The organism is Rathayibacter sp. VKM Ac-2805 (genome assembly GCF_009834265.1).
Classification (GTDB): Bacteria; Actinomycetota; Actinomycetes; order Actinomycetales; family Microbacteriaceae; genus Rathayibacter.
The window spans coordinates 2,206,340-2,264,010 of sequence record NZ_CP047185.1; the positions used below are offsets into that span (position 1 = coordinate 2,206,340).

Below are 57,671 nucleotides of genomic sequence, written 5' to 3' on the forward strand. Positions count from 1 at the left end.
GTTCGGCTCGTCCTCATCGAGCGATGTCGCTGACGTTCGGCATGCGCGAGCGCGAGACGACGAGGACGTCGATCACCAGGGACCCCAGGACGGCGACGATGATCGTGACGAACATCGCGGTGCTGTTCAGCCACGGCTGATCGCGCAGGACCAGGGCGGCGATCACGAACAGCACGAACTTGGCGAGCCACGTGCCGAGGACGACGGCGAAGAACCCGCCGATGTCGAGGCGGTTGGCGACGAGGATGCTCGCGGCGGTGAGGAGCACCATCACGCCGCCGACGATCGCGCCGAGGAGGGCTCCGATCGCGCCCTCTCCCCCGGCGGCGATCCCGCCGACGACGGTGCCGAGAACGGCCAGGGCGAGCACGAAGAGGCCGCCCACGACCAGCGCGCGGCGCAGGACGGGGACGGACGCGGGCTGCGGACGGGGGGTGGCCGGGGAGGCTCCGGTCATGATGCTTCCTTCCGCGCCGTGGTCGGCGCTGTCGTGTCCCGGTCGATCGGGAGTCCGGCCGGCGGACGGATCAGCTCCGTCGAGGACGCGCGGTCGAGGGGGTCGAGGGCGGGTGAGGCCTCCGCGGACTGCGCCGCCGCCTCGAGCCGCTTGCGGCGGCTGAGCGGGGCGAGCGTGACGACGGTGCAGACCAGCAGACCGACTCCGAGGAAGACGAGCGGGACCCACAGCACGTCGACCACGAACATCAGCAGGCAGCTGACGGCGACGACGGCGGTCCACGCGTAGAAGATCAGCACGGCGTGCAGGTGGGAGTGCCCCATGTCGAGCAGGCGGTGGTGCAGGTGCTTCCGGTCGGCGCTGAACGGCGACTTTCCCGCGCGCAGGCGCCGGATCACGGCGAGGCCGAAGTCCATCAGCGGCACCACGAGGATCGCGAACGGCAGGATGATCGGGATGAACGCGGGCAGGAGCTCCTTCGCCGCGAGCTGGGCCGGGTCGATCTGGCCGGTGACCGCGATCGCGGAGGTGGCCATCAGCATCCCGATCAGCAGTGCGCCGCTGTCGCCCATGAACATCCGCGCCGGACGCCAGTTGATGGGGAGGAATCCGGCGCAGGCGCCGACCAGCAGGACCGCGATGAGCGAGGCCAGGTTGAAGTAGTCGGTGGGCGAGGTCTGCTGCACCAGCAGGTAGCTGTAGAGGAAGAAGACGCCGTTGGCGATCAGGGCGACGCCCGCCACGAGGCCGTCGAGGCCGTCGATGAAGTTGAGAGCGTTGGTGACCAGGACGATCGCGAGCACGGTGATGATCAGCGACATCCACGGCGAGCCGACGGTCAGGCCGCCGATCGGCAGGGAGACGATCTGCACGCCCTTCCAGGCGATCAGGCCCGCGGCGATCAGCTGACCGGCCAGCTTCGTGGTCCAGTCCAGGTCCCAGATGTCGTCGGCGACGCCGATGAGGACGATGAGCAGGCTCGCGCCGAGGATCGCGAGGATCGGCTCGGGATTGGCGAACACCAGCCGGAAGTAGGGCAGCTGGGAGGCGATGCCGAAGCCGACGAGGATCCCGAGGAACATCGCGATGCCGCCCAGGCGGGGGGTCGGCCGCGTATGCATGTCCCTGACGCGGATCTTCGGGTAGAGCCGGTACTTCAGGCTCAGCTTCCAGATGACCCACGACAGCGCTCCGGTCACGAGCGCGACCGCGAGCGAGACGAGGGCGAAGGTGATCACCGGTTACTCACCCGGAGCGGAGTCGGTGCGGGCGGCGCCGGTGCCGGGCGTGCCGGGAGCCGACCCGTTCGTGGTCGTGCTCGTGCTCGTGCTCGACGGGTCGGCGTCGAGCGGATCGGCGGGGTTTATGGGCGCGGGATCGGCGGGCGCGGAGTCGTCCTGGAGGCGCGCTCCGGAGGCCCAGTCGGGACGCGCGGACGGGGTCCGCTCGAAGGCGTAGGGGTCGCTGCCGGTCGCAGCCTCGTCCGGCTCCTGCGAGTCACCGGACAGCACCACTCCGGCCCGACCGGCGTCGGGCTCCGGCGTCTCAGCACGGGGCGCGTCCGGATCCGGCAGCAGGTCTCCGACGACCTCGCGGATCCGCTCGGCCGACACGACGCCCTGGCGCAGGATGCGCAGGGTGCCGCCCTCGAAGCTCAGCGCTGTGGCGTCGACGATCGTCGAGGACTCGCTGGCGCCCGCGGGGCGGTCGCTGTAGCGCGATCCGGCGGCGCCCGCGTCGAGATAGACGTCGACGGAGTCGCCGAGCTGGTCGAACGCCTCCTGTGCGGTCGTGGCCGAGGGCTGCCCCGTGCGATTGGCGGAGGAGACCGCCAGCGGGCCGGTCTCGGCGAGGAGCTCGATCGTCACCGGGTTGTCCGGCATGCGCAGCGCCACGGTCCCGCGCGTCTCGCCCAGGTCCCAGACCAGTGAGGGCTGGGCGTGCAGGACGATGGTGAGCCCGCCGGGCCAGAACTCGCGCGCGAGGTCGCGCACCGCCTCCGGCACGTTCTCGGCGAGGGCGTCGAGGGCGGCCACGTCCCCGATCAGGACGGGCGGCGGCGACTGCCTCGTCCGTCCCTTCGCGTCGAGCAGGCGCTGGACCGCGGCGGCGTCGAACGCGTTGGCCGCGACGCCATAGACGGTGTCGGTGGGGATCACCACGAGCTCGCCGCGGCCGATGGCCGTCCGCGCGAGACGGGTGCCGGTCAGGAGGTCCGTGTCGACGGAGCAGTCGTAGATGCGTGCCATAACGGGTCGATGATACCGGCGCGGTCCGTGTCCGGACCGGCTGCGGCGCGGCGGTCGCGTCAGCGCCGCCCGAGGCCGGGGCTCGGCGGCCGTCGCAGCGGCGCCCGACCCGCGCCGGCCGAGGCCGCCCGAGCGCGTTCGGGAGGGACTCGGCTCGGCGCGGCGGGCGCTTCCGCCGACAGGACGCCCACGAGCGCCACGGAGACGGCGAAGGTCGCGAGCGAGTGCTGATCGCCGAACCAGGTGGTGTTGTCGGCCATCCCGTGCAGGAACGTCCAGAGGATCGCGACGGCGAGCGCCCCAGCGGTGACGGCCTCGCTCCGGGAGACCCGGAGGAGCAGGCGCACGACCGCGATCGTTGCCAGGAGGAGGAACGCGAGGACGGGGAGCGCGATCAGGAGTCCGCCGTTGGTCCACGCGGTGACGAGGAGGTTGTGCGGCGGGCGGGGCTCGCTGTGCTGGGTGAACTGCGACGAGCGCGCCAGCCACAGCTCCTGCCATCCGCCGTACCCCAGCCCCAGCAGCCAGTTGTCGGGGAACGCACTCGCAGCCAGGCGCAGGAAGTCGCCGCGGGCCCCGAGCGTGAGCAGGCCCGCCTCCGCCAGCTGAGGGAAGGACACGGCGACGGCGTACACGGCCGTGATCCCGGAGGGGATGGTGATCATCCAAGCGACCGGACCGAGGCTGCGTCCCTTGAGTCCGCGGATCGCGGCGACCAGCAGGGGCAGGACGATCGCGAGGACGATCGCGGTCTTGGACAGCGTGAAAAGGGCGCCGACCAGCCCGGCGACGGCGACGAGCACGAGGAGCCTCCCCCGCTGCCGTCTCCAGACGGCGAAGGCCAGCGCGCCGGTCGTGGCCATGTACATCGAGGCGATGTTGCCGTTGAGGAAGAACCCTCCCGACTTCTCCTGCAGGACGTTGTTGAAGGACGTCGTGAAGATGTCCCGCACGTAGATGTCGGAGAACAGCACCGCGTCCGGCCACCGGAGGTAGGCGGTCTCCTGCACGGGATCGAGCTGGAAGAGGATCGTGAGCGTCACCTGGAGGAGGAACACGGGCGCCGCCCAGCCGAGGGCGCGGCCGACGACCCGCCAGGCGCCGTCGCCGAGCCCGCGGACGGCCAGGTACGGAGTGAGGAAGGAGACGACGGAGACCACGTCGCGCAGCGCGGCCGCGCGTGCTCCGGAGTAGGTGAGCGCGAAGAGGGTGCCGGCGATCACGAGGAGGACCACGACCACGAACCGGTCGATCCGCCCGCCGCGCAGCCGCGCCACGGAGTACGGGAGGAAGAGCAGGCTCCAGGCGACCGGAGCGGTGACGGGCCCCAGGGTGTAGAGCTGCACGACGCTCAGCGCCAGGAGCACCGCGAGGAAGACGAGGACGATCCGCTCGTGCCGCCGCTGAGCGGGATCCGCCGGCGCGCGCGACGGCCGCCCGCGGGTCTCCGGAGCGTCGGTGACGCGGGTCGCGGCGATGACGGAGGGACGAGAGGCGGTCGGGCGGCGGAGGAGGGCGTCGTCGGCGTGGCGGCCCATGTCAGAGCCGTTCCACGGAGGTGCCGGTGGCGGCCTCCGTCTGGCGGAGCGGAGCAGCGGCGCGCCGATTCCGGGACGACGGGCCGACCTCTCGCGGCGGGAGGGTCGTCCGCGGGCGCCGGTCCGGAGCGGGAGGCGGATCGAGCAGCACGGGAGAGGCGGTGGCGTCGGCGGACGCGGGCGGGAGAGGGGATGGAGGTGGCATGTCGCGCCGACACTAATCGCGCGGCACGAGCCTCGACGGGCTTGGCGCGGAACGTCGATCCGCGTGCGCGCGGCGTCCCCGCGCCTCAGCCACGGGGGTCTGCCAGCAGCTCGTCCGCGCGGCGGGCGATGCCCGGCCAGCCGAAGTCCGCCGCTCGGCGCCGCGACGCCGCAGCGACCTCCGCGCGCCGCCGGGGATCGCGCAGCGAGGCGATGAGGGCGGGGAGCTCCGCGAGGACGGTGTCCGCGACCTCCTCCTCCGTGCCCGGCGGGACGAGGACGGATCCGTCGACCACTCCGTCGGAGGTGCGCAGGATCTCGGGGAGGCCTCCGCGCTCGACCGTCACGACGGGGATCCCCCGCGAGAGCGCCTCCACCACCACCATCCCGAACGGCTCGTCCCAGCGGCAGGGGTAGAGCAGGAGCGCCGAGGAGCCGAACAGCTCCAGCAGGTCCTCGTGCCGGAGGAACGGGAGCCGGCGCACGACGCCGGGCAGGGCGGCGACAGCCTCGTCGAGCGCTCGGACGTACGGGGTGGGCGTCGCGTCGTCCCCGAGGCCCGATGCGCCGGCGATGACCAGCCGCAGATCGGCGCCGTGCTCGGTCCGCATCCGCCTCACGATCTCGACGGCCTCGCGGGCTCCCTTCTCGGCCACCAGTCGCCCGGCGAAGACCGCCTCCGCAGTACCGCCGAGCGGCGCCGGCGGGACCTCGGGCGGAGGGACGACCCCGTTGTACAGGACGGCTGTGGCGATCAGGCCGTACCGGTCGACCGCCCGGGCGCGCAGGAACTCGCTGCAGAAGATCCACTCGTCGACCGCGTCGAGGTAGCGCCGGGCGGCGGCGGGATCGGGTGGCAGGTGATCGAGCAGGTCGTTGTGCAGGTGTGCGACGATCCGCCCCCGGTAGCCCAGGCGGCGCAGGCGCACGGCGTAGCGGGGGCGGTTGTGGATCCAGACCGTCGGGACACGGCGCAGCGACGGAGCGAGCACCAGCAGCCAGAAGCGGCCACCGAAGGACAGCCGACGCAGCTCGGCGCCCGGGTCGCTGTCGCGCCGACGCGCCAGGAGGAGTGCCGCGCGCCGCTGGACCGCGTAGATCCGCCGGTACAGGCGGTGCGGCCGGCCGTCCACGCCCGGAGACGCCGACGACCACGGCGCGTGCACGGCGATCCGGAGCGAGGACCGGGACACCGTCTCGCGGACCCAGGTCGCCACGGCTCCCCCGCTGCCGTCGAAGCGCTCCTCGGCGGCCAGCACCACGGCGACCTCGACCGGGGCGGCGGAGCCGAGCCGGAGCCGGGCGGGCAGTCGCGACAGGACGAGCGATCGCGCCTCGGCGATGTCGCGCCCCGGCGCCAGGAGGGCGGTCGCTCCCAGCACGAGGCCCGCGAGCGCCAGCTCCACCGGGAGCAGCCGCAGGGGCGCGCCCTCGGGGAGCAGGCGGAGCAGGAGCAGCACGATCGCCATCGGTGCGGCGAGCAGCGGCCCCGCGGCGCACGCGCGCAGGAACGCGCCGAGGCGCACTCCGAGCACCACCCGCAGCACGGCGCAGGTGACGGCGAAGCCGAGAGCGCTCGAGAGCAGCAGCCCGCCGATCAAGCCGTCGAGTCCGAACAGCACTCCCCCGCCGACGATCATCGGGATCGTGATCGCGGTCTTCACGATGTTCACGATCAGCCCGAACCGCACCCGGTCCATCGCCATCAGGATGAAGCCGACCGGGTTGCCGATGGCCCGCACCGCGCCCACCACCGTCAGCGCGCTCGTCATGCCCGCGATCCAGCCCCAGCCGGGTCCGTAGAACAGCCGCACGATCTCCTCGGAGCGCAGCGCCACCAGCATCAGCGGCGGGATGCTCGCCATGCTGAGCACCGCGGTGACGCGGAGGTGGTTCCGCGCGACGCGCTCGCGGTCGTGCTGGATCGAGGAGAACACCGGGAACATCACTCGCGTCACGATCGGGTTGACCCTCGCGGGGAGGTTCACGGCGAGGTTGTATCCCAGGGTGTACCCGCCCAGCTGGGCCGGTCCGAGCAGGCGGCCGATCGCGAGCGAGCCGGCGTTCGACCCCAGGTAGTTGACGATGCCGTCGAGGGTCTGGAAGACGCCGAAGGAGAGGAAGCGGGCGGTCTCGCGGATCCGGAACCGGAACCGCAGCCGGAACCAGCGGCGGGCCTGCACGAGGGCGAGCACGGAGCGCAGAGCCGCGGTCGCGACGAGCCCCCACGCGTAGGAGAGCGCCCCCGCGCCCGAGACCGCGAGGCAGACCGTCACGGCGAATCCGCCGACGAGAGCGATCGTCTCGGACACGGCGACCGCTCGGAACCGGATCCCCTTCTCGAGCACCGCTCTCGGCACCTGCCCGGCTGCGCTGCCCACGAACACGAGCGAGGCGACGGTGAGGACCGGCGCCGCGGCGGCGGACCCGAGCAGGGAGGCGATCGGTGCGGCACCCAGGAGGACGGCGACGGTGACCAGGAGCCCGACGGAGAGGTTGAGCCAGAAGACCGACGAGAGCTCGAAGCTGGTCGCCCGCCGGCGCTGGATGATCGCCTGGGCGACCCCCATGCCGAGGAAGATGTCGACGAACGCGTTGAGCAGGGCGACGATCGCGATGATCCCCATCTCGGAGGGGTCCAGCAGTCTCGCCAGGAGCGCGAACTGCCCGAGCTGCACGACGAGCGCGACGGCGAACGAGACCGCCGTCCAGGCGGTCGCGTCGACGGTGCTCCGGCGCAGGCTCACCTCTCCCGCCCGGCGGAGGCCGGACGGAGGCCAGGTCGCGGATCGTCGGCGCGGTGCTCGGCGCGGCTCATCCGCGATCTCCGTCCGTCGTCGACGCTGACCGCCCGGTCGTAGAGGTCCTCGAGGTCGCGGATCCGCTCGGCGAGGTCGAACGAGGCGAGCACGCGCTCCCGCCCCTCCGCGCCCATCCGCTCCGCGCGGTCCGGGTCCCGGAGCAGGGCGGCGAGCGCCCCGGTCAGGCCGGGCACGTCCCCCTCCGGGACGAGCAGCCCGGTGACGCCGTCCTCGACCGCCTCCGGGACGCCGCCGTGGTGGTACGAGACGACGGGGACGCCGGCGAGCGCGGCCTCGAGGAAGACCATGCCGAAGCCCTCGGAGTCGCCCGTCGCCGCGGTCCGCGACGGTGCGCAGAAGACCGCGGCGCCGGCGAGGATGCGGGCGACCTCGGCGGGGGGCAGGGAGCCGGTGAAGGTCACCCGCAGGCGCAGCCGCGCCGCCTGCTCGACGAGCGCCTCCCGCAGGTGGCCGTCGCCGACGACGGTCAGGGGGACGTCGCGGATCGGTCCGGGGAGGGCGGCGACCGCCTCGAGCAGATCCGGGACGCCCTTCTTGTCGGTGAGGCGTCCGACGAAGACGATTCCCGCGCGCTCCGCAGCCGGTGCGGCCTCGGGGCGGGAGGTCGGGACGCCGATGTAGCCCACTCCAGTGCGCCGCGGGTCCGCCCCCAGGCGCAGGAGCCCGTCGGTGATGAAGCGGGAGACCCCGATCACCGCGTGCGCGGTGCGGAAGACGGCGCGGGCCTCGAGGGCGCGGTGAGCGCGGGCGAGGGGTCGGAGCAGGCGCGGAGCTCCGGTCGCGAGCGGCCAGCTGGTCACGTCGTAGCCGTGCCCCGTCACGACGAGCGGGAGGCGCCTCCTCCGTGCGTACCGCGCGATGGAGACGGCGTCGATGAGGAAGTGCGCGTGGATGAGGGCGGGCCGGTGCTCATCGACGATCGCGTCGAGCCGTCGTGACACTCCGAACCACCGCAGGAGGAGGGACCGCCGCCCGCGAGGGGTGATCGGATCGTGCAGGACGATGTCCGTGCGGTCGTGGAGGACGCCCGAGCCGGTGCGCTCGAGGCCCACTCCGAGGGCGCGCCAGCGCTCGAGTCCGTGCATCTGATTGCGGACGAACGTCTCGGAGTCCTGCAGCCACGCGCGCTTCCAGACCAGGACCAGCGGCCTCTCGGCGGCGGCGGCGACTCCCGCGTGCTCAGCGGACGGCACGGCGCACCCGGTAGCGGAGGGCCGCGACCACGCTCGGCAGCACCCGCACGGCGTCGCCCAGATAGCGCCGCCAGAGCCTGCCGGGCTCCCGGCTGAGCCGGTGCGCCCACTCGAGGCCGAGGCGCTGCACCACGAGCGGCGCCCGCGGGATCTCGCCGGCGAGGAAGTCCACGGCGGCGCCGACGCCGAGGCACACCGCTCCCGTGCCGCCGACGGCGAGCAGGCGCTCGCGGACCTCCTCCTGCTTCGGGGAGCCGAGGCAGAGCGCGACGATGCGGACGTCGGCCGCGCGCAGGGTCGAGGAGAGGCGGGCGAGGTAGGCGTCGTCCGCGAGCTCGGCCGGCTCCGGCGAGACGACGACCGGAACCTGGAGCCCGGCGAAGCGCTGCTGCAGCTCGGCGGCTGCGCGATCGCCGACTCCGGGGCGTCCGCCGACGAGAGCGACCGGCGCGCCCTCGAGCGCCGCGCGGCGGCAGACCTCGGTGAAGAGATCGATGCCCGTCACGCGGCTCGCCGTGCGGTGGCCGTACGAGCGGGCCAGCCAGACCAGAGGCGCCCCGTCGAGCACCACGAGGGACGCCCGGCCGTAGTACCGCCGGAACTCGCCGGAGTGCTTCCAGCGCACGAAGTGGTCGGTGTTCGGCGTGACGACCAGCCCGTCGCGGCCGCTCCGGGACAGCTCGAGCACGGCCTCCGCCGCCTCGTCGAGCGTGGTGATGCTGGCCGGCATCCGCTCGATGCGGCCGGTGATGTAGGAGGTCATGCCGGTGCTCCTCGGGGGTCGGTGCGGGAGGGAGGGAACGGAGCTGGTGTGCGGAAGGGGCCGGTCGCGGCCGCCTGCACGGGGACGGTCACGTCGTCCACCGGGTGCTCCTCCGATCGGAGAGCCGGCGGCGGGTGTCGTGCACGGCGTAGAGGATCCGGCTGAGCGCCGTGAAGGCGGCGGGGACGTGCTTGAGCACCAGCCCCAGGACGAGCAGCCGCGGCGACCGCGCGGAGCGGAGCACGCGGACGTCGCGCAGCGCCTCGGACCCGAGCCGGACGCCGGTCTCGACGAGCGCCGCGTCGGAGTTCTGGCGGATCGGGGTGAGCGCGACGGGGACGGCGTAGAACCAGGTCGTGAACCAGTCCGACAGCGGGCGCGGCACCTCCTCGAACGTACGGGCGAGCGCCGCGCGCATCTCCTCGGCGCAGACCAGGAGGTTCCGGAGGTCCGGGTCGCGCCGACGGGTGATCGAGGACGCCGTGTGGACGTAGGAGTAGAGGACCTCCGGCACGAAGAGCACCCGTTCCGACGCCTGGACCGCCCGCAGCACGCCGACGAAGTCGGACTGGGAGCTCAAGCGCGGGAAGAGCTCCTCCTGCAGGACGGCGCGGCGGAAGAGCTTGTTCCAGAGGAAGCCGTGCAGGCGCCCGGACGCCATCCGCTCGAGAGCGAGTTCGGACGAGACCAGTTCGCGCCGGTCGAGGCCGTCGATCACACGTCCGGAGGTCGACTGCCGGGTGCGGTAGAGCGCCCGGCAGACGACGACGTCGGCCGCCGTCCGCTCGGCCTCGGCGGTGAGGGTCCGGAGGATCTCCGTGTCCCACTCGTCGTCGACGTCCACGAACCAGACGAACTCGGAGTCGATGCCGTCGAGGGCGCGGTTCCGGGCGGCAGCGACGCCGCCGTTCTGCTCGAGGAGCAGGACCCGGGCGTCCTCGCGTCCCTCGGCCCACTTCTCGAGCACCTCCGCCGTGCCGTCCGAGGACGCGTCGTCGACGAGGACGACCCGCATCCCCGGTCCGAGAGTGAGTGCGAGCCGCGCGAGGAAGCCGTCGAGCCGGGCGATCGCGTTGTAGCAGGGAGCCACGACGGTCACCGAGTGCACGCCCCCGCTCACCGTCGGCCCCCGAGCTCGCGGTAGGCGGCGACGACGGGTCCGAAGACGGCGTCGGGCGAGGCGGCCTCGTCCACCCACGCCTTCGCGCGGTCGGCCTGCATCAGGAGCCCCTCGGGTCGCTCCAGAGCGGCGGCGAGGAGCTCGGCGATCCGCTCCCCGTCGGCGTCGGCGGGGAGCAGGAGGCCCCGACCGTCGGCGAGCAGCTCACCCACACCGCCGACGTCGGTCGCCATGACCGGGCGACGGCGGGCCATCGCCTCCAGCATCACGAGCGGAGTCCCCTCCCACCGCGAGGTGGACAGGAGGAGGTGCGCCGTGTCCAGCGCTCCGGTCACGTCCGCCGACGGACCGGCGAAGTCGACCACTCCGGCTCCCCGGGCTCGCTCGCGCAGCACCGGCAGCATCGGACCGTCGCCGAGCCAGGTGCCGGTGACGGGGCGGACCCGGGCGAGGGCCTCGACGACCGCGAGGAAGCGGACCGGGTCCTTCTGCTCCGCGAGCCGCCCGATGCCGAGGACGCGGACGACCGGCTCGGCGAGTTCCGGCGCGCTCGCAGGCTCCGCGGTGACGTTCGCCGGGGCGTTGCCGGTGACCACGACGCGATCCTGCGGGCGGCCGTAGCCCTCGACGACCATCCGCCCCACGGAGGCGGAGACGGCGAACACCCGCCGGGAACGGAAGGAGAGCGCTCGCCTGTCAAATCCGGGCAGCTCGGTATGCGCGTGCTCGACCACGGGGACACCGAGCGCGGCGCCGACGAGGAGGGCCAGCAGAGCCTCGCGGCGCTGGTGGGCGTGCAGGACGTGCGGGCGGAACCGGCGGACGGCGAGTGCGAGCTCGCGCAGATCGGCCGCGAAGCCCTGTCCGGGTCTCGGCACCACGAAGACGGGCGACTCCTGCGCGGCGCGGTCGCTGAGCGGTCCGGGACGCCCCCAGTAGGCGGTCTCGCAGCCGTGCTCGCGGCTCCACGCACCCAGGGAGAGGGCCACACGCTGCGCGCCCCCGTCCTCGAAGGAGTCGAGGACGTGCAGGATCCGCAGGGATCGGGAACGGGGGGCCCTCATGAGAGCGCCCCGTCGGGAACCGCGCCCGGGAAGCGGACGTCGAGTTCGGCCAGGACCGCGTCGACGTCGCGGCCCATCGTCCCGCGGTCGACGTCGTAGTGATCGGCGAGGAGGTCGACGACCTCGTCCCGGGGCCGGCGCTGCCGGATCACGGCCTCGAAGACCGAGGCGGCGCTCAGCGAGAGCACGATCGGGGGCACCGACGGGCGGGACAGGTCGAGCACGTAGACCTGACGGTCCGTGCGCTCGACGGCGAAGCGCTGGGCCGTCGGCGCGCTGCCACCCTGCGCCTCGGCGGAGGCCTCCACCGGATGCACGGCGCTCGCCGCGGGATCGGACGAGGCCGGGAGGTCGCTCACCGGCGCCGTGGTCGCCGCGATCGCCTCGAACGAGGACGCCGGGCCCTGCTCCTCGCTGCGGCCGCTCAGCGCCACCCTGGCGAAACCGGTGAGGGCGGAGGGGAGGCCTCGGAGCGCCCGCAGGGTCCGCTCCCCCCGGAGCCGGAGCCGACGTCGGACCGTCGTCGCCTCGGGATGGCTCGCCTCGAGATCCGCGCGGGTGGGGAAGGCGGCTCTCAGCAGCAGGCCTCCCTTCAGGCGCCAGGGAGCGGACGCCACGGCGTGCAGCCAGTTGAAGGTGTGCCGGTCGGAGCTGCGGCGCACGTCCCAGAGAATCTGGGCCTGCCGGTAGCGCTCCTCGGGCGCGGCGGGGACTCCCCAGGAGGCGAGGAGCTCCGTCATCGGCGTCTGCGCGCCGAGCTCGACGGCCGCGTCGCGGATCGCCTCGCGCTCCTCGCTCGGAAGGCCGGCGGCGTGCGCCTTCAGAACCGCCAGCGCCGTGGTCGCCGAGGCGGAGCGCGCGCTGCGCAGCTGGTGCAGGGCGTGCAGCACGAGGTGGTGCGCGCGCCCGGGGATCCGCAGGGTCTCGTCGCTCAGCGGCAGATCCTCGGCGGCCGCCCAGAGGCGGTCGAAGACGATCCGCTCCTCCTCGAAGGCACCCGGGAAGGAGCGGTGGACGTCGACGTCGCACGGCCACGAGGGGTGGACGAGCGTGATCGAGTGGTCGACGAAGAGGGTCCAGCTGAGAGCCTCGGCGCGGCGGCGCCAGCCCATCGAGGCGAGCAGCCCGAGAGCCTCGTCGAAGCGCTCGGGGTCGACCCAGAGGTCGACGTCGGCCGACGTCATCGGCGCGCGGATCCCCTGGCGGTGCAGACCCTCGCCCTTCACCACGAGGCTGCGGACGCCGTGCGTCCGCAGGGTGTACTGCACCAGCACGGCGGCCAGGCGCAGGGCGACGGCGTTCGGCAGCATCGCGTCGGCGGAGGCGCCGACAGCCGGGACCGGTTCAGGCGACACGGACGCGTCCCTCCGCGAGGGCGAGGATCTCCTCGGCCGCGACGGACCACGGGCGCTCCCGCGCGAGCTCGGCGGCTCCCCGGGAGAGAGCCGTCCACTCGCGCCGGAGCCGATGGAGGGCGTCCTCGTACTCCTCGCGCGTCGCGTCGTCGGAGAGGACCACGCCCGCCCCCGCCGCGCAGAGATCGGCCAGGACGCTCGACTCGATCGCGAGGACCGGCAGCCCGCTCGCCAGCGCGTCGAGTCCGGCGGCCGCGCCGGTCGTCGACGGCGTCAGGTGGGCGTACACGTGGGAGTGGCGGAGCACCTCGACGACGCCGTCGCGGTCCTGCTCGCCGACGGAGCGCAGCCCCGATGCGAGGTCGTCGGCGATGCCGCCGCCGTCGTCGATCACGGTGACGTACTCGGTGCCGTCCAGCCGGGCGAGGAGATCGAGCCGCTCGGCGCCCCGGTCGAGACCGGAGGCTCCCACGGCGGCGAAGCGGAGGGGCCCGTCGGGGGCGGACGGCGTCGGGAACGACGCGTCCGGCAGGCCCAGGGGTACGACCGTTCCCGCGAGGGCTGACGCGAGCCGCTCCGTCGGGGTGACGACGACAGCACCGCGGCGCTCCTCCTCGAACCGGAGGCGCGGGAGTGCCGGGAGGTCGTCGGCCAGGAGGACGGTCGTCGGAGCGAGCCCGGCGAGCTCCACGGCCGTCCCCGGGAGAGCCACCACGAGGTCGGGCCGCTCCGGAGCGAGCAGTCGGCGGGCCCGGCGCGTGACGACGGCGAGCCCGACGGACCCGGCGCCCCTCCGGCCGGCGGGCTCAAGGAAGCGGGCGAGCACGCTGGGGCGGAGCTCCGCCCCGCTGAACCCCTCCGGGTCACCGGTCACCACGACCACGCGGTGCCCCTGGCGGCGCCAGGCGCGCTCGAGCGGAGCCGCGTGCCAGGCGTCGAGGGCGACGATCCCGATGGTCAGCACGGGCGGACTCCCCCCGTCAGGGGGGATCGGCGGCAGGGACCGGGAGACGGGAGGAGCGCGGAGTCCCGCTGGTCGATGACCTCGTGCACAGGGCGGTACCTCTCTCCGTCGCGGCAGGCGGAGCCGCGGACGTCGGAGAAGTTATCCCCGTGCCCGGCGGCCTCCGAGTGGGAGGCGCGATACGGACGCGGAGGCGGCGTGCGCGCCGCTCACGGAGTCGGATCGCGTCGGCAGCGGTCGCTCGACCGTCAGTCCCCGCCACGGATTCCGCGCCCGCCGCACCGGCATGCGGAGGCACCGCGGCGCCGCCGATAGAGTCGGCTCCGTGACCCTCTCCCCGCAGATCTTCACGCTCCCCTCGGCGGTGCAGCGGACCCCCGCCGCCGCTCCTCACCCGGGGCTGCTCCGATGAGGGGCATCGTCCTCGCGGGTGGTTCGGGGTCGCGGTTGTGGCCGATCACCAAGGGCATCTCGAAGCAGCTGATGCCGATCTACGACAAGCCGATGATCTACTACCCGCTGTCGACGCTGATGATGGCCGGGATCGACGAGGTCCTCGTGATCACGACCCCCGAGTACAACGACCAGTTCCGCGCACTGCTGGGCGACGGGTCGAGCCTGGGCATGCGGATCGAGTACGCCGTGCAGCCCTCCCCCGACGGGCTCGCGCAGGCGTTCCTGATCGGCGAGGAGTTCATCGGCGACGAGTCCGTCGCCCTGGTCCTGGGCGACAACATCTTCCACGGCACCGCCCTGGGCACCGCCCTCGCGGCGAACACCACGATCGAGGGCGCCGTCATCTTCGCCTACCAGGTCGCCGACCCGCGCGCCTACGGCGTCGTCGAGTTCGACGAGCACTTCCGAGCCGTCTCCATCGAGGAGAAGCCCGAGCAGCCGCGCAGCAACTACGCCGTGCCCGGCCTCTACTTCTACGACAACGACGTCGTGGCGATCGCGAAGACGATCACGCCCTCGGCCCGCGGCGAGCTCGAGATCTCGACGATCAACGAGCGCTACCTCGAGGCGGGGCGGCTGAACGTCCAGGTCCTCGACCGGGGAACGGCCTGGCTCGACACCGGGACCTTCGATTCCATGATCGAGGCGACGGAGTTCGTGCGCGTGATCGAGCAGAGGCAGGGGTTCAAGATCGGCTGCATCGAGGAGATCGCCTGGCGCAACTCCTGGATCGACGACGCCCGCCTCGCCGAGCTCGCCGCACCGCTGGTCAAGAGCGGATACGGCGCCTACCTCCACCGCCTGCTCAGCCTCGAAGGCGTGAACGCGGGCCGCTGAGCCCGGCCTCCCCCGACCTTCCCGACCTCCAGGAGAACCCGTGCGGATCCTCGTCACCGGCGGTGCCGGCTTCATCGGCAGCAACTTCGTCCACCTCACCCTGCGCGAGCGTCCCGACGCGCGGATCACCGTGCTCGACAAGCTCACCTACGCGGGCAGCCGCGACTCCCTCGCCCCCGTCGCCGACCGAGTGCGGCTGGTCGAGGGCGACGTCGCCGACGCCGAGCTGGTGGACCGGCTGGTCGCCGACGCGGATCTGGTGGTCCATTTCGCCGCGGAGTCGCACAACGACAACTCTCTGCACGACCCGACGCCCTTCCTCGCGACGAACGTCATCGGCACCTTCGCGCTCCTGCAGGCGGTGCGCGCGCACGACGTGCGGTACCACCACATCTCGACGGACGAGGTGTACGGCGACCTCGAGCTCGAGGACCCCGCGCGCTTCACCGAGCACACCCCCTACAACCCCTCCAGCCCCTACTCCTCGACCAAGGCCGCCAGCGACCTCCTCGTGCGCGCCTGGGTGCGCTCCTTCGGCGTGCGCGCCACGATCTCCAACTGCTCCAACAACTACGGCCCCTACCAGCACGTCGAGAAGTTCATCCCCCGCCAGATCACCAACGCCATCGACGGCATCCGCCCCAAGCTCTACGGCACCGGCGCCAACGTCCGCGACTGGATCCACGTCGACGACCACAACACCGGCGTCTGGGCCATCATCGACCGCGGCGAGATCGGCGAGACCTACCTCATCGGCGCCGACGGCGAGAAGAGCAACCTCGACGTCGTCACCCGCATCCTCACCGCCTTCGGACAACCCGAGGACGCCTTCGACCACGTCACCGACCGCGCCGGACACGACCTCCGCTACGCCATCGACTCCACCCGCCTGCGCACCGAACTCGACTGGCGCCCCCGCTACACCGACTTCGACGCCGGACTCGCCGCCACCATCGACTGGTACCGCGCCAACGAGGACTGGTGGCGCCCCGCGAAGGCCGCCACCGAGGAGAAGTACTCCGCTCAGGCCTGAGGCGGCCCGCCGGCGGGGATCAGTGCGGACCGACTCCGGTCGACACCCGGCCGGACGGCCGCGGAGAGTCGCACGGGCCGGGCGTCCGCTTCGCGCGGGACCGGCCGGACAGGACGATGCGGAGCAGCTGCAGCGGCTCGAGGAGGTAGCGAGCCGCGAGGCGGCGCGGGTCGCGCGCCAGGCGGAACAGCCACTCCACGCCCAGGGCGCCCATCCACCGCGGGGCGAGCGCCTGCGTGCCGGCGATGTAGTCGAGGCAGCCCCCCACGTTCGCGAACGCCGCCCGCGGGGCGAGGTCCCGGTTCTCCAGGATCCAGCGCTCCTGGCGGGGCATGCCCATCCCGACCAGGACGAGATCGGCACGGGCGAGCGACTCGGCGAGCGGCAGCTCCTCGCCGATGCCGTGCCACTGCTGGTCGAATCCGTCGTACGCGAGCCAGGTCATCCGGGACGTGCGGGCGGCGACCGCCTCCGCCGCTGCGGCCGAGGACTCCGGCGTGCCGCCCACAGCGACCACCACCAGAGGCTCGTCGTTCTCGATCAGCGGGAACAGCCAGTCGGTGCTGCCGATGCGGTGCTGCGGAGTCAGGGGCGAGTCGACCGCCGTTCCTCGGGCGAGCGCCAGGATCGGCCAGCCGTCGATCAGCACGGTGTCGGCCTTCTCGCAGAACCGGCGGAAGTGCTCGTCGGTCTGCGCCATGTAGAGCCCGTGCAGATTGAGGTTCCCGATGATGCGGCCGCGGTGCTCGCCGGCGAGGATCTCGGCGATCATCTCCGGAGCGGTCCGGGCGTCCACATGACCGAGGTCGAAGGGGAGCGCAGTGCGCGCAGCGGCTGTCATGCGGTCTCCTTCACGGAGGTGACGATGGTCTCGACGCGGCGGGCCCACGAGTGCTCGGCCCAGACGTCGCGCTGACGGTCGGCGGCGACCCGGGAGAGCTCCGGCAGCGAGCGGACGCTCTCGGTGAGGACACTGCGCAGGTCCTCCTCTCCTGCCGAGTCGTAGCAGACGACGGGATAGCCCTCGCGCTGGAGGCCCGCCGTCACGTCGTGCCGGCTCGCGACCACCGGCTTGCCCGCGGCGAGGTACTCCCAGAGCTTCAGCGGGGAGAAGTAGCTGCCGTTGGCGCTGGAGTGTCCGGCGAAGCAGAGGTCGACGCCGGCGAGGAAGGCGGGGACGTCATCGGGGTGCACCCGTCCGCGGAAGGTGACGCGATCCGCGAGGCCGAGCTCGTGGACCTGCCTCTCCAGGTCGGCGCGGACCGGTCCGTCGCCGGCGATGTCGAGGTGGACCTCGCCCAGGTCCTCCGAGGCCAGCAGTTCGACCAGCGAGGAGACGTTCTGCCACGGGTAGAGCGTGCCGAGGAACCCGATCCTCGGGGTGCGGGTCCCGTCCACGATCTCTGCGGGGCGGTGCACGGTGTGGTCGACGCCGTTGGCGACGACGAGGATGCGCTCCCGGGGGATGCCGTACCGGGCGGTGAGCTGGTCGGCGAGGGCGTCCGTGACGGCGACGATCAGATCGGCGCGGCGGAGAGTGCGTCCCTCCATCCACTCGGCGAGCGCGCGGCTGGTGGTCGCCCGTCGCTCGCTGGTCGCCTCGACGGCGAGGAGGGCGTTGACCTCCAGGACCCAGACGGCCCCGGTGGCGCGACGGGCGAGGGAGCCGAGCTCCTGGAAGAGCGCGTACCGCTCGTAGGCGAAGTCGGCGGTCGACCCGGAGACCCGGCGCTTCAGCTGGAAGCGCGAGCGCACCCGGGAGACCAGCCGGAAGACGTCGGTCGCCACGATGGACAGGCGCGAGCCGGACATGCGGCTCTCCGACCCCTGCCCGTGCACCGCCTCCGGCATCGCGTCGCCGACGATGAAGCGCTCGACCCGGACGCCGCTCTGCTCCAAGCCGTTGATCACGCCGAGAATGTGCGAGCGCGGGCCCAGACTCTCGGTGGAGGGCTTGGTCGACAGGCGCGGAGCGCCGGATAGATACAGTGCTTTCACGGGGCGAGGGTCTCCAGACGGATCACTTGACGGTAACACCGGGGAATTCGGGACCGAGACCGGTACGGCTACCCGTTGGGGGGTCATGACGGCGAGAATCGTTCACCTCGCCCGCGAACCCGTTCGATTAGCCTTCACCTCGGTTCGTCGAGTATTACAGACAGTGCGGGACGAGGGCATGACACCCGTTCGTCCGGCCGACAATCGTCGGATTCCCGAATGGGACTCCATATCCTGAACACTTCGAAAGGGAATGACGCGTGACCGATCCGGCCCCGAAGAGGAATACCGTCCGAGTCCTCCTCTCCGTCGCTCCGCCGGACGGAACCACACGATTCGTCGACCAGGTGACGCGCTTCGCTCCAGAGGATATCGACTTCTCCTTCTTCTCCTGGAGAAAGGCTTTGATCGGCAGATGGGACGTGTTCCACGTCCACTGGCCGGAATTCCTGATGAGAGGGAGATCGAAGCCGATAGCCGCGGCGCGGACGGCATTGTTCGCGCTCTTTATCGCTCGATCGTCGCTTTCTCGGGGAAAAGTGGTCCGCACTCTGCACAATCTCGAGCCGCACGCCCCCGGGGGTCGCATCGAGACGGCGCTCCTGTCCGCTCTCGAGCGCCGCACGGACCTCTTCGTGACCCTGACGGGGGTGACGCCGGTGCCGCGGGGTGCACGCTCCGTCCTCATCCCGCACGGCCACTACCGGGACGTGCTCCCGCTCGAGCACAGCGCCCCGATGCAACCGGGACGCCTGCTGTACTTCGGCCGCATCGAGCCCTACAAGAACGTCGAGCGCCTGGTCGAGGTCTTCCGGGAGCTGGACGATCCGGAGCTCGTCCTCGGCGTCGTCGGCAAGGCGCCCGCTGCCCTCGCCGAGCGGATCGCCCGGGCCGCTTCCCTCGACGCCCGGGTCACGACGCGCTTCGGCTTCGTGCCGGACGAGGAGATGGTCGCCGAGATGACCTCGTCGCAGCTGGTGATCCTCCCCTACACCGAGATGCACAACTCGGGCATCCTGCTGGTCGCGCTGTCGCTCGGCCGCCCCGTCCTCGTGCCGCGCACCCCGGCGAACGTCCTGCTCGCCGACGAGGTCGGGCAGGAGTGGGTGCGCATGTTCGACGGCGGGATCGACCGCGACGACCTGCTCGCCGCCGTCCGTGCGACCGCCGATCTCCCCGCATCGGGACCCGTCCTCGCGGGACGCGATTGGAGCGCCGTCGGCGCGTCCTACGCCCGCGCCTACCACCTCGCGGTCGACGCCCCCGTCGCTCGTGCCCGCCGAACAAGAGGGACCTCATGAGCACCCGCATCTTCGTCAACCCGAGCGGCCAGAAGGAGAACCTGGGCGACTCGGTGCTCCGCCGGGCGTACCTCGACGCACTGCGCGATCAGGGACAGCTGCACGTCTACGCCGGCACCCACTCCGCGTACATCTCGGGCTTGGGCCTGTCCACGGAGGACGTGGTCTACCACTCCCGCTCGAGCTGGCTCCGTGCCGCCCTCGCCGTCGGCCCGCGCGGCTCCCGCATGGGCTTCGCGCTGAACGCGGGCGAATGGGTCCTCGATCGCCGCTTCCTCGTCAACTCCGCCTGGCAGACGGCGCTGCTGACCCGCTCGCGCCTCGGCGGCGGCCGCCCCGTCGCGCTCGGCATCGCGCTGCGGCGGGACCAGGGAGCCCTCCCCCGCCGGTGGTTCCGACGCATGCTCTCCCTGACCGGGACGATCAGCTGGCGCGACCCCGACAGCCGTGCCGATCTGGGCGTCGGGACCGTCGCTCCGGACTGGGCCTTCGCGCTGGGCAGCGCGCCCGAGCGGTTCCGTCCCGCCGATCAGCGCCGCACGATCGCCGTCGCGCTGAGGGGCGACCGTCCGGCCCCGACCGCGGTCTGGCTCGGGACGGTGCGCGCACTCGCCCGCTCGCTCGACGCCCGCATCGTCGTCGTCGATCAGATGCAGGAGGACGAGCAGCGCTGCGCCGAGCTCGCCCGTGACCTGGACGGCACCGTCCTGGGCTGGGACGCCTCCGTCTCGCACGCCGACCACGAGGAGCGGGTGCGCGAGCTCTACCGCGACTGCGCCGCGGTCGTCAGCGACCGGATCCACGCCCTCATCCTCGGGATGACCGAGGGCGCCGTCCCGATCGGCTTCACCACGAGCGACCCGGAGAAGGTGCGCCGCACGTTCGCCGCAGTCACGACCCTGCCGGTGGCCTTCGCTGAGAAGGACGTCACCGGCGAGGCGGACGCCGTGGAGCGGGCGCAGGCCCTGCTCGGTCAGAGGGACCGGCTCCTGACCGACCTCGCCGTCGGGCGGGAGCGCCTCGCCGGGCTCCGCAGGTCGCTGACCCTCTGACCGCCGGGGCGCCCGGGCCGGGTGCCCTCCCCGACGTCGGCGACCTCAGCGTCGGCGGATCGCCAGGACGGTCCGCTGGAGGAGCCGCGCGTCCTCCCGGTAGGCCCGGAGGAGGAGGACGGCGAGCCCGGCGATCGCCAGGTCGATCGCGCCCACGATCAGCAGCTGGCCCGGGGCGCCGAGCCCGGCGGTCAGGGCCAGCGCGGGCAGCGAGACGACGACGATCGCGACACCGAGCGCGAGCGGACGGCAGGCCTGCAGGAGGAGCGCCCTCACATCGATGCCGGCGCGCGGCACGGCGAAGAACGAGAGCACCACCCAGTTCAGGACGAGGCCGGCGGTGCTGCCGATCGCGACGCCGATCGGCCCCCACACCACTCCGATCGCCATGAAGACGACCATGAGCGAGCGCGAGACGATGCTGAACCGCAGCTGGAGCCCGGTCAGCGCCTTCGCCAGGAACACCCAGTAGTAGACGAACCCGAGCGCCTGGAAGACGCCGCCGATCGCGAGGATCCGGAAGATCGTCTTCGACTCGTCCCAGCCGGGGCCGAGCGCGATCTCGATGATCGGGTCGGCGAGCGCGGCTGCCGCGAAGAAGACTCCGCCCATGACGTAGGCGAGCACGAGCTGGGCCCGCTGCACGTACCGCTCGAACTCCGAGCTGTCCTTCATCCGCGAGAGCACGGGGAAGGCGACCCTGGTCATGGGCGCGGCGATCTGCTGGAGCGGCATCCGGAAGATCTGGTAGGCGCGGTCGTAGACGCCCAGCGCACCGGCTCCCCAGACCCGACCGATCAGCACGCTGTCGGCGTTGCCGCTGATGTAGTTGACCAGCTGCACCCCGACCGTGTTCGCGCCGAAGCCGAGGAACGCGCGCATGCCCTGCGTGCGCGAGGGCAGGCCGGGCAGCCAGCCGGCACCGATCACCAGGACGACCAGGGTCGTGACCGCGACCAGCAGCTGCTGGGCGACGAGGGCCCAGTAGCCCGCTCCCGACAGCGCGAGCAGGACCGCGCCCGTGGAGGCGACGAGCTGCGCCAGCACATCGGAGGCGGCGAGCCAGCGGAACCGGAAGCGGCGGGAGACCTCGGCCTTGAACTGGGCCGTGACGGAGTTGACCACGAACACCGCGGACAGCGCCTGGCAGACCGGGACGAGCTCGTCGCGCCCGTAGAACGCAGCGATCGGCACTGCGAGCAGGAACACGATCCCGCCCAGCACCAGCCCGAGGAGGACGTTGATCCAGAGCAGGTTGTTGCGCTGGGCGTCGGTCACGTCGCTGGACTGGATCGACGCCATGGAGAGCCCGAAGTCGCCGAGGAGCGTCGCTACTCCGGCGATGGCCAGCACCATGGAGACCACTCCGTAGTCGTCCGGGCTCAGAAGCCGCGCGAGGACCGCGAGCGCGCCCAGCTGCAGGACGAAGCGGATCCACTGCCCGCCGAGCGTGGCAGCGGCGCCGCGGGCGGCGTCACCGGCGATCGTCACCGCGCAGCCTCGACGACGCTCCCCCAGAGATCGCGCGGGAAGGCCTCGAGCAGCGCGTCCGGACGCCAGTCCAGGGGCGGCTCGCCCCCCGCCTGGATCGCCTCGGCGACGGTCGCGGCCGGAGTGAAGCCCGCGCGTCCGGAGCCCTCGTAGTAGTCCCGGTACTTGAAGTCGGGCTCGCTCGCCGAGGCCACCAGCCGAGCCGGGATCCCCAGCGACTCCGCCACGACGATCGCGTGCAGGGACGAACCGACGACGAGGTCGCTCGCCGCGATCGCGCCCAGCACCTCGAAGACGGGGCGCGTCGGCTCGACGAGGCCGTCCTCCGCCCGCGGGGCGGTCCCGTCGGCGCGCATCCGACGGAGATCGTTCAAGTTGGGGAGGACGGTCACCCGGCGGTCGGGAGTGCCGCGGCGCAGCTCGTCACGACCCCAGAGGGTGCCGACGAGCAGGCCCGGGTCGCCGTAGACCTCGGGGACGGCGATGCCCCGGGCACGGAGGAAGCCGCGGGTCAGAGGACCGCGGACGGCCCGGACGTCGAGGTCGGTGAAATCGAACCGCGCGTCCAGCGACTTGCCGTTCGCCCCGATGCCCCACAGGGTGTCCCCGTCGCGGGCGAGCTTGAGGATCGACCCCACGGCGAGCAGTCGGCGGCGCTCGAGCGCGGAGCCGGGTGAGATCCCCTCGCGCTGCAGGATCCGCTCCACGAGCATCGGGCCGAGCAGATCGCCGAAGTTGTCGACTCTCCTGCGGATCGGCACGAATCGGGCCCAGGGGGCGCGACTGATCGGCTGTGCGGGATTCCAGTGGACCACGTCGATCTTCGGCACAGAAGTATGCTCTCCTCGTCCTGCGGCATGCGAGAATCACGACGCCGACCTAGACTAACGGCACTCGGCACATCTGCCTCACCGCGTGATATCCCCGCTAGCGAGCGGCGCCCGCGCTCTCGACGGAAGACGATCCCATCTCGAACAATCGATCAGCGCTTGTCCCCCCCAACGGGCGGCAGAGAGTCGCGCGACGCGGAATGCCCTCGAGCGATCCTCGACGAGCGAGACGGCCGCTTCTGGTGGGCGTGCTCCTGGGCTCCGCGGCAGGACTCGTCGGAGTCCAGGTCAACGCTCTCGGCCCTTTCCAGGGAGTGAGCATGCTGCTCGTGGGGCTGTCCTTCCTCACGGCACTTCTCTGGAAGGACAGGGCTCCTCTCGCCCGAGTGAGACTGACTTCTCTCGACTACTCCTTCCTTCTTCTCCTCATCGCCTGGGGAATGCTCGAGCTCGTGAATTCGGGCGAGTTGAGGCATTCGCCTTTCATCGGCGTGCTCCTCACTGTCGGTGTCGCTTATGCGGCCACTTTCCCGGTCCGGATGGTCGTCCGCGCTCCGTCGGACCTGGCGCCGTTCCTCCGGGGGTTCAGCGCACCGGGCGTGCTCGTCGCGCTGATCGCGATCGCGCAGCTGCTGCGCGTGCCCGGCGTCAACGAGGTGCTGGTGCAGATCACGAGCTCCGGCGGTCTCGCCGAGCGGCTCTCGAGCGGCTGGGACATCCGGGGCACGTCGACGATCGGCCACTGGACCGCTCTCGGCGGGTACCTCGCCTGCGTGATCGCGGCGTCCTGCGTCGACCTGATCATCAGCTCCGCGGGCACGAAGCTCGCCCCCTGGCCGGTCGCGGCCCTCACCGTGCTCTTCGCGGGCGCCGTCACGACGCTGACCTTCGCGACGATCGGCGCCGCAGCGGTCATCCTGGCTCTCACGGCCCTGCGGCTGAAGGCCCGCCCCGTCCTGGTGCTCTCGGGGGTGGCCGTGCTGGCGGCCGGATGGCTCGTGCTCGGGCAGAGCATCGCCGCACGCCTGGAGCAGCAGTCCGGGCAGTCGCAGTACGCGATCGCCCAGTACTCCTGGCTGCCGCAGACCATCGGCTACCGAGTCAACATCTGGGTGACGGAGACCCTCCCCGCCATCGTGGAGCGTCCGCTCAGCGGCTGGGGCACCCAGGTCTACTCGGCCGTCGACAAGGGCTGGCCCGTGCGGCCGTCCTCGCTGGTGTGGGTGTCGCCCGAGTCCGAGTGGATGCGCACGCTGATCGCGAGCGGGGTCCTCGGTCTCCTCCCCGAGGTCCTGCTGCTGCTGGTCGCGTTCGCCGTCGTGCTCCGCTCCCGCCGGATGCTCGGAGCCGCGGCCGTGTTCCCGGTGACGATCCTGCTGGTCGTGCTCGTGGTGATCTCCACCATCCACAGCCACTTCTCGAACCCCGGCGTGCCCCTCGCGCTCTGGCCGCTGGTCTTCGCCGTGGCCGTCGCGGCCCGTCGCGCGAAGACGCCTCCGGTGCCGCCGTCGTCGAAGGCCGAATCGCCGAAGCGGCGCCGGCAGCACCTCCCCCGCTGACGCGGCTGCACGATCGGACGCCGGCCGACCGTGCAGCCGGACGGCTAGACCGACTGCCGCCAGGCCCCGCCGTCCCAGAACAGCAGCAGCTGCCCGCCCGGATCGACGGCGACGTCCTGACCACCGGTGAGCGCGGTACCGCCCGCCGCACCGTGGCGCACGGTGACCGGACGCGCCCCGGCGTGCAGCAGGTGCAGCCGCTGACCGAAGACGGAGCCCGAAGGCAGGGCCGCCATCGTGAGCGTGTTCGTGGACACCAGTCGCACCATGATCACCGGGTCGGGTGAGAGCGGCAGGCGCTTCTGGGTCGTCGTGACCTCGTTGTTGCCCCAGACGAAGACACCGGACGTGGCGACCTCGGTCGCTCCGTCGGCGGGCACGTCGCACCGCCACTCGATGGACGACTGGGGCGACAGGTTCTCCCCCGGCATGTAGCGGAACGGGTAGCTGAACCGCACATTGCGGGCGCGCACCAGGTGGTCCGTTCCGCTGAAGACGCCCCAGGTGCGGGCGACCACGTCGGGCGTGCTGCGCACCTCCAGTCCGTCGATCTCCGTGCGCTGCTGACCCGGGACCGCGCCCGCTGTGCTGCCCGAGCCGATGGGCCGGGGCGTGCCGGAGGTGTTGGCCTCGAAGTCGAGGATGGTGTCGCGGATCCGCAGCAGGCTGTTCTCGGAGTAGATGCCGTGGTAATCGCCGGTGCCGGGATTGCTCGCGCCCGCGCGGAACACGCCTCCGGCCAGCACGACCGAGGCGTTGTAGCTGACCAGCAGCGCTCCGGTTCGCTCGGCGTAGATGTCCGAGGCCGTCACCGTCGGCGAGGGGTCGAAGACGCCGGCGCTCGGGTGCCCGGCGGGTCGACGGACGACGCGCACCGCGGCTCCCCGGGCGTCGAACGCGCGGAATCCGTTGATCTGGTGCGAGCGCGAGTCCCCGCCCTTGGCCTCGTCCTGCACGATCACGCCGTTCTCGACGAAGCGGGCCGTGCAGTCCACGACCCGGTGCCCGATCCCCCGCAGCTGGTACCCGGACTGCCCCTGGCTGCCCTGGCCGATGCCGGAGGTGGCCGTGCAGCCGATGAAGGTCACTCCCTCCGAGCAGTGGTGCGTGTCGAAGGCGCTCGAGGTGGTCATCAGAGCGTTCACTCCCGAGACGACCGTGCCGTAGGTGCGGCCGTAGCCGGAGAGATCGCTGTTGACCGCGACGCGGTTGGTGTCGTCGGAGTAGGAGTGGCGCACATGCGAGTACACGCCGCGGTCGACCTGGCCGAAGCTGCTCCCGACGTCCGAGACGCCGTATCCGAGGATCGACGAGCCCGCGTCGTCGGTCGCGAACCGCACGACCGCGTCCTCGACGAGGTATCCGTAGCAGGAGGTGAAGCGGAAGACCGGGCCCGAGGCGCGGGTGACCGTCACCGAGCGCAGTTGCGGATAGCGCAGGCGGGAGAAGTAGACGAGGGGCTCGTTCGACGCGGTCGCGCGCGCGGCCGCGACCATCAGGGTGCCTCCCTCGATCGAGAAGGTCTGGTCCGAGATCTGCGCGACGCGGATGTTGGTGCTGTAGGTCTCGCGGAGCACTCCGCCGAGCACCACCGTCGATCCGGACGAGGAGCGCACGACCGCGAACTCGCCCAGGCGGGACTCGACGACGCCGTCCCCCGGCCGGCGCTCCGGGATCGGGTCGTCCGACACGATCTTCACGATCGTGCCGGGAGCCCAGTCCGGTGTGCCGCCGACGCTCAGCTGCGACACGGCGGAGGCTCCGGCCGGAGCGGCGACCGTCACGGCGGTGACGGGGAGGACGGTGCCGTAGGCCCCGGAGACCGAGAAGATCGGCTTCGACGAGGTGGCGACGAGGGTCGCCCCGTGCGCGCTCACCCGCAGGGACTTGGCGAGCCGGGGGTAGAGCGAGGTCCCGACGAGGTAGGTGCCGGTCGGGATCACCAGCAGACCGCCCTCGGGGACGGCGTTCATCGCCTTCTGCAGGCCGGCGCTCGAGTCCGTCGCGCCGGTCGCGTCGATGCCCGAGAAGCGGGCGGCGGAGGCGACCACGGCGATCCGGTCGAGCTCGCCCTGCGAGATCGTGACCGCGGCCTCGGCGGCGGGGGCTGCGGCGGCGCTCCAGGCGCCGACCGCCCCGATCGCACCGGCGGCGAGGACACCGCGACGCAGGAGGGAGGCGGGACGCCCCGGGTTCTCGTGAGTGGTTCGGTCGCCGATCAAGGGGGGCCTCCCGGACGTGCGGTCGTGGGCGCGGGGAGAGCCCCGCGCCCCCATTGTCGGAAGGGGTCGTCGGCGGGTGGCGCGAGTGAGGCTTATTCGAGGAGACCCCCTCCCACGAGGGGGACAACTGCGCTCAGCGCGTGAGGTGCGCCTCGATCACGGAGCTCTGGGAGCGCGCGTCGTCGATCTCGTGATCGTCGCCGCAGTAGGCCATCAGCCAGCCGCAGTCCGACTTCCTCGTGGAGCCGAAGTAGGTCACGTCGAGGCCGTAGCTGTCGGCGGCCGTGTAGAAGGCTTCGCCGACGTCCGTCCAGGAGCCCGCGCCGCCCGCGGTGAGAGAGAGGCTCTGATCGCTGGGCCAGCCGACCTCCCCGACCGAGCAGTGCACCCCGTACCGCCGGCACCACTGCCCGAAGGTCGTCACCGCCGCCACGAAGACCTGCTCGTCGGTGCCGCCCTGCTTGTCCGAGCGCAGGGTCGTGCCCGTGCCGCCGGGGTAGAAGTGCTGCGAGTACACGATCCGGTCCAGCGGGTCCTGGATCCACGGCCCGTCGGGTGCGATCGCAGCGACCGTGCCCGTCGTCGCCTCCCGCATCCCCTCGACCCAGATCGTGTGCCGATCGCCGGTCCCCCGGACGGCCGACACCACGGCCTCCGTGTAGGCCTTGTAGGTCTCGACGGGGACCAGCGACCGCTTCACCTCGTTGAAGAGGTCGTAGGCGGCGATGCGTCCGTCGTCCTGGAACTCCGCCGCGAGCAGGGTCCAGACCCTCTGCGCCTGGGATACCGAGAGCCCGGATCCGAACCAGACGGTCCCCTCGGGCAGATCGCCCTGGCTCGTCGGATAGGTGCCGTTGTTGTGCAGGTCGAGCACCACCCGCATGCCGGCGGCGCCGATGGCGGCGATCTCGGTCCGGAGCAGAGCGACCGCCGCCGGATCGAGCCCCTTCGCCAGAGCGTCGTCGGTGCTCTCCCCGTCGGCCTGCGGCTGCAGGAGCGACCAGGGCACCGCGAGCCGGACCAGGGTGAGTCCGCGGTCCGCCAGGAACTCGTAGCTCTCGGCCGGATTCCCGGCGGTGCAGTCGACTCCGACGTCGACGCGCGACTGCAGATCGAACACGTTCACGCCGCGGAGGTAGGACCGGCCGCCCAGGTAGTCGTCGACCGAGCCGATGGCAGGCGCGGGCGACGCGGAGGCGGACGACGGCGCGCAGGCCACGGGAGCAGTTCCGTCGCTCCGCTCGAGGAGCCGCACGGCGACCACGACGAGGGCCGCGACCACCACGACGGCCAGGACGATCAGCAGCGGGCGGCGGAGCCCACGTCGCGGCCGATCGCGTGCAGCGGCGATGCGAGCCTCCCGAGCCTGCCTGCCCGGTGCGGCCACCGGATCGCCGCTGAGGCTAGCAGAGCTCCGCGACGCCTCAGCGCACCGCCACCGTCGCGCGGTCGCGGCCGGTGAGGTCGCGCTGCGTGGTCGCTCCGCGCCAGCCGTCGGCGGTGAGCAGGGCGCGGATCTCTGCGCCCTGCAGCTCGCCGTGCTCCATCACCAGCACTCCCCCGGAGCGGAGCAGGCGGAGGGCGGTCGCCGAGAGCGAGCGGACGACGTCCAGGCCGTCCTCGCCGCCGTAGAGCGCCGAGGGCGGGTCGAACAGGCGCACCTCCGGGTCGCGCGGGACGGCGGCGGCCGGGATGTAGGGCGGGTTGGAGACGACGACGGAGACGGTGCCGTCCAGCTCGGGAAGCGCGCGGGCGAGGTCGTCGAAGACGATGCGAGCGTTCTCGAGCCCGAGCCGCTCGCGGTTGCCGCGGGCCCAGATGAACGCCTCGGGAGCGTTCTCCACGCCGATCACGCGCGCGTGCGGCACCTCGTGCGCGAGCGCGAGCGCCAGGGCTCCGCTGCCCGTGCCGAGGTCGACGGCGATCGGCTCCGGGTCGACGACCGCGCGGAGCGCGTCGATCGCGATCTGCGCGACGCCCTCGGTCTCGGGTCGCGGGACGAACACGCCGGGTCCGACCGCGAGCTCGAGCGAGCGGAACGGCGCGATCCCGGTGATGTGCTGCAGCGGCTCGCGAGCCGACCGGCGCTCGATCGCGCTCGCGAACCCCGCGGCGTGCTCCTCGTCGACGGTCAGCCCCGTGATGAGGCGCGCCTGCAGCCGGCCGCGGCCGAGCCCGAGCAGGTGCCCGAGAAGCAGCTCCGCGTCGACGTCCGGCGTGGGGACGCGGGCGGCGGCGAGGCGGGCGACCGCGTCCGCGAGGAGGGTGCGCGCGTCGACGCCGGTGGTCACGAGGGTCACGCCTCCTCGGAGCCGATGTCGGCCAGGCGGGCCTCCTCGTCGGCCTGGATGGCGCTCTCCACCACCGGGTCGAGCGCGCCGTTCATCACGCCGTCGAGGTTGTACGCCTTGTAGCCGGTGCGGTGGTCGGCGATGCGGTTCTCGGGGAAGTTGTAGGTCCGGATGCGCTCGGAGCGGTCCATCGTGCGGATCTGCGTCTTGCGCGCGTCCGAGGCCGCCGCGGCGATCTCCTCCTGCTGGCGGGCCAGGATGCGAGCGCGGAGCACGCGCATGCCCGCCTCGCGGTTCTGCAGCTGGCTCTTCTCGTTCTGCATCGACACGACGATGCCGGTCGGGAGGTGGGTGATCCGCACGGCGGAGTCGGTCGTGTTGACGGACTGCCCGCCGGGACCGGAGGAGCGGTAGACGTCGATCTTCAGGTCGTTCTGATTGATCGCGACCTCCTCGGGCGCGTCCACCTCGGGGAACACGAGCACGCCCGTGGTCGAGGTGTGGATCCGCCCCTGAGACTCGGTCACGGGGACGCGCTGCACCCGGTGCACGCCGCCCTCGTACTTGAGGTGCGCCCACACGCCCTGCGAGGGATCGGTGGCGTTGCTCTTGATCGCGACCTGCACGTTCTTGTAGCCGCCGAGGTCGGACTCGTCGCGGTCGAGGATCTCCGTCTTCCAGCCCTTCGCCTCGGCGTAGTGGAGGTACATCCGGAGGAGGTCGGCCGCGAACAGCGCGCTCTCGGCTCCGCCCTCGCCGCCCTTGATCTCCATGATGACGTCGCGGCCGTCGTCGGGGTCGCGCGGGATGAGCAGGCGCCGCAGCTTCTCCTGCGCCACCCGCAGCGACTCCTCCAGCTCGGGGACCTCCTCCGCGAAGGCCTCGTCCTCGCGGGCGAGCTCGCGCGCGGCCTCGAGGTCCTCGCCGGCCTGGATCCAGGCGGAGTGGGCCGCCTTGATCTGGCTCAGCTCCGCGTAGCGCCGGTTGACCTTCTTGGCGCGGGCGGCATCGGCGTGGAGGGCCGGGTCGGAGAGCTGCGTCTGCAGGTCCTCGTGCTCGGCGAGGAGGACGCTGACGGATTCGAACATGGGGTCCTGGCTTCCGGAGGTGGTCGGGGTCGGGCTCATCGCCCGGGGACGCGAAAACGTCCGCGGCCGCCCCCGGTGACAGGGGCGACCGCGGACGTCGGGGCGCTAGTGGTGGCCGTTGCCGTGGCCGGCGGTGGCCGGGCCGACGGCCGACTTCGAGACCTGCATGAGGAACTCGACGTTGGACGAGGTCTCCTTCAGGCGCGACAGGATGATCTCGAGCGCCTGCTGCTGGTCGAGCCCCGCGAGGGCGCGGCGCAGCTTCCAGGTGATCTTGACCTCGTCGGCGCTGAGCAGCATCTCCTCGCGGCGCGTGCCGGAGGCGTTCACGTCGACGGCGGGGAAGATCCGCTTGTCGGCGAGGTGGCGGGAGAGGCGGAGCTCCATGTTGCCGGTGCCCTTGAACTCCTCGAAGATCACCTCGTCCATCTTCGAGCCGGTCTCGATGAGCGCGGTCGCGAGGATGGTGAGCGAGCCGCCGTTCTCGATGTTGCGCGCCGCGCCGAAGAACTTCTTCGGCGGGTACAGCGCCGAGGCGTCCACGCCGCCCGAGAGCACGCGGCCCGAGGGAGGAGCGGTCACGTTGTAGGCGCGGCCGAGACGGGTGATGGAATCGAGCAGCACGACCACGTCGTGGCCCAGCTCGACCAGGCGCTTCGCGCGCTCGATCGCGAGCTCGGCGACGGTCGTGTGGTCCTCGGCCGGGCGGTCGAAGGTGGAGGCGACGACCTCGCCGCGCACGGTGCGCTGCATGTCGGTGACCTCCTCGGGACGCTCGTCGACCAGGACGACCATCAGGTGGACCTCGGGGTTGTTCTGCACGATCGCGTTGGCGATCTGCTGCAGGACGATGGTCTTGCCGGCCTTGGGCGGCGCGACGATCAGGCCGCGCTGTCCCTTGCCGATCGGGGCGACCAGGTCGATGATCCGCTGGGTCAGCTTGCCGGGCTCGGTCTCGAGGCGCAGGCGCTCGGTCGGGTAGAGCGGCGTGAGCTTCTGGAACTCGACGCGCGCAGCGGCCTCCTCGACGGTCTGGCCGTTGATCGAGTCGACGCGGACGATCGCGTTGTACTTCTGGCGGCCGCCGCCCTCGCCCTCGCGGGGCTGGCGGATGGCGCCGACGACCGCGTCGCCCTTGCGCAGGTTGTACTTCTTGACCTGGCCGAGGGAGACGTAGACGTCGCTGACGCCGGGCAGGTACCCGGTGGTGCGCACGAAGGCGTAGTTGTCGAGGACGTCGAGGATGCCGGCGACCGGGATGAGGACGTCGTCCTCGCCGATCTCGGGCTCGAAGTCGTCGCCGATCGCTCCGCCGCGGCGCTTGCGGTCGCGGTAGCGGCTGCGGCGGCCGTCCTCGCCCTCGGCCTGCTGGCCGTTCTGGGGCTGTCCGGAGCCGTTCTGCTGAGGAGCCTGCTGGCCCTCGGACTGCGCGGCGCGCGCGCCCTGACCGTTCTGCGGCTGGGACTGCGCGGCGGGGCTCTGCTGAGCGTCGTTCTGGCGGTCGTCCCCGCGGTTGCGGTTCCGGTTGCGGCGGTTGCGACCGCGGCCGGTGCCCTGCTGGTCGCCGTTCTGCTGCTGGTCGCCGCCCTGCTGCTCCTGCTGGTCGCCGGAGTCGGAGGAGTCGGCGTCGTTCTCGGCGGGCGCCTGCTCGGCCTGCTCGTTCTGCTCGGAGGCGCCCCCGCGGCTGCGGCGGCGTCCGCGGCGCTCGCGCTGGCCGCCCTCGCGGGAGGAGTCGTCCGACTCCGGCCCGTTGGGCAGCTCGATGTCGATGACGGGCTTCGCGGCCTGGTCGGCGTCGCGGTCCTGCTCGATGACGGGGAGGTCGGGGATCAGCGACTCGACGCCGGTCCCGCCGGGGATGTTGAGGTGCTCGCCGGCGGCGACGGTGCCGCTGGAGGCGCGGCGCGAGCTGCGTCGGCGGGGCGCGCGCTCGACGGGCTCGGCGACCGGCTCGGCCGCCGCGGGGAGCTCGAGCTCGACGGGGGCCGACTCGGCGGCCGTCGCGGAGGGCTCGTCGACGGTGGGCGCGGCCTGCTCGAGGACGTCGGCCGTGTCGGCCTCGGTGCTCTCGACGGGCGTCGGCAGCTCCGCCGGCGCCTCGGGCTGCGGAGCGGACTGCTCGGCCACATCGGCCGGCTCGGCCTCGACGCCGGTGGCGTCGACGTCCGGGGCGACCGCTGCGTCGTCCGGAGCGACCGCGTCGGCGATCGCGGCGGGCGCGTCCTCGGCGGAGGCGGCGCGCAGGTCCGAGATGGCCTGGACCAGCTCGCCCTTGCGGAGCTTGGAGGCGCCGCCGAGGCCGAGCCGCGTCGCGAGAGCCTGGAGCTCGGCGACGCGCAGACCGGAGAGGTCGGCGGTGAGGTCCACGGTTGAGCCGTGGGTGTTGACGTCTGTCACTGGAGAGGGTTCCTTCCCCCCGGGAACGAGTGCTCACCGGGAGAGCTCATCGACCGTGCGGTGCCATCGCGTGTTCTGATCCACGCGATGCTCTCGGCCGCCGGGACCGACTGCCGCAGAGAGCGAGGAGAGGGCCCGGAGACCAGGCGCCGGTCTGCAAGAGGAGCAGGGGCGCCCTTCACACGATGTGATGGCCGTGGTTGTCGGGACGATCCGTCGGACAGATTCCGCTCGTTACGCGGTTCCTCGGGATGCGGTCCCCACTGTAGCACCCTTGAAGTCGACGGCCAGCATGTGCGCGCGCCACGGCGTGGGGGCCTCCCGCTCCACCAGATCCGCGGCGGCGAGGCGCTGCGCGGGGTCGCTGCAGAGCACCAGGACGCTCGGTCCGGCACCCGAGACGACCGCCGCGTAGCCGTGCGAGCGCAGCAGCGCGATCAGCGCTGAGGTCTCGGGCATGGCAGCCGCGCGGTAGTTCTGGTGCAGCTTGTCCTCGGTCGCCGCGAACAGCAGTTCCGGGCTCTGGATGAGGGCGGCGATCAGGAGCGAGGAGCGCGAGACGTTGAAGACCGCGTCCTCGTGCGGCACGCTCTGCGGCTGCAGCGAGCGGGCCAGCCGCGTCGACATGGTGTGCTCGGGCACGAAGACGACCGGGGACACGCCGCGGTGGACCATGAGCTTCTTGGAGCGCGGTCGCAGCGGCGAGTCGTCGGCGCCGGAGGCGTGCGGCTCGACCCAGGCGATGGTGAGGCCGCCGAACAGTGCGGGCGCCACGTTGTCGGGGTGCCCCTCCATCTCGGTGGCGATGCGGAGGAGGTCGTCCGAGTCGAGCTCGACGACGCCCTCGAGCAGGCCCTTCGCGGCCATGATGCCGGAGACGATCGCGGCGCCGGACGAGCCCATCCCGCGGCCGTGCGGGATGATGTTGCGCGCGATCACCTCGATGCCGGGCATCTCCTGCCGCTGGTCGGCGAACGTGTACGCGATGGCCTGCACGACGAGGTTCGTCTCGTCGGTCGCCACCTCGCCCTCGCCGACCCCGTGCACGGTGACCCGCGCACCCGTGGCCGCGACGGCCGTCACGTCGAGCTCGTCGTAGAACGAGAGCGCCAGGCCGAGCGTGTCGAAGCCGGGGCCCAGGTTCGCCGAGGTGGCGGGGACCTTGACGTGGACGGTGCGGCCGACGGGAACCGCCGAGGTCATGCGCCGGCCAGCCCCAGCACGTCCGCGATCGCGGCGGTGTCGACCGGGACGACGGTCGGCGTGATGTCCGCGCCGTCGGCCGTGCGGAGCGCCCACTGCGGGTCCTTGAGCCCGTGGCCGGTGACCGTCAGGACGACGGTCGCGTCCTTCGGGATCGCTCCGGCCTCGGCGCGCTCGAGGAGCCCCGCGACGCTGATCGCCGACGCCGGCTCGACGAAGACGCCGACCTCGCCCGCGAGGATGCGGTACGCCTCGAGGATCTTCTCGTCGCTGATCGCGCCGAAGTAGCCGTCGCTGACGGTGCGCGCGTTGAGGGCGAGCTCCCACGAGGCCGGGTTGCCGATCCGGATCGCGCTGGCGATCGTCTCGGGGTGGCGGACCGGGGCGCCGTGCACGATCGGTGCGGAGCCCTCGGCCTGGAAGCCGAACATGCGCGGGAGGCGGGTCGACTCGCCGCGCTCCAGCTCCTCCGAGTAGCCGCGGAAGTAGGCGGTGTAGTTGCCCGCGTTGCCGACCGGGACGATGTGGAAGTCCGGAGCATCGCCCAGCACCTCGACGACCTCGAAGGCCGCGGTCTTCTGTCCGGCGATGCGGTCCGGGTTCACCGAGTTGACCAGGTGGACCGGGTAGTTCTTCGCGAGGTCGCGGGCGATGTCGAGGCAGTCGTCGAAGTTGCCCTGCACCTGCAGCAGCTGCGCGTTGTGCGCGATCGCCTGGCTGAGCTTGCCCAGGGCGATCTTGCCCTCCGGCACCAGGACGGCCGCGGTGATGCCGGCGTGCGTCGCGTAGGCGGCGGCCGAGGCGGAGGTGTTGCCGGTCGAAGCGCAGATGACGGCCTTCGCGCCGTGCTCGACGGCCTTCGAGATCGCCATGGTCATGCCGCGGTCCTTGAAGGAGCCGGTCGGGTTCATGCCCTCGTACTTGACCCACACCTTCGCGCCCGTGCGCGCCGAGAGGGCCGCCGCGGGGATGAGCGGCGTGCCGCCCTCGCCGAGAGTGATGACCGGGGTCGCCTCGGTGACATCGAGGCGGTCCGCGTACTCGTGCAGGACTCCGCGCCACTGCTTGGCCATCTCAGGCTCCTTCAACTCGTAGAACGGACGTCACGGCGCCGACGAAACCATGCGAATGGAGGGCGGTGACGGTGGCCGCCAGATCGGATTCCGCCGCGGCGTGCGTGCCGATGACCAGGGTAGCGGTCGGCTCGCGCCGCTCCGCACCGCCCTGCTCCTCCAGCGGGTCGGCGCCGGGCGGGGTCTGCACCAGGGTCTCGACCGAGACGCCGTGGTCGGCGAAGACGCCCGCGATCTGCGCGAGCACGCCGGGGCGGTCGAGCACCTCGAGGGTGACCTGGTACCGGGTCGTGACGTGGCCGATCGGGAGGACCGCGAGCCCGGAGCTCGCGCTGGTCACCAGGCCGGGGCCGCCGACGACGTGGCGGCGGGCGGCCGAGACGACGTCGCCGAGGACGGCGGAGGCCGTCTCGATCCCGCCGGCGCCGGCGCCGTAGAACATCAGGTCGCCGGCCGCCTCCGCCTCGACGAAGACCGCGTTGTTGGCCCCGTGCACGGCCGCGAGCGGGTGGGAGCGGTGCACGAGCGCGGGGTAGACCCGCGCGGACACGCCCTCCACGCCGGTCTTGGCGTCGGTCAGCCGCTCGCAGATCGCGAGCAGCTTGATCACGTAGCCGGAGTCGCGGGCCTGGTCGACCTGCGCCTTCGTGATGCCGGTGATGCCCTCGCGGTGCACCAGGGTGACCGGGACGTCGGTGTGGAACGCGAGGCGGGCGAGGATCGCCGCCTTCTGCGCCGCGTCGTAGCCCTCGATGTCGGCGGTCGGATCGGACTCGGCGTAGCCGAGCTCGGTCGCGCGGGCGAGCGCGTCCTCGAGGCTCGCGTGCTCGGTGTCCATCCGGTCGAGGATGTAGTTGGTCGTTCCGTTGACGATGCCGAGGATGCGGTGGACCCGGTCGCCGGCGAGGCTGTCGCGCAGCGGCCGGATGATCGGGATCGCGCCGGCGACGGCCGCCTCGTAGTTGAGCTGGGCGCCCACCTGGTCGGCGGCCTCGAAGAGCTCGTTGCCGTGGGCGGCGAGCAGCGCCTTGTTGGCCGTGATCACGTCCGCGCCCGACGAGATCGCCGCGAGGATGTGGCTGCGGGCGGGCTCGAGCCCGCCGATCAGCTCGACCACGATGTCGGCGCCCAGGATCAGCGACTCGGCGTCGGTGGTGAGCAGGTGCTTCGGGATGTCGGCGGTGCGGGGCGCGTCCACGTCCCTGACGGCCACGCCCACGAGCTCCAGCGGCGCCCCGACGCGCTGGGCGAGCTCGTCGCCGTGGTCGAGCAGGAGGCGCGCCACCTGGGCACCGACGGACCCGGCGCCCAGCAGGGCGACGCGGAGGCTGCGGTACTCGATCATCGGGAGGTGGCCTTTCGTTCGATGCCGGCGTCGCGGCGGAGGAGGTCCTCCTCGGTCTCGCCGCGCACGAGGACGCGGGAGCGCCCGTCGCGGACGGCGACCACCGGGGGGCGCCCGAGGTAGTTGTAGTTGCTGGCGAGCGACCAGCAGTAGGCGCCGGTCGCGGCGACGGCGAGCAGGTCGCCCGGCCGCACGTCCGCGGGCAGGAAGTCGTCGTGGACGACGATGTCGCCCGACTCGCAGTGCTTCCCGGCCACCCGCACGAGGGCGGGCTCGGCCGAGGAGGAGCGGTCGGCGATCCGCGCCGTGTAGTCGGCACCGTAGAGCGCCGGACGGGCGTTGTCGCTCATGCCGCCGTCGACGCTGACGTAGCGGCGGACCGCGGTCGAGCCCTCGGAGCCGACCGTCACGTCCTTCACGGTGCCCACCTCGTAGAGGGTGACGCCGGCGGGCCCGATCAGCGAGCGGCCGGGCTCGATCGCGATGTGCGGCACCGGGACGCCGCGGGCGGAGCACTGCTCGGCCACCGCGTCGGCGACGGCGGCCGCGATCTCGGCGATCGGGGTCGGGTCGTCGGCACTGGTGTACGCGATGCCGAAGCCGCCGCCGAGGTTGAGCTCCGGCACGGGGCCGTCCGCGAGCAGTGCCGCGTGGACGTCGAGCAGGCGCGACGCCGACTCCGCGAACCCGGCGGAGCCGAAGATCTGGGATCCGATGTGGCAGTGCAGCCCGAGGAACCGCAGGGAGGAGAAGGAGCGGATGCGGGCGACCGCGGCCGGGCAGTCGGCGAGTGCGAGGCCGAACTTCTGGTCCTCGTGCGCCGTGGCGAGGAACTCGTGGGTGTGCGCGTGCACTCCGCTGTTGACCCGGAGGCGCACCGCCTGCACGCGGCCGTGCCGCTCGGCCGCGGCTGCGACGCGCTCGATCTCGACGAGGCTGTCGAGCACGATCGTGCCCGCGCCCACCTCGACGGCCCGGTCGATCTCGCGGAGCGACTTGTTGTTGCCGTGGAGGCCGAAGCGCTCGGGCTCGATCCCTGCGGCGAGGGCCACTGCCATCTCGCCGCCGCTGGAGAGGTCGAGGTTCAGGCCCTCGTCGCGCATCCAGCGGGCGACCTCGGTCGAGAGGAACGCCTTGCCCGCGTAGTAGACCGTGACGCCGGTGCCGATGCGGCCGAGCTCGCGGGCGAAGACCTCGCGCATCTCGACGGCCCGGCGGCGGGCGTCGGCCTCGTCCACCACGTAGAGAGGAGTGCCGTGCTCGCGCACCAGCTCGGCGACGGGCACTCCGGCGATCCGGATCCCGCCGTCCTCGCCGCGCTCGGCGCTGTCCGGCCACACGCCGTCGGCCAGGGCGTTCGGGTCGGCGGGCGTGTGCAGCCACTCAGGCGCGAGCGGATGCCGGGGGGCGCGGGCGCGGGCGTCGACGGTGTCCACGGGTGAGACCTCACAGGAGAGAGTGGGAGCGTCACTGCGGGGCGAGCGGGTCCGGATTGACCCCTGAAGCCAGCGATGTCAGTGTTCGGCCCGCGGAAGACGCCGGCACAGGGCTCCGATCCTACTGGTCCGGGGCGGCGGCGCCGCGCGGGCTCAGGCGCAGGTGCCCGGTTCCTGCTCCGCGGGGTCGCTGAGGAACGTCGGAGAGAGCGCGAAGCTCGCGTTCAGCGACTCGTCGGCGACCTCGACCCCGGTCAGCGTCAGTCCGCGCGGCACCGAGTCCGCGATGCACACGGAGGACGGAGCGAGCAGGTCGCCGGAGACGGCGCCGAAGCGATCGCGGAAGTCGGTCGCCGAGAAGGTCGCACCGGCGGCGGAGACCTCGGCCGGGGTCAGCCGGATGGCGCCGTCCACGGCGGCGAGCTCCATCCCCACGCCCGCGCCGAGCCGGAGGCCCAGCACCTCGACGGAGGCGGTCACGCGCACGAGCGGAGCGTCCAGGGTCACCTCGTCGACAGGAACGGTGCTGCGCTCGGTGACGAGCCGCGACACCGAGGCCGCGTCGATCGCGACCGTCGTGCTGCCGGACTCGACCGCTCCGACGCCGCTCACCGGCACCCCGATCAGGGTCGCGGCGACGTCGCCGTCGAGCTCGCCGAACGTCACGTCCGAGCTGCGCAGGTCGAGCCGGTCCAGCCGTCCCGAGACGAGCTGCGGGAGCACGGCCCAGCCCGCGACGTCGACGTCCACCGCCCGGTCCGCGGGCAGTGCGAGCGCCTCACGGAGGCTCGCGGCGGCGCGGTCCGCGACGGCGCGGCGGGCGAGCGAGTCACCCACCACCGCCGCGACCACGAGCAGCACCAGCACCACGACGACCACCACGGCCGCGCGTCCCCCGCGCCGGCGCCGCGGCGCCGCCCCCGACGCGCTCACATCCGGTCCGGGGCCGTGACGCCCAGCAGGGAGAGCCCGTTGCGGAGCACCTGCCCGGTCGCCTCGTTCAGGCGCAGCCGGGTCGAGTGCACGGCCTCGACCGGGTCCTCGCCCTGCGGCACGACCCGGCAGTTGTCGTACCAGCGGTGGTAGAGGCCGGCGACCTCCTCGAGGTACCGCGCGACGCGGTGCGGCTCGCGCAGCTCCGCGGCGTGCGCCACGATGCGCGGGAACTCCTGCAGGCCGCCGAGCAGCGCCGACTCGGTCGGATGCACCAGCGTCTCGGGCGCGAACGGCTCGACGGGGACGCCCGACGCCGCGGCCTTCGCCGCGACCTGGCGGGTGCGCGCGTGGGCGTACTGCACGTAGTAGACGGGGTTGTCGTTGCTCCGCTTGGTCAGCAGGTCGAGGTCGATGTCGAGGGTCGAGTCGGCCGAGGAGCGCACCAGCGAGTAGCGCGCGGCGTCCACGCCGACGGCCTCCGTGAGGTCCTCCATCGTGACGACGGTCCCCGCCCGCTTGGACATCCGGACCGCCTCGCCGTCGCGGAGCAGGTTGACCAGCTGGCCGATCAGGATCTCGAGGTTCACGCCCGGGGTGTCGCCGAACGCCGCGCACATCGCCATCATCCGGCCGATGTAGCCGTGGTGGTCGGCGCCGAGCATGATGATCGCCCGATCGAAGCCGCGCTCGCGCTTGTCGAGGTAGTAGGCGAGGTCGCCCGCGATGTAGGCCGCCTCCCCGTCGCTCTTGATGATGACGCGGTCGCGGTCGTCGCCGAACGAGGTGGTCCGCAGCCAGGTGGCGCCGTCCGCGTCGAAGATGTGCCCGAGCTCGCGGAGGCGCTCGATCGCGCGGTCGACGGCGCGCGACTCGTGCAGGGAGTTCTCGTGGAAGTACACGTCGAAGTCGACGCCGAACTCGTGCAGGCTCTGCTTGATCTCGCCGAACATCAGCTCGACGCCGATCGAGCGGAAGGTCTCGGCGAGCTCCTCCTCGGGCAGGACGGCGAGGTCGCCCGGGTAGGCGGCCGCGACGCGCTCGGCGATGTCGCCGATGTAGGCGCCGCCGTAGCCGTCCTCCGGGGTCGGCTCGCCGCGGTGGGCGGCGAGGAGGCTCCGCGTGAAGCGGTCGATCTGCGCGCCGTGGTCGTTGAAGTAGTACTCGCGGGTCACCTCGGCGCCCTGCGAGAGGAGCATCCGGGCCAGGCTGTCGCCGACCGCCGCCCAGCGCGTCCCGCCGATGTGGATGGGGCCGGTGGGGTTGGCGGAGACGAACTCGAGGTTCATCCGGACGCCGGCGTAGGCGGACCCGGTGCCGTAGGCCTCGCCCGCCTCGACGATCGCGCCGGCAAGGGCGCCCGCGGCCGCGGCCTCGAGCCGGACGTTGAGGAAGCCGGGACCGGCGACCTCGACGGTGGCGACGCCCTCGACCGCGCCCAGCCCCTCGGCCAGCTCGGCGGCGAGTTCGCGCGGGTTCGCGCCGACCCGCTTCGCGAGCTTCATCGCGATGTTCGAGGCCCAGTCGCCGTGGTCGCGGTTCTTCGGGCGCTCCAGCACGACGTCCGAGAGCTCGACGCCCGCATCGCTCCCCCGTCGCTGCACGGCGTCGAGGACGAGGGCGTGCAGGGAGGCGGCGAGCTGTTCGGGAGTCACGGGGAGCGATTCTACCGGCCGCCGCGCCCGCACCCTCCGTCTCTCCTGCACCGCGGGGCCGCTCGGCAGGGCGGCGTTGCTAGGGTGCGACGCATGCGCCGTCCCGCCGCCCTCCTCCTCGTCGCCCTCGCCGCGGCGGCCCTCTCCGGTTGCTCGCCCGCGGCCGACCCGGAGCCGAGCGCGAGCGGCGCCGTCAGCGGCACGCCGATCCCCCTCGCCTGCGAGCAGCTGGTCCCGGCCTCGGCGCTCGCGGGCCTGTGGGGCGGATTCTCCCCGGACGACGGCATCGAGACCACCGCGGTCTCCGACGAGATCACCCAGTACGACGGCCTGGTCTGCGGATGGTCCGACGACTCGGGCGCCGAGCTGCAGCTGGCCGTGGCCCACCTCGATCCCGCGGTGATCGAGGCGCTCAAGAACGAGTTCTTCACCACCAGCAAGGCCGTCCCCACCTACGGCAAGCCGCCGGAGATCGAGGGCTACTACCAGGTGGCCGAGGGGCGGGGCGTCGCGGACGCCTTCGTCGGCGAGTACTGGATCGAGGCGTCCAGCGCCTCCTTCGTCGAGCCGGGCGACCCCGAGCCGCTCGTGCGGTCGGCGATCGGCGTCCTCGCCGGCTGAGCCCCGGCGTCAGCCCAGGCGCACCGGCGAGACGTGGTCGTCGACGAGCGCCGCGTCGCAGTCGGCCTCCACGCTCATCCCGGTCAGGCGCAGGTCCGTCAGGTAGCTGCTGAGGAACGCTGTGTCGGCCGTGTCCCGACCGGACGAGATGCGCAGCATCGACCCGCGCGGAGCCAGCCGGGTAGCGTCCACGACGTGCCAGGCGCCGCCGACCCACGCCTCCGTGACCGCGTGGAAGTCCCGCGGCTCGAGGCCCGGCGCGTAGACCGCCGTCACCCGGGCGGGGATGTCGAGAGCGCGGAGGAGCCCGGCGACCGTGTGCGCGAAGTCCCGGCACACGCCCTGGCGGCTCTCGATCACCTGCGCCGCTCCCCCGGTGCCGACCGTCGACCCGTAGACGTACGACAGGTTGCCGTGCACCCACTCCTCGACGGCCGTCAGCGCCTCGAAGCCGCGGGCCCGCCCGAACTCCCGCCGGGCGATCCCGCCGAGCACGTCCGCCTCGGCGTACCGGCTCGGCCGCAGGTACTCGACGAGCTCGAGCTCGCTCGGCTCGTCCGGAGCGCCGTGGCCGACGACCCGCGCCCGGTACTCGACCCGCAGGTCGCCCTCGTTCCCCGCGACGCGGTGCACGCGGGAGCCGTGCCGCGCCGGGAACTCCCGCACCGGCACGTCCTGCCCGTCGAGCCGGACGGTGAAGGAGTCCTCGAACGAGTCGCCCGTGGGCGTCGCCGCCACCAGGAAGATCAGGTCGGTCGGGCCGTTCAGACGCAGATCCAGCGAGGCGGAGACAGTGCGCAGCATGGCTCCATCGTGGCATGCGCGAGGACCGCTCCCGGCGTCGGGGCCCGCCCCGCCCGGGTGCTAATGTGGTCAGGCACTCCTGGCCCCCATAGCTCAGGGGATAGAGCACTGCCCTCCGGAGGCAGGGGCGTAGGTTCGAATCCTACTGGGGGCACATCCGCGGTCCTCCGCTCTCCTCCCTCGCACATGGGCGCTCAGCTCCGGTGCTCGACGCCCCTCGAGGCGCACCCCTCCATCTCGACCGAGCGGCGTCACCCGGTGGGCGACCGAGTCCGACCGTGGCGCTCCTCACCCGGCGCTCCGACACTCCCGAGACAGCACGAAGGCCCGCGATCGTCGATCACGGGCCTTCGGAACGTTCACCACCGGCACTCGGCCGGTCGGGCTCACTCGTAGAGGTGGAAGGTGCCGGCGCAGTCGGCCGAGCAGAAGCCGTCGCGGCGACGGGCCGAGGCCGCTCCGCAGGCTTCGCAGCGGCGGCGGCCGAGCATCCGCGAGATCAGGCTCTGAGGCACCGACGCGACCACCGAGACCGGGGTGTCGGGGCGCACGGGGGCTCCCGTGGTCGAATCGAGCTGGATCCCAGCGGTGTCGAGCGTGGCGCGAAGCATCCGTGTTCCTTCCGATCGGTGAACCATGTGCGAGCACTGTATTGCCAGTCCCTGAGATTCTGCGAAGGGCTTGACGCGGCTCGCGATCGAGAGTAATCGAAATCGACATCTATCGGTCAGTCGGGATCGACCCGGGGAACGACGAACAGCCGCACCCCCTCCTGGCGGAGAGAGGCACGGCTGTTCGGGTGTCGGGGATCGGCGGGCGGACGACGCCGGAGCTCATGGGAGCGGGGCGTCGGGCCCGGAACGACCGGGAAGTGGGCCTAGTAGGCGCCGCTGGCGCTCCGGGTGTCGATCGCCACCGTCGATGCGGGAACCGGCACCGGTCGCAGGGCGGGTAGCGAGGCGCTCCTGCCCGTGCGGAACGGCAGCAGGACGAGCATGACGGGGAGAAGGACGATCCACAGGAGGACCGACAGCGCGAGACGCGCCCAGATGGAAAGAATATTGAGCATGTTTGTGCCGCCTTCGGGTGACGGTAGAGGTGAACTTCGCGAACAGTATCATCGGGCCGACGGGGGGAGAAGAGTAGAATTGCGCCACTGATCGCGCCTCTCCCGCCACGCCCCCGAGCGGTCTGTTGCTCCTCATTCGTCGCCCAGCGCCGATCGGATGGGTCGATCCCGCATCCGATCGACACACGGCCCGCCCAGTGCGTCCTCCTGGGAGCCGGGCCGTAGGGTGAGCGCGTGAAGATCCTTGTCGTCGAAGACGATCCAGCCATGGGTGAGGCCCTCGTCGGCGGCCTCGAAGACGCCGGCTACGAGGCCGTGCTGACCACGAACGGCATCGACGCGCTCGTCGCGTTCAGCAACGCCGAGTTCTCGGCCGCCATCGTGGACGTCATGCTCCCGGCGATGTCGGGCTTCGAGATCTGCCGCCGGATCCGCGAGCTCGGCCGGCCCACGCCGATCATGCTGCTGACCGCGCGGGACGCGATCGAGGACCGCGTCTTCGGGCTCGACGCCGGAGCGGACGACTACCTGACCAAGCCGTTCGCGTTCACCGAGCTCAACGCGCGCCTCCGGGCCCTCCTGCGCCGCAGCCCGTCGCTGATGTCCACCTCGATCGACGTCGGACGCATCACCGTGGACGGATCGAGCATCCGGCGCACCGCCGACGGCTCGCGCATCCACGTCAGCCCGAAGGAGCTCGAGCTCCTCAAGCTCCTCATCACTCCCGTCGGCTCCGTCGTGACCCGCCAGCGGATCCTCTCCGAGATCTGGGGCGGCGGCGAGATCGTCGACAACAACATCGTCGACCAGTACGTCAGCTACCTGCGCAAGAAGCTCCCGACCGAGGACACGGGCGTCAGCATCGTGACCGTCCGCGGCAAGGGCTACTTCCTCCGCCCGGTCGAGTAGCCCGTGTCGCGGATGAGCACGGCACGCCGCCGGGTCGGCGCGCTCTCGATCCGCGCGAGGATCACCGTGGGAACGGTCGCTGTGGCGACCGCCCTCTTCGCGCTCGCGGCGCTGCTCTTCTACCAGGTGGTCACCGGCATCGTCGACCGCAGCGAGCGGACGATCCTGATGTCGATCGAGGACGAGGTGCGCCGCGACATCTCGGCGGGCAACGTTCCGCGCACGCAGGGCTCGTCGACGGGCCAGCTGTTCCTCGCCCTCGCTCCCGACGGGAGCGTCAGCACCTCGACCATGCCCTCGCGCCTGAGCGGCGAGGTGCTCAGCGCTCTGGCGGAGGAGCCCGCCGACACCTCGCCCCGGTACGCCGACGTGACGACGGCGAACGGCAGCTACCTGGTCCGCTTCACGGCCATCGAGAGCGATCGCGGCGTCTGGCAGGTCGCCTCCGCGCGCGACCAGGCCGCGTCGCAGCTCGTCCTCGACGACTTCGCCCACGTGCTCGTCTACGCCGCGATCTTCCTCGTCGTCACGTTCGGGCTCGCCTCGTGGATCCTGACGGGCGCGGCCCTCGCCCCGGTGCGGCGGATGCGGGCGCGCGCGGATCAGATCGCCGCCGAGCCCGGGCAGGGCGACCAGCTCCCGGTCGTCGGCACGCGCGACGAGATCGACGAGCTCGCGGTGACGCTGAACGCGTTCCTGACCAAGCAGACCGCGTCGCTGGCCCGCGAGAAGCAGATGGTGTCGGATGCGAGCCACGAGCTCCGCACTCCCCTCGCCGCGCTCTCCGCGCAGCTCGAGATCGCCCACCACCGCGTCGACGATCCGGTCGCGGTCGACCGGGTCATCCTCGACGCGCAGAAGAGCGTCGACCGGCTCGTGCGCCTCGCGTCCGCCCTGCTCGACATCTCGCGCATCGAGAGCCGCACCGTCCGCCCGACCGCTCCCTTCGCCGAGCTCGTCGACGAGCTGGTGGGCGCCGTCGACCGCACCCGCCTGCTCGCCTCGGAGTCGGGGGTGGAGATCGACTACGAGATCGACGAGCGCGAGCCGGCCCGGCTCTACGCGGTCGCGTCCCAGGACTTCGGCCGGGTGATCGACAACCTCGTGAGGAACGCGATCCAGGCGATGAACGGCGGCGGCATGATCGTCGCCTCCCTCTCGCAGTCGGACGGGCGCCTGATGCTCAGCGTCTCGGACGACGGACCGGGGATGCCCGACGCCTTCATCCCGGTCGCCTTCGACCGCTTCTCCCGCCCGGACGACTCCCGGACCCTCGCCTCCGGCGGCAGCGGTCTCGGACTGGCCCTGGTGCACACCACCGTGCTCTCGGCCGGCGGGACGGTCGCCCTGGTCAACCGCTCCCCCCGGGGTCTCGCGGTCGACATCGTCCTCCCGCCCGTCGGCTCCGCCTGAGCCGCCCCGCCCCGGGAACGACGAAGGCCCCCGGCGGACCGGGGGCCTTCGTGGAGGATCGTCAGCGCGGGTCGTCCTCGGGGCGGACGGGCTGCGGCTGCGGGTCGCCGATCGTAGCGGGCGGCGGAGCCCAGGCCGTCTGGGGCGCCTCCGCCGCGGAGGTGCCGCCGTCGAGCAGGTTGCGCGCGCGGTTGACCACCTCGGGGTCCACGAGCACGGAGTAACTGGTCGCGATCACCTGCATGGTCGAGGTGAAGTCGCGACGGCGGCGGTTCACGGCGTAGGAGGCTAGCCCGAAGAGCATCCCGAAGCCGGCGCCGAGGAGCACCGCCGCGATGAGGAAGGAGAACTCCGTCGTCGGCGAGAAGATGATGAGCAGGAGGCCCAGGAAGACGCCGAGCCAGGCGCCGGAGGCCGCTCCGGCGAGAGCGACGCGGCCCCAGGTGAGCTTGCCGGTCACCCGCTCGACGCTCTTGAGCTCATTGCCGATGATGGCGAGCTGGCGCACCGGGAAGTCGGCGCGGGCGAGCACGTCGACGGCGGCCTGCGCCTCCTGGTACGTGTCGAACGTGGCGAGGATCTCCCCGCGCGGGATCGTGGGGAAGGCCGGCCCTCGGCCGCTGAACGGCGTCTGCTGAGTCACCCGGACAGAATCGCACAGGCCACTTGAAGGTCTCTGAACGGATTCGGAGAACCGGCCGAGGGCGAGCCGGGAACGCTCGGCGTCCGCCCGGCTGCACGGGACTAGGTTTGTAGCCGTGAGTTCCGCCAGAGTCTTCGTCGCGCGCTTGGCCGGATGCAGTGTCTTCGACCCGGCCGGCGATCGCGTCGGCAAGGTCCGCGACGTGCTCCTGGTCTACCGGCAGAACGACGCCCCGCGGGTGGTCGGCCTGGTGGTCGAGATCCCCGGGCGCCGTCGGGTCTTCGTGTCGATCGGCCGGGTCACCAGCATCGGCAGCGGCCAGATCATCACCACCGGGCTCATCAACGTGCGCCGCTTCGAGCAGCGGGGCGGAGAGGTCCGCGTCATCGCCGAGCTCCTCGGCCGCCGGGTGAGTTTCGTGGACGGCTCCGGTGACGCGGTCGTCGAGGACGTCGCGATCGAGGAGGCCGCTCCCGGCGAGTGGGAGCTCGCGCAGCTCTTCGTCCGCCGGCCCAAGACCAGCCCCTCCCCCTTCGCCAAGGGCGCGACCGCCTTCGCCGGCTGGCGCGAGGTCCGCGAGAGCGTCTCGACCGAGGCGCAGTCCGCCGAGCAGTACGTCGCCAGCCTCTCCGAGCTCAAGCCCGCCGACCTCGCCAGCACGCTCCTCGACCTGCCGCAGCAGCGGATGCTCGAGGTCGCCGGCGAGCTCTCGGACGACCGCCTCGCAGACGTGCTCGAGGAGATGCCCGAGAGCGAGCAGGTCGAGATCCTCGGCCGGCTCGACGACGACCGCGCCGCCGATGTGCTCGACCAGATGCAGCCGGACGACGCGGCCGACCTGATCGCCCAGCTCTCGGAGGAGCGCGGCGAGGCGCTCCTGGAGCTGATGGAGCCCGAGGAGGCGGACGACGTCCGCATGCTCCTCACCTACGCCCCGGAGTCCGCCGGCGGTCTGATGACCACGGAGCCGATCATCGTCTCCTCCGAGGCGACCGTCGCCGAGGGTCTCGCCCTCATCCGCCGCCACGAGCTCGCCCCGGCCCTCGGCGCCGCCGTCTGCGTCACGCTGCCGCCCTACGAGCCGCCGACCGGCCGCTTCCTCGGCATGGTGCACTTCCAGCGGATGCTCCGCTACCCGCCGCACGAGCGCCTCGGCACCCTGCTCGACCAGAGCATGGACCCGATCACGCCCGAGACCTCGGCGGCCGAGGTCGCCCGGATCCTGGCCAGCTACAACCTCGTCTCGGTGCCCGTCGTCGACGCGTCCCACCGCCTCGTCGGCGTCGTGACCATCGACGACGTCCTCGACTACCTCCTCCCCGACGACTGGCGCAGCCACGGCGACGACGACGAACCGAGGAAGCCGGTGACGACGGCGACGCAGGGCGTCCCGCTCGTGCCGCCGGCACCCGCGGCGACAGGCAGGACACGACGGGGACGGAGGGGCGCGCGTGGCTAGGGACACCAAGCAGGACCGGCGCCTGGACGCTCCGAAGGGCTTGCGCACCCGCGTCCTCTCCCGGCGGAACCGCCCGAGCAGCGACCGCTTCGGCCGCCTGACCGAGTCGTTCGCCCGCGGCATGGGCACGCCGTGGTTCCTGGTCGGGATGACGATCTTCTGCGTCTTCTGGCTGATGTTCAACACCTACGGGCCCGCGGACGCGCGCTTCGACTCGCAGGCCCTCGGCTTCACAGTGCTGACGCTGATCCTCTCGCTGCAGGCCTCCTACGCCGCGCCGCTGCTGCTGCTCGCGCAGAACCGCCAGGACGACCGCGACCGCGTGCAGATCGAGCAGGACCGTCAGCGGGCCGAGCGCAACCTCGCGGACACCGAGTACCTCGCGCGCGAGGTCGTGGCCCTGCGCCTGGCGATCCGCGACATGGCGAGCAAGGACTTCATCCGCTCGGAGCTGCGCGGCCTGCTCGAGGAGCTCGAGAAGGATCGGGCGCAGGAGCCCGAGCGGCGCGATGCCTGACGTCGCCGCCGTCGAGACCGCCGTCAGGACGGCGCTGGCCCGCGTCGTCGATCCGGAGATCCGGAAGCCCATCACCGAGCTCGACATGCTCGAGTCGGTCGAGGCGGCCGCCGACGGATTCGTCCGCGTCGCGATCCGGCTGACCATCGTCGGCTGTCCGGCCGCCTCCGCGATCGAGCGCGACGTGCGCGAGGCCGCGGCCTCGGCTCCCGGAGTCACGGCGGTCGACGTCGTGGTCGGAGTCATGACGCCGGCGCAGCGCACCGCCCTCACCGAGCGCCTCCAGGGCGGCCGCCGGAGCATGCCCTTCGGCCCGGACTCGCTCACCCGCGTGTTCGCGGTCACCAGCGGCAAGGGCGGCGTCGGCAAGTCGACCGTCACCGCCAACCTCGCGGTCGCCCTCGCTCAGCGGGGTCTCGCTGTCGGCCTCGTGGACGCCGACGTGCACGGCTTCTCCATCCCCGGCCTGCTCGGCCTGATGCACGACGGGCGCGTCGCGGGGCCCACCCGCGTCGGCGAGCTGATGCTGCCGCCGGTGGCGCACGGCGTGAAGGTCATCTCGATCGGGATGTTCCTCGAGGGCGACACCCGCGGGGCGGCCGTCTCCTGGCGCGGGCCCATGCTGCACCGCACGATCTCCCAGTTCCTCACCGACGTGTACTTCGGCGACCTCGACGTGCTCCTGCTCGACCTGCCTCCCGGCACGGGGGATGTGGCGATCTCCATCGGGCAGCTGCTCCCGCATGCGGAGGTCCTCATCGTCACCACCCCGCAGCCGGCGGCCGCCGACGTGGCCGAGCGCAGCGGCGCGCTCGCCCGCCAGTCGGGTCAGCGCATCGTCGGAGTGGTCGAGAACATGTCGGGGCTTCCGCAGCCCGACGGCTCGGTGCTGGAGCTCTTCGGCAGCGGAGGCGGGGCCGAGGTCGCGCGTCGGCTCACTGCTACGGGCGACGAGGTGCCGCTGCTCGCGTCGCTGCCGATCTCCGTCGCGCTGCGGGCGGGGGGCGACGAGGGCGTGCCCGTCGTCGTCGGCGATCCGGAGGATCCTGCCGCCCGGGCGATCGACGCCCTGGCGGCGACGCTCGCCGCGCGGCCGCGGGGACTGACCGGCCGTCGGCTCCCGCTCGCCGTCGGCTGACGCCTTCGCGCGGCTTCGTGCGGGCGGCGTCGGTCGAGACGCCCGCCCGGCGCTCCTCGCGGAGCAGGGCTCAGGTGGCCTCGGAGTCGATCGGCGGCGGCGCGACGCTCGAGAGCGTGCCGGACGAGACGGAGCGCTGCATCGTCGTGTAGTAGCTGTCCTGCGCGGAGCCGGTGCCGCCCGGCACGACCGGAGCGGCGACAGCGGTGGGCGGCTTCACGGTGGGGGCCGGATCGTCCTCGAGCAGGGCGTCGCGGATGATGCGGCGGGGATCGTACTGGCGCGGGTCGAGCTTCTTCCAGTCGACGTCGTTGAACTCGTCGCCCATCTCGTCCTTGACGCGCTCCCGGGCCTGCGTGGCGAATCCGCGCACCTTGCGCACGAGCTGCCCGAGCTGGGCGGCGTAGTGCGGGAGGCGGTCGGGACCCAGCACGAAGACGGCGATGACCCCGATGATGAGGAGCTTGTCGAACGTCAGACCGAACACGAGGACAACACTAACCCGCCGCGCCTCCCTCGCGGAGCCCGCGCGCCACCGTACCCTGACGATGCCCGGGCGCGATCCGCCCGGTGCACCGATCAGAGGAGCGCCCCCGTGTCCGACAAGGATGCCAACTGGAAGTACGCCGAGGACGCGGTCGTCGAGTCGGAGGCCATCGCCTCGGCCCGCCGGCTCTCGGTCGAGCTGGGCATCGACGCCGTCTCCCCCTCGATCGGCGCGCAGGCCGCGCTGGTCGCCGCCGCGGCGCGCGCGACCTCCATCATCGAGATCGGCACCGGCACCGGCGTGAGCGGCCTGTGGCTGCTCGACGGCGCCCCCGAGGCGATGCTCACCTCGATCGACTCCGAGGCGGTGCACCAGCAGCACGCGCGCGCCCAGTTCCACGAGGCGGGCATCTCGCCCAACCGGCTCCGGCTCATCCCGGGCCGCGCCCTCGAGGTGCTGCCCCGGATGAACGAGAACTCCTACGACATCGTCTTCGTCGACGGCGATCCGCTGCAGGTCATCGAGAACGTCGAGCACGCGCTGCGGCTCGTCCGTCCGGGCGGGACGGTCCTCGTCCCCCACGCGCTCTGGCGCGGACGCGTGGCCAACCCCGCGCAGCGCGACGAGATCGCGACGGCGTTCCGCACGCTGGTGGCCGAGGTCTGCGCCTCCCCCGCCGTGGTCAGCGTGCTCTCGCCGATCGGCGACGGCCTGCTGCAGGCCAACAAGCGCCGCGCCTGACGAGCGCGGCCGACCGAGGAAAGACGGAACGCCCGCCGCACGGTGTGCGACGGGCGTTCACGACGGTGCGGATCAGGCGGGAGACACCACCGACGCGAGCGCGTCGTGCAGCTCTTTCGCCTCTGCATCGTTGACCGAGACGACGAGGCGTCCGCCTCCTTCGAGCGGAACGCGCACGACGATGAGTCGGCCCTCCTTAACAGCCTCCATCGGTCCGTCTCCGGTCCTCGGCTTCATGGCCGCCATAGAGTTCCCCTTTCGTGACGTATCCCCCTATTATCGTGCATCCGCGGAGGTGTTCCGAACCGCGCCCGGAAGTCGGGCGTCAGCCGATCACGGCGGGGACCAGTCGCCGGGGGTGAACACCCAGCACAGCAGCACCCAGACGATCTGCCCGACGATCGATGCGGCCACCACGAACACCCTCAGGAGGGTCGACCGCGGCACCGCGAGCGCCCCGGCCAGCGGGAACATCGGCATCAGGATGCGGAACGTGCTCGACTGCGGGTAGAAGAACGCGAAGAGGTAGATCGCGTAGCCGCCGACCCAGAGCCGCGAGAAGACGTCGAGGCTGCGCGTGGCCCGCGAGAACAGGATCGCCAGGAATCCGAGCACCACCACGACGGTGATGCCCATGCCCGTGATCGGCGAGCCGAACCAGAGGCCTCCCCACCAGCCCCCGCCGGCGAACCAGGAGGTGAAGGGGATGAGCTCGCCCTCGCCGATGAAGACGCTGCGCCAGGCGAGCTCGGTGTCGGTGTAGGCGGTGAAGGAGCCGGTGACGGCCCAGGCGATGAGCAGCCAGGCGAAGCCCACCGCGAGGGACCAGACCGTGAGGGAGACCGTGAAGGCGAACTCCCGGCGGGCGAACGGCTCGGTGCCGTGCACGTGGCGCCAGACGCGGTAGAGGAAGTAGAGGCCCGTCATCGCCGCGATCGCGAGGCCGCTCGGGCGCAGGAGCCCCACGACCAGCACGACGGGGAACGTCCAGATCCACTTGCGGCGCACCAGCAGGAGGAGCAGCACGGCCGTCAGGAGGATGCCGCCGGACTCCGCGTAGCCGATCTGCAGGATCGGGGACGTCGGAGCGACGCAGAAGAAGACGATCCCCATCAGCGCCTGGCCCTCGCTGAGCGAGACGCGGAACAGCCGGTAGATCACCAGGCACGCCGCTGCACTGCAGACCAGGGCGACGAGCACCGCCGCGTTCGCCCAGTCGAGCCCGGTGATGTTCATCAGGCCGCGGACGGTGAACGGGTAGACGGGCATGAACGCCCAGGGGTTCTGCTCCACGGCTCCGGACGGCGAGAGCGGCAGGACCGACGGGTACCCCGTCATCCCGATCCGCTCGTACCAGCCGCCGTCCCATGTCGTCGCGAACCGGACGTAGGTGTCGCGGAGTCCCGTCCACTCGACGCCCTGACGCACGGCGCCGACACGGAGCATGATCACGGTCGTGACGACCCGGGACACGGCGAAGACCAGGAGCACCTGGATCCACCACGGGATCCTCCGGAGCAGACCCCAGCGGGAGCGGGACGGAGAGGCGTCCTCCGTCTCCGGCGCGATCGCGGTGGCGCTCACGCGAGCGGCCCGCGGTCCGTCGAGGAGGCGGTCGTCAGCGGGGAGCGGGCGGGTGTCGCCGCGGCTCGCCGGCGGGTCGGCCGGAGGAGGGGCGACGCGTGTCGCGGCTCACCGGCTGGCGTGAGGGGAGACATTCCGACGAGCATACCCGTGCGGGAGTCGGGAGTCCCCGGAGGAGCACCGCGCCGGGCGGGCGCGCACCACGATCACGGCGGGGTCCAGTCCGATCCGGCGACGGCCCAGCAGATCGAGATCCAGACGATCTGGCCGCCGATCCCGAGCAGGACCAGCGCGACCCGGAAGACCGGCGAGCGCGGCACCGCCAGCGCTCCGACGAGCGGGAACATCGGGCCCAGCAGCCGGAAGGTGCTCGACTGCGGGAAGAAGAACGCCAGCAGGTAGACGCCGTACCCGGCGACCCAGGCCCGGCTGAAGAGATCGAGCCGCCGTGTCCACGGTGCGGCGAGGATCCCGACGAACGCCGCCAGGAGGAGCACCACCAGCACGACGCCGACGGCCGGGGCCCCGAACCACCACGAGCCCCACCAGGCGCCGCCCTGGAACCACGGGGTCAGCGGGAGCAGCTCCTGGTAGCCGATGTAGACCGCACGCCACGCCAGCTCGGTGTCGGTGTACGCGGTCATCGACCCGGTGACGGCCCACGCCACGGCGGGCCAGAGGAAGCCGACCACGAGCCCCCACGCCGTCAGGCCCACGGCCGGCAGCCACTCCGACCGCGGGAACGGCTCCGTGCGGCGCCGGACGAACCGGTAGACGACGTAGAGGCCGAGCGCGGCGGCGAAGGCGAGCCCGCTCGGCCGGGTCAGGCCCAGCAGCAGCACGACGGGCACGACCGCGAGCCAGCGGCGCCGCACCAGGAGGAGGAGCGTGACCGCGGTCAGGAGCATCGCCATCGACTCCGCGTAGGCGAGCTGCATCAGCGGCGAGGTCGGCGCCACGCAGAACAGCAGCACCGCCGTCAGCGACTGCGACTCGCCGAGGGAGTGCCGGAAGAGGCGGTACAGGACGAGGCAGGCTCCGGCTCCGCACAGGACGGAGACGGTCACGGCGGCCGGAGCCCAGGTGAGGCCGGTGACCGCCATCAGGGCCTTCACGACCCCCGGGTAGAGCGGCATGAAGGCCCAGGCGTTCTCCCCCACGTGGCCGTCCTGCGTGATCGGCAGGAAGCCGGGGTACCCGGTGGCCGCGATGATCTCGTACCAGCGGCCGTCCCACATCGACGCGAAGGCCGAGTAGGACGGGGAGGGTCCGGTCCACGGGTTCGCGAGCTGGTGCGCGGCGAACTGCAGCAGGATCACCGTCGTGACCACGCGGGTCGCGATGTACACCAGGAGGACCCGCGCCCACCACGGGACCAGGCGCAGGCGCAGGCGGACGGGGACGGCCGTGGCGCTCGCGCTCACGAGGACGCGGTCAGCCAGCGGCGGAGGCCCTCGGTGCACTCGGTGATCTCGTGCACCGCCACGCGCTCGTCGTCGGCGTGGGCCCGGAGCGGGTCGCCCGGTCCGTAGTTGACAGCCGGGATGCCCATGGCGGAGAACCGCGCGACGTCGGTCCAGCCGTACTTGGGCTTCGCCTCGGCTCCGACGGCGGAGAGGAAGGCCTGGGCCAGAGGTGCGTCCAGCCCCGGGCGGGCGCCCTCGGCCAGATCGTCCACCGTCACCTCGAACCCCTCGAAGAGCTCCTCGAGGTGGGCGAGCGCCTCCTCCCCGGACCGGTCGGGGGCGAAGCGGTAGTTGACCTGCACCGTGCAGAGGTCCGGGATCACGTTGCCCGCGACCCCGCCGGTGACGCGCACGGCGTTGACGCCCTCGCGGTACACGAGCCCCTCGACCTCGACCTCGCGCGGTACGTAGGCGGCGAGGCGGTCGAGGATCGGCGCGGCCGCGTGGATCGCGTTCTCGCCGACCCAGCTGCGGGCGGAGTGGGCGCGGACTCCTCGGGTGACCACGTCGACCCGGAGCGTCCCGTTGCAGCCGCCCTCCACTGCTCCGCTCGTCGGCTCGCCGAGCACCGCGAAGTCGGCGGAGAAGAGGTCGGGGCGGTGCCGGGAGAGGCGGCCGAGGCCGTTGAGGTCCGCTGCGACCTCCTCGTTGTCGTACCACATCCAGGTGATGTCGACGGCCGGATCGGAGAGCTCGGCGGCGAGGACGAGCTGCACCGCCACTCCGGCCTTCATGTCGACGGTCCCGCGGCCGACCAGGTGCTCGACGCCGTCGATCGTCTCGGCGACGACGGGCAGGTTGCCGTTGACCGGCACCGTGTCGAGGTGCCCGGCGATCACGACGCGCTGGGCGAGGCCGAGGTTCGTCCGCGCCACGACGGTGTGGCCGTCGCGGATGACCTCGAGGTGGTCGTACTGCTCGAGCGCCCACTGCACCGCGTCCGCGATCTCGAGCTCGTCGCCCGAGACGGACGGGATGTCGCAGAGGATCCGCGTCAGGGCGACCGGATCGGTGCGCAGATCGAGCGGAGGGGCGGTGGTCGGATCGGCCATGCGCCCCAGGGTAGCGGCCGGACGCTCCGCGCTACCCTGATCGGCATGACCCTCGAGCACTCCGCAGACTCCTCCGCGCCCGCCTCCGCCTGGGGATACGGGCTCGCCACCATGGCCGCCGACGGCACCGTCCTCGACACCTGGTTCCCGGAGCCGCGCCTCGGCACCATCCCGGCCGGCCGCGACCCCTGGACCGTGCCGGCGGAGTTCGAGGAGCAGGCCGGCGAGGATCCGCGCCGCGAGGTCCGCATCGACGTGGTCACGCTGCAGATCGACGTGCAGGCGCCGCCCGCCTCCACGTCCGACGCCTACCTGCGGCTGCACCTGCTCTCGCACCTCCTGGTCCGCCCGAACGAGGTGAACCTCGACGGCGTCTTCGCCCACCTGCCGAACGTGGTGTGGACGAACGCCGGTCCGGTCTCGCCGGAGTCGTTCACCCGCCTGCGCCCCTCGCTCCGGCGCCACGGCATCCAGGCCACCGGGATCGACAAGTTCCCGCGGCTGACCGACTACGTCACCCCCGCGAAGGTGCGCATCGCGGACACCTCGCGCGTCCGCCTCGGCGCGCACCTGGCACCCGGCACGACGGTGATGCACGAGGGCTTCGTCAACTTCAACGCCGGGACCCTCGGCAGCTCGATGGTCGAGGGGCGCATCTCGCAGGGCGTCGTGGTCGGCGACGGCTCGGACATCGGCGGCGGCGCGTCCATCATGGGCACCCTCTCGGGCGGAGGAGTGCAGCGCGTCTCGATCGGCGCGCGGGCGCTGCTGGGTGCGAACTCGGGCATCGGCATCTCCCTCGGCGACGACACCGTCGTCGAGGCCGGCCTCTACGTGACCGCCGGCACCAAGGTCGTCGTGGTCGGCGGAGCGCCGCGCGCCGACGGCGCCCCGCAGACCGTGAAGGCCGTGCAGCTCTCGGGCGTGCCGAACCTTCTCTTCCGCCGCAACTCCCTCACCGGGGCCGTCGAGGTCCTCCCCCGCACCGGCGCCGGCATCGAGCTGAACGCCGCCCTGCACGCCTGAGGGCGGGCGTCCGGCGCCGCTGGGCCCAGCAGGCGGCACCCCGGGACGACCGGTGCTGATCGAGTCCGCGGCGACCACGCCGCTCTGCGTCCCGCCTCGAAGAAGAGGTTCGAGCCTCGGACGGCTGACGAGAGGCGGGTGCGCCGCACGGCGAGAGCCCGCCCCCGGCGGGGACGGGCTCTCGGGGACCGGTCAGCGGTCGGTCGGCCAGTGGCGCTCGGGCGCGCCCATGTAGAGCTGCTGCGGGCGGCCGATCTTGGTCTGCTTGTCGGTGTTCATCTCGCGCCAGTGAGCGATCCAGCCGGGCAGGCGGCCGATCGCGAAGAGGACGGTGAACATCCGGGTCGGGAAGCCCATCGCCTTGTAGATGACGCCCGTGTAGAAGTCGACGTTCGGGTAGAGGCGCCGCTCCTTGAAGTAGTCGTCCTCGAGCGCGAGGGCCTCGAGCTCCATCGCGATGTCGAGCAGCGGGTCCTTCACGCCGAGGGCCTGCAGGACCTCGGAGGCGCTCTCCTTGACCAGCTTCGCGCGCGGGTCGTAGTTCTTGTACACCCGGTGGCCGAAGCCCATCAGGCGCACGCCCTCCTCCTTGTTCTTCACCCGCTCGACGAACGTCGACACGCTCTCGCCCGACTCGCGGATCCGGCCGAGCATGGTGAGCACCGCCTCGTTCGCTCCGCCGTGCAGGGGGCCGAACAGGGCGTTGATGCCTGCCGAGACGGAGGCGTAGAGGTTCGCCTCGGTCGAGCCGACGAGGCGGACGGTCGACGTCGACGCGTTCTGCTCGTGGTCCTCGTGGAGGATCAGGAGGCGGTCGAGCGCCTTCGAGAGCACCGGGTCGACCTGGTACTGCTCGGCCATCGTGCCGAAGTTGAGGCGGAGGAAGTTGTCGACGAAGCTCAGCGAGTTGTCCGGGTAGAGGAACGCCTGGCCGATCGCCTTCTTGTGGGCGTACGCCGCCATCACGGGCAGCTTCGCCAGGAGGCGGATCGTGGTGAGCTCCACAGCCTCCGGATCCTTCGGGTTGGAGCTGTCCTCGTAGTACGTCGACAGGGCCGACACTCCGGCCGAGAGCACCGACATGGGGTGCGCGCTGTGGGGAAGCGCGTCGAAGAAGCGCTTGAGGTCCTCGTGGAGGAGCGTGTGGCGGCGGATGCGCTCGTCGAAGCCCGCGAGCTCGTCGGCCGTCGGCAGCTCGCCGTAGATGAGGAGCCAGGCCACCTCGAGGTAGGTCGCGTTGGTGGCCACCTCCTCGATCGGGTAGCCGCGGTAGCGGAGGATCCCCTGGTCGCCGTCGATGTAGGTGATCTGCGACTTGGTCGCCGCCGTGTTCACGAAGCCGTAGTCGAGCGACATGAAGCCGGTCTGCTTCGACAGGGTCGAGAAGTCGATGCTCGAGGAGCCGTCGACGCTGCGCAGGACCGGGAAGTCCGCGGTGCGGTCGCCGAAGGTGAGCGTGACCTTCTCGGGGAGCTCCTGCTCCGCCGGCGCGGGAGGCGGCGTCGTGGCGCTCCCGGTCGCGGGCTCCGTGGAGCCCACCGTCGCGGTTCCGTCGCTCTGCGTGCCGGATTCGGTCACAACGCCTCCCAGGTCGTCGCGGTCGCACCCCGGAAGCGCTCGCGCGGAGCGGGCGGCGCCGGGTCTGGATCGTGGTGCAGCCGGGGCCTCGTGAGGCACCGTCGACCGAACCACATACAGCCTATGGGCAAAGCGGGGGCACTGTGACATCGCCCAGCGCTGGGGCCGGGGCCTTGTCGGAACCCGCCAGGATCGGCCGGGTCGAACGCCTCAGAGGCCCCCGGACAGGCGCTCGACGGCCGCGTCGATCCGCTCGTCGGAGGCCGTCAGCGAGAGGCGCACGTGCTCGGGGAAGCCCTCCCCGTAGAAGACGCCGGGGCCTGCGAGGACGCCGAGGCGGGCGAGGCGGTCGATGGACTCCCAGGCCGGGCGGCCCTCGGTCGCCCACAGGTAGAGTCCGGCCTCGCTGCGGTCGATCCGGAAGCCCGCGGACTCGAGGGCGGGCCGGAGGCGGTCGCGGCGGGAGCGGTAGCGCTCCTTCTGCGCGGCGACGTGCTCATCGTCGGCGAGGGCGACGATCATCGCCTCCTGCAGCGGACCGGGCACGATCATGCCCGCGTGCTTGCGGACGGTCACCAGGCGCGCGATCAGGGCCGCGTCCCCGGCGACGAAGGCGGCGCGGTAGCCGGCGAGGTTCGACTGCTTGCTCAGCGAGTAGACGCCGAGGACCCCGGTGCGGTCCTCCCCCACCACGCGCGGGTCGAGGACGCTCGGGATCGGCTCGTCGGCCCAGCGGCCGTCCCAGCCGAGCTCGGCGTAGCACTCGTCCCCCGCGATCACAGCGCCCAGCTCACGGGCACGCGCGACGGCGCGCTGCAGGGCGGGCACGTCGAGCACGGCGCCATCGGGGTTGCCGGGAGAGTTGAGCCAGACCAGGCGGGTCGTCGCGGGCCACTCGGCGGGGTCGTCGGAGGCGAGCGCCTCGGCCCCGGCGATCGCCGCGCCCATCGCGTACGTCGGGTACGCGGCGCGCGGATGCACGACCACGTCCCCCTCCCCGAGTCCGAGGAGGAAGGGCAGCCAGGCGACGAGCTCCTTGGAGCCGATCGTCGGCAGGACCTCGTCGATCCCGAGGCCCTCGACTCCGCGCCGCCGCGCGTACCAGGCGGCGATCGCCTCGCGCAGAGCGGGGGTACCCACGGTCGTGGGGTACGCGTGCGAATCCGTCGCGCGGGCGAGCGCGTCGCGGATCGGGGCGGGCGTCGGGTCCACCGGCGAGCCGATCGACAGGTCGA

General features: G+C 72.3%; 50 protein-coding genes and 1 tRNA gene (1 of these 51 cut by a window edge). 14 read left to right on the forward strand and 37 right to left on the reverse strand.

The window, feature by feature from the left end; translation table 11 throughout:
• Positions 1-13: 13 nt before the first annotated feature.
• From GSU40_RS10315 to GSU40_RS10365, 11 genes are all read right to left on the reverse strand, one after another.
• A complete protein-coding gene (locus GSU40_RS10315) occupies positions 14-457 on the reverse strand; it encodes a hypothetical protein (RefSeq protein ID WP_104223021.1) in 444 nt (147 codons plus the stop codon).
• Complete coding sequence (locus GSU40_RS10320) at positions 454-1,695, reverse strand: MraY family glycosyltransferase (protein WP_208543309.1); 1,242 nt, start codon at positions 1,693-1,695, stop codon at positions 454-456. The genes GSU40_RS10315 and GSU40_RS10320 overlap by 4 nt, the downstream gene beginning before the upstream one ends.
• Before the next feature lie 3 nt (positions 1,696-1,698).
• Positions 1,699-2,706 (reverse strand): L-threonylcarbamoyladenylate synthase, encoded by a 1,008-nt coding sequence (locus GSU40_RS10325; RefSeq protein WP_160034858.1) that lies wholly within the window; start codon positions 2,704-2,706, stop codon positions 1,699-1,701.
• 59 nt (positions 2,707-2,765) lie between these two features.
• The gene (locus tag GSU40_RS10330; RefSeq protein WP_160034860.1) at positions 2,766-4,244 is read right to left on the reverse strand and encodes a hypothetical protein; all 1,479 of its coding nucleotides are present in this window, start codon (positions 4,242-4,244) and stop codon (positions 2,766-2,768) included.
• Positions 4,245-4,534: 290 nt separating this feature from the next.
• The gene (locus tag GSU40_RS10335) at positions 4,535-7,195 is read right to left on the reverse strand and encodes an MOP flippase family protein (protein ID WP_160034862.1); all 2,661 of its coding nucleotides are present in this window, start codon (positions 7,193-7,195) and stop codon (positions 4,535-4,537) included.
• Positions 7,192-8,463 (reverse strand): glycosyltransferase, encoded by a 1,272-nt coding sequence (locus GSU40_RS10340; protein ID WP_160034864.1) that lies wholly within the window; start codon positions 8,461-8,463, stop codon positions 7,192-7,194. The genes GSU40_RS10335 and GSU40_RS10340 overlap by 4 nt, the downstream gene beginning before the upstream one ends.
• Positions 8,450-9,226: a WecB/TagA/CpsF family glycosyltransferase gene (locus GSU40_RS10345; protein WP_160034866.1), complete on the reverse strand. Its 777-nt coding sequence runs from the start codon at positions 9,224-9,226 to the stop codon at positions 8,450-8,452. Before GSU40_RS10345 ends, GSU40_RS10340 begins: the two co-directional genes overlap by 14 nt.
• 88 nt (positions 9,227-9,314) lie before the next feature.
• Positions 9,315-10,334 (reverse strand): glycosyltransferase family 2 protein, encoded by a 1,020-nt coding sequence (locus GSU40_RS10350; protein WP_160034868.1) that lies wholly within the window; start codon positions 10,332-10,334, stop codon positions 9,315-9,317.
• Between the two features lie 8 nt (positions 10,335-10,342).
• Positions 10,343-11,410, reverse strand: coding sequence for a glycosyltransferase family 4 protein (locus GSU40_RS10355; protein ID WP_160034870.1), 1,068 nt, complete (start codon positions 11,408-11,410; stop codon positions 10,343-10,345).
• On the reverse strand, positions 11,407-12,765 hold the full coding sequence (locus GSU40_RS10360) for a PqqD family peptide modification chaperone (RefSeq protein ID WP_160034872.1): 1,359 nt from the start codon (positions 12,763-12,765) through the stop codon (positions 11,407-11,409). The genes GSU40_RS10355 and GSU40_RS10360 overlap by 4 nt, the downstream gene beginning before the upstream one ends.
• On the reverse strand, positions 12,755-13,729 hold the full coding sequence (locus tag GSU40_RS10365) for a hypothetical protein (RefSeq protein ID WP_160034874.1): 975 nt from the start codon (positions 13,727-13,729) through the stop codon (positions 12,755-12,757). The genes GSU40_RS10360 and GSU40_RS10365 overlap by 11 nt, the downstream gene beginning before the upstream one ends.
• A 408-nt stretch (positions 13,730-14,137) precedes the next feature.
• Between GSU40_RS10365 and rfbA the strand changes: the two genes are divergently transcribed.
• Together rfbA and rfbB are read left to right on the forward strand one after the other, a co-directional pair.
• Positions 14,138-15,022 (forward strand): glucose-1-phosphate thymidylyltransferase RfbA, encoded by an 885-nt coding sequence (gene rfbA / locus GSU40_RS10370; RefSeq protein ID WP_104223010.1) that lies wholly within the window; start codon positions 14,138-14,140, stop codon positions 15,020-15,022.
• A 40-nt stretch (positions 15,023-15,062) separates the two neighbouring features.
• The gene (rfbB, locus tag GSU40_RS10375) at positions 15,063-16,055 is read left to right on the forward strand and encodes a dTDP-glucose 4,6-dehydratase (protein WP_104223009.1); all 993 of its coding nucleotides are present in this window, start codon (positions 15,063-15,065) and stop codon (positions 16,053-16,055) included.
• Between the two features lie 19 nt (positions 16,056-16,074).
• Here the strand turns inward: rfbB and GSU40_RS10380 are convergent, their stop codons facing one another.
• Complete coding sequence (locus GSU40_RS10380) at positions 16,075-16,896, reverse strand: WecB/TagA/CpsF family glycosyltransferase (RefSeq protein WP_104328334.1); 822 nt, start codon at positions 16,894-16,896, stop codon at positions 16,075-16,077.
• Positions 16,893-18,140: a glycosyltransferase gene (locus GSU40_RS10385; RefSeq protein ID WP_104249575.1), complete on the reverse strand. Its 1,248-nt coding sequence runs from the start codon at positions 18,138-18,140 to the stop codon at positions 16,893-16,895. Before GSU40_RS10385 ends, GSU40_RS10380 begins: the two co-directional genes overlap by 4 nt.
• A 452-nt stretch (positions 18,141-18,592) precedes the next feature.
• Between GSU40_RS10385 and GSU40_RS10390 the strand changes: the two genes are divergently transcribed.
• Both GSU40_RS10390 and GSU40_RS10395 read left to right on the forward strand, forming a co-directional pair.
• Positions 18,593-19,354 (forward strand): glycosyltransferase, encoded by a 762-nt coding sequence (locus tag GSU40_RS10390; protein WP_160034878.1) that lies wholly within the window; start codon positions 18,593-18,595, stop codon positions 19,352-19,354.
• Entirely contained in the window at positions 19,351-20,406 is a 1,056-nt protein-coding gene (locus tag GSU40_RS10395; protein ID WP_160034880.1) for a polysaccharide pyruvyl transferase family protein, read from the forward strand. The genes GSU40_RS10390 and GSU40_RS10395 overlap by 4 nt, the downstream gene beginning before the upstream one ends.
• A 45-nt stretch (positions 20,407-20,451) precedes the next feature.
• Here the strand turns inward: GSU40_RS10395 and GSU40_RS10400 are convergent, their stop codons facing one another.
• Together GSU40_RS10400 and GSU40_RS10405 are read right to left on the reverse strand one after the other, a co-directional pair.
• Positions 20,452-21,897, reverse strand: a complete 1,446-nt coding sequence (locus tag GSU40_RS10400) for a lipopolysaccharide biosynthesis protein (protein ID WP_160034882.1) — start codon at positions 21,895-21,897, stop codon at positions 20,452-20,454.
• Positions 21,894-22,727 (reverse strand): polysaccharide pyruvyl transferase family protein, encoded by an 834-nt coding sequence (locus GSU40_RS10405; protein ID WP_160034884.1) that lies wholly within the window; start codon positions 22,725-22,727, stop codon positions 21,894-21,896. Before GSU40_RS10405 ends, GSU40_RS10400 begins: the two co-directional genes overlap by 4 nt.
• A gap of 242 nt (positions 22,728-22,969) precedes the next feature.
• Between GSU40_RS10405 and GSU40_RS10410 the strand changes: the two genes are divergently transcribed.
• Positions 22,970-24,286 (forward strand): O-antigen ligase family protein, encoded by a 1,317-nt coding sequence (locus GSU40_RS10410; protein WP_160034886.1) that lies wholly within the window; start codon positions 22,970-22,972, stop codon positions 24,284-24,286.
• Between the two features lie 44 nt (positions 24,287-24,330).
• Here GSU40_RS10410 and GSU40_RS10415 read toward each other — a convergent pair whose 3' ends face one another.
• From GSU40_RS10415 to argS, 11 genes are all read right to left on the reverse strand, one after another.
• Complete coding sequence (locus GSU40_RS10415; RefSeq protein WP_160034888.1) at positions 24,331-26,508, reverse strand: hypothetical protein; 2,178 nt, start codon at positions 26,506-26,508, stop codon at positions 24,331-24,333.
• Between the two features lie 133 nt (positions 26,509-26,641).
• Entirely contained in the window at positions 26,642-27,895 is a 1,254-nt protein-coding gene (locus tag GSU40_RS10420; protein ID WP_208543310.1) for a cellulase family glycosylhydrolase, read from the reverse strand.
• A gap of 37 nt (positions 27,896-27,932) precedes the next feature.
• Complete coding sequence (gene prmC / locus GSU40_RS10425) at positions 27,933-28,808, reverse strand: peptide chain release factor N(5)-glutamine methyltransferase (RefSeq protein WP_160034892.1); 876 nt, start codon at positions 28,806-28,808, stop codon at positions 27,933-27,935.
• The gene (gene prfA / locus GSU40_RS10430; RefSeq protein WP_104232724.1) at positions 28,805-29,887 is read right to left on the reverse strand and encodes a peptide chain release factor 1; all 1,083 of its coding nucleotides are present in this window, start codon (positions 29,885-29,887) and stop codon (positions 28,805-28,807) included. The genes prmC and prfA overlap by 4 nt, the downstream gene beginning before the upstream one ends.
• 105 nt (positions 29,888-29,992) lie before the next feature.
• Complete coding sequence (gene rho, locus GSU40_RS10435) at positions 29,993-32,284, reverse strand: transcription termination factor Rho (protein ID WP_160034894.1); 2,292 nt, start codon at positions 32,282-32,284, stop codon at positions 29,993-29,995.
• A gap of 234 nt (positions 32,285-32,518) precedes the next feature.
• The gene (gene thrB, locus GSU40_RS10440; protein WP_104223004.1) at positions 32,519-33,487 is read right to left on the reverse strand and encodes a homoserine kinase; all 969 of its coding nucleotides are present in this window, start codon (positions 33,485-33,487) and stop codon (positions 32,519-32,521) included.
• Positions 33,484-34,560 carry a threonine synthase gene (gene thrC, locus GSU40_RS10445; protein WP_104223003.1) on the reverse strand — a complete coding sequence of 359 codons (1,077 nt, stop codon included), beginning with the start codon at positions 34,558-34,560 and terminating at the stop codon, positions 33,484-33,486. The genes thrB and thrC overlap by 4 nt, the downstream gene beginning before the upstream one ends.
• 1 nt (position 34,561) lies before the next feature.
• Entirely contained in the window at positions 34,562-35,905 is a 1,344-nt protein-coding gene (locus tag GSU40_RS10450; protein WP_160034896.1) for a homoserine dehydrogenase, read from the reverse strand.
• Entirely contained in the window at positions 35,902-37,341 is a 1,440-nt protein-coding gene (gene lysA, locus GSU40_RS10455) for a diaminopimelate decarboxylase (RefSeq protein WP_104225560.1), read from the reverse strand. The genes GSU40_RS10450 and lysA overlap by 4 nt, the downstream gene beginning before the upstream one ends.
• A 153-nt stretch (positions 37,342-37,494) precedes the next feature.
• Complete coding sequence (locus GSU40_RS10460) at positions 37,495-38,223, reverse strand: LmeA family phospholipid-binding protein (protein WP_104262485.1); 729 nt, start codon at positions 38,221-38,223, stop codon at positions 37,495-37,497.
• Positions 38,224-38,270: 47 nt separating this feature from the next.
• The gene (gene argS / locus GSU40_RS10465; RefSeq protein WP_160034899.1) at positions 38,271-39,929 is read right to left on the reverse strand and encodes an arginine--tRNA ligase; all 1,659 of its coding nucleotides are present in this window, start codon (positions 39,927-39,929) and stop codon (positions 38,271-38,273) included.
• Positions 39,930-40,022: 93 nt separating this feature from the next.
• On the opposite strand from argS, the gene GSU40_RS10470 reads away from it, so the two are divergent.
• Complete coding sequence (locus GSU40_RS10470; protein WP_159914777.1) at positions 40,023-40,550, forward strand: hypothetical protein; 528 nt, start codon at positions 40,023-40,025, stop codon at positions 40,548-40,550.
• A gap of 9 nt (positions 40,551-40,559) precedes the next feature.
• On the opposite strand, the gene GSU40_RS10475 is transcribed toward GSU40_RS10470, so the two are convergent.
• Positions 40,560-41,354, reverse strand: a complete 795-nt coding sequence (locus GSU40_RS10475) for a transglutaminase family protein (protein ID WP_160034901.1) — start codon at positions 41,352-41,354, stop codon at positions 40,560-40,562.
• Positions 41,355-41,436: 82 nt separating this feature from the next.
• Here GSU40_RS10475 and GSU40_RS10480 point away from each other — a divergent pair.
• Positions 41,437-41,508 (forward strand) — tRNA-Arg (locus GSU40_RS10480).
• A gap of 232 nt (positions 41,509-41,740) precedes the next feature.
• On the opposite strand, the gene GSU40_RS10485 is transcribed toward GSU40_RS10480, so the two are convergent.
• On the reverse strand, positions 41,741-41,965 hold the full coding sequence (locus GSU40_RS10485) for a hypothetical protein (RefSeq protein WP_160034903.1): 225 nt from the start codon (positions 41,963-41,965) through the stop codon (positions 41,741-41,743).
• A gap of 266 nt (positions 41,966-42,231) precedes the next feature.
• Positions 42,232-42,423 carry a hypothetical protein gene (locus GSU40_RS10490; RefSeq protein WP_159939221.1) on the reverse strand — a complete coding sequence of 64 codons (192 nt, stop codon included), beginning with the start codon at positions 42,421-42,423 and terminating at the stop codon, positions 42,232-42,234.
• 234 nt (positions 42,424-42,657) lie between these two features.
• Here GSU40_RS10490 and GSU40_RS10495 point away from each other — a divergent pair, with 234 nt between their 5' ends.
• Positions 42,658-43,332, forward strand: a complete 675-nt coding sequence (locus tag GSU40_RS10495; RefSeq protein WP_258059273.1) for a response regulator transcription factor — start codon at positions 42,658-42,660, stop codon at positions 43,330-43,332.
• Between the two features lie 12 nt (positions 43,333-43,344).
• Complete coding sequence (locus tag GSU40_RS10500; protein ID WP_146076469.1) at positions 43,345-44,745, forward strand: HAMP domain-containing sensor histidine kinase; 1,401 nt, start codon at positions 43,345-43,347, stop codon at positions 44,743-44,745.
• 61 nt (positions 44,746-44,806) lie between these two features.
• Here GSU40_RS10500 and GSU40_RS10505 read toward each other — a convergent pair whose 3' ends face one another.
• On the reverse strand, positions 44,807-45,388 hold the full coding sequence (locus tag GSU40_RS10505) for a general stress protein (protein WP_244229450.1): 582 nt from the start codon (positions 45,386-45,388) through the stop codon (positions 44,807-44,809).
• Positions 45,389-45,503: 115 nt separating this feature from the next.
• Here GSU40_RS10505 and GSU40_RS10510 point away from each other — a divergent pair, with 115 nt between their 5' ends.
• The 3 genes from GSU40_RS10510 to GSU40_RS10520 are packed head-to-tail and all read left to right on the forward strand — an operon-like array spanning position 45,504 to position 48,502.
• Positions 45,504-46,847, forward strand: coding sequence for a CBS domain-containing protein (locus GSU40_RS10510; RefSeq protein WP_104225554.1), 1,344 nt, complete (start codon positions 45,504-45,506; stop codon positions 46,845-46,847).
• Positions 46,840-47,364, forward strand: coding sequence for a DUF1003 domain-containing protein (locus tag GSU40_RS10515; protein WP_104222991.1), 525 nt, complete (start codon positions 46,840-46,842; stop codon positions 47,362-47,364). The genes GSU40_RS10510 and GSU40_RS10515 overlap by 8 nt, the downstream gene beginning before the upstream one ends.
• Positions 47,357-48,502, forward strand: coding sequence for an Mrp/NBP35 family ATP-binding protein (locus GSU40_RS10520; RefSeq protein ID WP_160034905.1), 1,146 nt, complete (start codon positions 47,357-47,359; stop codon positions 48,500-48,502). Before GSU40_RS10515 ends, GSU40_RS10520 begins: the two co-directional genes overlap by 8 nt.
• 70 nt (positions 48,503-48,572) lie before the next feature.
• Here the strand turns inward: GSU40_RS10520 and GSU40_RS10525 are convergent, their stop codons facing one another.
• A complete protein-coding gene (locus GSU40_RS10525) occupies positions 48,573-48,989 on the reverse strand; it encodes a twin-arginine translocase TatA/TatE family subunit (protein ID WP_146076468.1) in 417 nt (138 codons plus the stop codon).
• Positions 48,990-49,097: 108 nt separating this feature from the next.
• Between GSU40_RS10525 and GSU40_RS10530 the strand changes: the two genes are divergently transcribed.
• Entirely contained in the window at positions 49,098-49,730 is a 633-nt protein-coding gene (locus GSU40_RS10530) for a class I SAM-dependent methyltransferase (protein ID WP_104222989.1), read from the forward strand.
• Positions 49,731-49,802: 72 nt separating this feature from the next.
• Here the strand turns inward: GSU40_RS10530 and GSU40_RS10535 are convergent, their stop codons facing one another.
• From GSU40_RS10535 to dapE, 4 genes are all read right to left on the reverse strand, one after another.
• On the reverse strand, positions 49,803-49,976 hold the full coding sequence (locus GSU40_RS10535; RefSeq protein WP_068208299.1) for a DUF3117 domain-containing protein: 174 nt from the start codon (positions 49,974-49,976) through the stop codon (positions 49,803-49,805).
• Between the two features lie 87 nt (positions 49,977-50,063).
• Positions 50,064-51,314 (reverse strand): hypothetical protein, encoded by a 1,251-nt coding sequence (locus GSU40_RS10540; RefSeq protein WP_160034907.1) that lies wholly within the window; start codon positions 51,312-51,314, stop codon positions 50,064-50,066.
• A gap of 206 nt (positions 51,315-51,520) precedes the next feature.
• Positions 51,521-52,738 (reverse strand): hypothetical protein, encoded by a 1,218-nt coding sequence (locus tag GSU40_RS10545; protein WP_244229451.1) that lies wholly within the window; start codon positions 52,736-52,738, stop codon positions 51,521-51,523.
• Positions 52,735-53,832, reverse strand: coding sequence for a succinyl-diaminopimelate desuccinylase (gene dapE, locus GSU40_RS10550; protein WP_104249555.1), 1,098 nt, complete (start codon positions 53,830-53,832; stop codon positions 52,735-52,737). Before dapE ends, GSU40_RS10545 begins: the two co-directional genes overlap by 4 nt.
• 45 nt (positions 53,833-53,877) lie before the next feature.
• On the opposite strand from dapE, the gene dapD reads away from it, so the two are divergent.
• Positions 53,878-54,858, forward strand: coding sequence for a 2,3,4,5-tetrahydropyridine-2,6-dicarboxylate N-succinyltransferase (dapD, locus tag GSU40_RS10555; protein WP_160034909.1), 981 nt, complete (start codon positions 53,878-53,880; stop codon positions 54,856-54,858).
• Positions 54,859-55,050: 192 nt separating this feature from the next.
• Here dapD and GSU40_RS10560 read toward each other — a convergent pair whose 3' ends face one another.
• Entirely contained in the window at positions 55,051-56,436 is a 1,386-nt protein-coding gene (locus GSU40_RS10560; RefSeq protein WP_244229452.1) for a citrate synthase, read from the reverse strand.
• 210 nt (positions 56,437-56,646) lie between these two features.
• Positions 56,647-57,671, reverse strand: the 3' portion of a protein-coding gene (gene dapC, locus GSU40_RS10565; protein ID WP_104328319.1) for a succinyldiaminopimelate transaminase. 85 nt of this gene lie beyond the right edge of the window; only the last 1,025 of its 1,110 coding nucleotides appear in the window; its start codon lies beyond the right edge, outside the window; its stop codon occupies positions 56,647-56,649.

Excerpts from the sequence above, each read along its gene's own strand:
- GSU40_RS10315 (WP_104223021.1), bottom strand. The coding sequence starts at position 457 with ATGACCGGAGCCTCCCCGGCCACCCCCCGTCCGCAGCCCGCGTCCGTC.
- GSU40_RS10325 (WP_160034858.1), bottom strand. The coding sequence starts at position 2,706 with ATGGCACGCATCTACGACTGCTCCGTCGACACGGACCTCCTGACCGGC.
- GSU40_RS10330 (WP_160034860.1), bottom strand. The coding sequence starts at position 4,244 with ATGGGCCGCCACGCCGACGACGCCCTCCTCCGCCGCCCGACCGCCTCT.
- GSU40_RS10345 (WP_160034866.1), bottom strand. The coding sequence starts at position 9,226 with ATGACCTCCTACATCACCGGCCGCATCGAGCGGATGCCGGCCAGCATC.
- GSU40_RS10355 (WP_160034870.1), bottom strand. The coding sequence starts at position 11,410 with ATGAGGGCCCCCCGTTCCCGATCCCTGCGGATCCTGCACGTCCTCGAC.
- rfbA (WP_104223010.1), top strand. The coding sequence starts at position 14,138 with ATGAGGGGCATCGTCCTCGCGGGTGGTTCGGGGTCGCGGTTGTGGCCG.
- GSU40_RS10380 (WP_104328334.1), bottom strand. The coding sequence starts at position 16,896 with ATGACAGCCGCTGCGCGCACTGCGCTCCCCTTCGACCTCGGTCATGTG.
- GSU40_RS10385 (WP_104249575.1), bottom strand. The coding sequence starts at position 18,140 with ATGACCCCCCAACGGGTAGCCGTACCGGTCTCGGTCCCGAATTCCCCG.
- GSU40_RS10395 (WP_160034880.1), top strand. The coding sequence starts at position 19,351 with ATGAGCACCCGCATCTTCGTCAACCCGAGCGGCCAGAAGGAGAACCTG.
- prfA (WP_104232724.1), bottom strand. The coding sequence starts at position 29,887 with ATGTTCGAATCCGTCAGCGTCCTCCTCGCCGAGCACGAGGACCTGCAG.
- thrB (WP_104223004.1), bottom strand. The coding sequence starts at position 33,487 with ATGACCTCGGCGGTTCCCGTCGGCCGCACCGTCCACGTCAAGGTCCCC.
- thrC (WP_104223003.1), bottom strand. The coding sequence starts at position 34,560 with ATGGCCAAGCAGTGGCGCGGAGTCCTGCACGAGTACGCGGACCGCCTC.
- GSU40_RS10450 (WP_160034896.1), bottom strand. The coding sequence starts at position 35,905 with ATGATCGAGTACCGCAGCCTCCGCGTCGCCCTGCTGGGCGCCGGGTCC.
- GSU40_RS10470 (WP_159914777.1), top strand. The coding sequence starts at position 40,023 with ATGCGCCGTCCCGCCGCCCTCCTCCTCGTCGCCCTCGCCGCGGCGGCC.
- GSU40_RS10475 (WP_160034901.1), bottom strand. The coding sequence starts at position 41,354 with ATGCTGCGCACTGTCTCCGCCTCGCTGGATCTGCGTCTGAACGGCCCG.
- GSU40_RS10485 (WP_160034903.1), bottom strand. The coding sequence starts at position 41,965 with ATGCTTCGCGCCACGCTCGACACCGCTGGGATCCAGCTCGATTCGACC.
- GSU40_RS10490 (WP_159939221.1), bottom strand. The coding sequence starts at position 42,423 with ATGCTCAATATTCTTTCCATCTGGGCGCGTCTCGCGCTGTCGGTCCTC.
- GSU40_RS10500 (WP_146076469.1), top strand. The coding sequence starts at position 43,345 with ATGAGCACGGCACGCCGCCGGGTCGGCGCGCTCTCGATCCGCGCGAGG.
- GSU40_RS10520 (WP_160034905.1), top strand. The coding sequence starts at position 47,357 with ATGCCTGACGTCGCCGCCGTCGAGACCGCCGTCAGGACGGCGCTGGCC.
- GSU40_RS10535 (WP_068208299.1), bottom strand. The coding sequence starts at position 49,976 with ATGGCGGCCATGAAGCCGAGGACCGGAGACGGACCGATGGAGGCTGTT.
- dapE (WP_104249555.1), bottom strand. The coding sequence starts at position 53,832 with ATGGCCGATCCGACCACCGCCCCTCCGCTCGATCTGCGCACCGATCCG.
- dapD (WP_160034909.1), top strand. The coding sequence starts at position 53,878 with ATGACCCTCGAGCACTCCGCAGACTCCTCCGCGCCCGCCTCCGCCTGG.